The 57,671-nt window shown below is 70.8% G+C and carries 45 protein-coding genes and 6 tRNA genes (1 of these 51 running past the window's edge); 31 read left to right on the forward strand and 20 right to left on the reverse strand.

Annotation, left to right across the window (positions count from 1 at the left end):
• Positions 1-243 precede the first annotated feature (243 nt).
• From ispF to QQ657_RS36005, 3 genes are read right to left on the reverse strand one after another with little or no spacing between them, the layout of a single operon-like run.
• Complete coding sequence (gene ispF / locus QQ657_RS35995; protein WP_284746787.1) at positions 244-711, reverse strand: 2-C-methyl-D-erythritol 2,4-cyclodiphosphate synthase; 468 nt, start codon at positions 709-711, stop codon at positions 244-246.
• Positions 708-1,322, reverse strand: coding sequence for an IspD/TarI family cytidylyltransferase (locus QQ657_RS36000; RefSeq protein ID WP_284746788.1), 615 nt, complete (start codon positions 1,320-1,322; stop codon positions 708-710). Before QQ657_RS36000 ends, ispF begins: the two co-directional genes overlap by 4 nt.
• Positions 1,323-1,375: 53 nt before the next feature.
• On the reverse strand, positions 1,376-1,867 hold the full coding sequence (locus tag QQ657_RS36005; protein ID WP_004559016.1) for a CarD family transcriptional regulator: 492 nt from the start codon (positions 1,865-1,867) through the stop codon (positions 1,376-1,378).
• 275 nt (positions 1,868-2,142) lie between these two features.
• Between QQ657_RS36005 and QQ657_RS36010 the strand changes: the two genes are divergently transcribed.
• Together QQ657_RS36010 and radA are read left to right on the forward strand one after the other, a co-directional pair.
• Positions 2,143-2,820 (forward strand): copper chaperone PCu(A)C domain-containing protein, encoded by a 678-nt coding sequence (locus QQ657_RS36010; protein WP_284746789.1) that lies wholly within the window; start codon positions 2,143-2,145, stop codon positions 2,818-2,820.
• Positions 2,821-2,859: 39 nt separating this feature from the next.
• On the forward strand, positions 2,860-4,218 hold the full coding sequence (radA, locus tag QQ657_RS36015; protein ID WP_284746790.1) for a DNA repair protein RadA: 1,359 nt from the start codon (positions 2,860-2,862) through the stop codon (positions 4,216-4,218).
• Here radA and QQ657_RS36020 read toward each other — a convergent pair whose 3' ends face one another.
• Both QQ657_RS36020 and QQ657_RS36025 read right to left on the reverse strand, forming a co-directional pair.
• The gene (locus QQ657_RS36020; RefSeq protein WP_284746791.1) at positions 4,219-5,331 is read right to left on the reverse strand and encodes a hypothetical protein; all 1,113 of its coding nucleotides are present in this window, start codon (positions 5,329-5,331) and stop codon (positions 4,219-4,221) included.
• The gene (locus QQ657_RS36025; RefSeq protein WP_284746792.1) at positions 5,324-5,917 is read right to left on the reverse strand and encodes an RNA polymerase sigma factor; all 594 of its coding nucleotides are present in this window, start codon (positions 5,915-5,917) and stop codon (positions 5,324-5,326) included. Before QQ657_RS36025 ends, QQ657_RS36020 begins: the two co-directional genes overlap by 8 nt.
• A gap of 433 nt (positions 5,918-6,350) precedes the next feature.
• On the opposite strand from QQ657_RS36025, the gene QQ657_RS36030 reads away from it, so the two are divergent.
• Positions 6,351-6,944 carry a C39 family peptidase gene (locus QQ657_RS36030; RefSeq protein ID WP_284746793.1) on the forward strand — a complete coding sequence of 198 codons (594 nt, stop codon included), beginning with the start codon at positions 6,351-6,353 and terminating at the stop codon, positions 6,942-6,944.
• On the opposite strand, the gene QQ657_RS36035 is transcribed toward QQ657_RS36030, so the two are convergent.
• From QQ657_RS36035 to QQ657_RS36060, 6 genes are all read right to left on the reverse strand, one after another.
• Positions 6,941-8,209: an alpha/beta hydrolase family protein gene (locus tag QQ657_RS36035; RefSeq protein ID WP_284746916.1), complete on the reverse strand. Its 1,269-nt coding sequence runs from the start codon at positions 8,207-8,209 to the stop codon at positions 6,941-6,943. The two genes, QQ657_RS36030 and QQ657_RS36035, sit on opposite strands and share 4 nt — an antisense overlap.
• Positions 8,210-8,258: 49 nt before the next feature.
• Complete coding sequence (locus QQ657_RS36040) at positions 8,259-8,825, reverse strand: ArsR/SmtB family transcription factor (RefSeq protein ID WP_284746794.1); 567 nt, start codon at positions 8,823-8,825, stop codon at positions 8,259-8,261.
• Between the two features lie 307 nt (positions 8,826-9,132).
• Positions 9,133-9,660 (reverse strand): hypothetical protein, encoded by a 528-nt coding sequence (locus QQ657_RS36045; RefSeq protein ID WP_284746795.1) that lies wholly within the window; start codon positions 9,658-9,660, stop codon positions 9,133-9,135.
• Positions 9,661-9,745: 85 nt separating this feature from the next.
• Positions 9,746-12,277 (reverse strand): trehalose-phosphatase, encoded by a 2,532-nt coding sequence (otsB, locus tag QQ657_RS36050; RefSeq protein ID WP_434056814.1) that lies wholly within the window; start codon positions 12,275-12,277, stop codon positions 9,746-9,748.
• 37 nt (positions 12,278-12,314) lie between these two features.
• A complete protein-coding gene (locus tag QQ657_RS36055; protein ID WP_284746797.1) occupies positions 12,315-13,754 on the reverse strand; it encodes an alpha,alpha-trehalose-phosphate synthase (UDP-forming) in 1,440 nt (479 codons plus the stop codon).
• 82 nt (positions 13,755-13,836) lie between these two features.
• The gene (locus QQ657_RS36060; protein WP_284746798.1) at positions 13,837-15,336 is read right to left on the reverse strand and encodes a threonine/serine exporter family protein; all 1,500 of its coding nucleotides are present in this window, start codon (positions 15,334-15,336) and stop codon (positions 13,837-13,839) included.
• Positions 15,337-15,505: 169 nt separating this feature from the next.
• Here QQ657_RS36060 and QQ657_RS36065 point away from each other — a divergent pair.
• A tRNA-Thr gene (locus QQ657_RS36065) sits at positions 15,506-15,578 on the forward strand.
• Between the two features lie 415 nt (positions 15,579-15,993).
• The gene (locus QQ657_RS36070) at positions 15,994-17,001 is read left to right on the forward strand and encodes an ABC transporter substrate-binding protein (protein ID WP_284746799.1); all 1,008 of its coding nucleotides are present in this window, start codon (positions 15,994-15,996) and stop codon (positions 16,999-17,001) included.
• A gap of 76 nt (positions 17,002-17,077) precedes the next feature.
• Here QQ657_RS36070 and mdlC read toward each other — a convergent pair whose 3' ends face one another.
• A complete protein-coding gene (mdlC, locus tag QQ657_RS36075) occupies positions 17,078-18,664 on the reverse strand; it encodes a benzoylformate decarboxylase (protein ID WP_284746800.1) in 1,587 nt (528 codons plus the stop codon).
• A gap of 235 nt (positions 18,665-18,899) precedes the next feature.
• Here mdlC and QQ657_RS36080 point away from each other — a divergent pair, with 235 nt between their 5' ends.
• The 10 genes from QQ657_RS36080 (at position 18,900) to QQ657_RS36125 (ending at position 24,335) form a co-directional block, all read left to right on the forward strand.
• Positions 18,900-19,721, forward strand: coding sequence for a CPBP family intramembrane glutamic endopeptidase (locus tag QQ657_RS36080; protein ID WP_284746801.1), 822 nt, complete (start codon positions 18,900-18,902; stop codon positions 19,719-19,721).
• On the forward strand, positions 19,718-20,887 hold the full coding sequence (locus QQ657_RS36085; RefSeq protein WP_284746802.1) for a sensor histidine kinase: 1,170 nt from the start codon (positions 19,718-19,720) through the stop codon (positions 20,885-20,887). The genes QQ657_RS36080 and QQ657_RS36085 overlap by 4 nt, the downstream gene beginning before the upstream one ends.
• The gene (locus QQ657_RS36090) at positions 20,884-21,528 is read left to right on the forward strand and encodes a response regulator (RefSeq protein WP_284746803.1); all 645 of its coding nucleotides are present in this window, start codon (positions 20,884-20,886) and stop codon (positions 21,526-21,528) included. Before QQ657_RS36085 ends, QQ657_RS36090 begins: the two co-directional genes overlap by 4 nt.
• Before the next feature lie 251 nt (positions 21,529-21,779).
• A tRNA-Gly gene (locus tag QQ657_RS36095) sits at positions 21,780-21,852 on the forward strand.
• A 3-nt stretch (positions 21,853-21,855) separates the two neighbouring features.
• A tRNA-Lys gene (locus QQ657_RS36100) sits at positions 21,856-21,929 on the forward strand.
• A 4-nt stretch (positions 21,930-21,933) separates the two neighbouring features.
• Positions 21,934-22,006 (forward strand) — tRNA-Asn (locus QQ657_RS36105).
• Between the two features lie 3 nt (positions 22,007-22,009).
• Positions 22,010-22,081, forward strand: a tRNA-Val gene (locus tag QQ657_RS36110).
• Between the two features lie 2 nt (positions 22,082-22,083).
• A tRNA-His gene (locus QQ657_RS36115) sits at positions 22,084-22,160 on the forward strand.
• A gap of 153 nt (positions 22,161-22,313) precedes the next feature.
• Positions 22,314-23,180, forward strand: a complete 867-nt coding sequence (locus QQ657_RS36120; RefSeq protein WP_284746804.1) for an alpha/beta fold hydrolase — start codon at positions 22,314-22,316, stop codon at positions 23,178-23,180.
• A gap of 123 nt (positions 23,181-23,303) precedes the next feature.
• Entirely contained in the window at positions 23,304-24,335 is a 1,032-nt protein-coding gene (locus QQ657_RS36125) for an SEFIR domain-containing protein (RefSeq protein WP_284746805.1), read from the forward strand.
• A gap of 15 nt (positions 24,336-24,350) precedes the next feature.
• On the opposite strand, the gene QQ657_RS36130 is transcribed toward QQ657_RS36125, so the two are convergent.
• Complete coding sequence (locus tag QQ657_RS36130) at positions 24,351-24,515, reverse strand: hypothetical protein (RefSeq protein ID WP_284746806.1); 165 nt, start codon at positions 24,513-24,515, stop codon at positions 24,351-24,353.
• Positions 24,516-24,841: 326 nt separating this feature from the next.
• On the opposite strand from QQ657_RS36130, the gene QQ657_RS36135 reads away from it, so the two are divergent.
• Positions 24,842-25,108, forward strand: a complete 267-nt coding sequence (locus QQ657_RS36135) for a hypothetical protein (protein WP_284746807.1) — start codon at positions 24,842-24,844, stop codon at positions 25,106-25,108.
• Positions 25,109-25,112: 4 nt separating this feature from the next.
• Here QQ657_RS36135 and QQ657_RS36140 read toward each other — a convergent pair whose 3' ends face one another.
• Positions 25,113-27,317, reverse strand: coding sequence for a helix-turn-helix domain-containing protein (locus QQ657_RS36140; RefSeq protein ID WP_284746808.1), 2,205 nt, complete (start codon positions 27,315-27,317; stop codon positions 25,113-25,115).
• A gap of 371 nt (positions 27,318-27,688) precedes the next feature.
• On the opposite strand from QQ657_RS36140, the gene QQ657_RS36145 reads away from it, so the two are divergent.
• From QQ657_RS36145 to QQ657_RS36165, 5 genes are all read left to right on the forward strand, one after another.
• Entirely contained in the window at positions 27,689-28,672 is a 984-nt protein-coding gene (locus QQ657_RS36145) for a hypothetical protein (RefSeq protein WP_284746809.1), read from the forward strand.
• 334 nt (positions 28,673-29,006) lie between these two features.
• Positions 29,007-31,688, forward strand: coding sequence for a tetratricopeptide repeat protein (locus QQ657_RS36150; RefSeq protein ID WP_284746810.1), 2,682 nt, complete (start codon positions 29,007-29,009; stop codon positions 31,686-31,688).
• Positions 31,689-31,709: 21 nt separating this feature from the next.
• Entirely contained in the window at positions 31,710-33,494 is a 1,785-nt protein-coding gene (locus tag QQ657_RS36155; RefSeq protein ID WP_284746811.1) for a protein kinase domain-containing protein, read from the forward strand.
• A gap of 5 nt (positions 33,495-33,499) precedes the next feature.
• The gene (locus QQ657_RS36160; protein WP_284746812.1) at positions 33,500-35,380 is read left to right on the forward strand and encodes an ATP-binding cassette domain-containing protein; all 1,881 of its coding nucleotides are present in this window, start codon (positions 33,500-33,502) and stop codon (positions 35,378-35,380) included.
• Between the two features lie 49 nt (positions 35,381-35,429).
• Positions 35,430-36,278, forward strand: coding sequence for an ion transporter (locus tag QQ657_RS36165; RefSeq protein ID WP_284746813.1), 849 nt, complete (start codon positions 35,430-35,432; stop codon positions 36,276-36,278).
• Here the strand turns inward: QQ657_RS36165 and QQ657_RS36170 are convergent, their stop codons facing one another.
• On the reverse strand, positions 36,279-37,286 hold the full coding sequence (locus QQ657_RS36170) for an LLM class flavin-dependent oxidoreductase (RefSeq protein ID WP_284746814.1): 1,008 nt from the start codon (positions 37,284-37,286) through the stop codon (positions 36,279-36,281).
• Between the two features lie 77 nt (positions 37,287-37,363).
• Between QQ657_RS36170 and QQ657_RS36175 the strand changes: the two genes are divergently transcribed.
• Positions 37,364-37,912, forward strand: a complete 549-nt coding sequence (locus QQ657_RS36175) for a TetR/AcrR family transcriptional regulator (RefSeq protein ID WP_284746815.1) — start codon at positions 37,364-37,366, stop codon at positions 37,910-37,912.
• Here the strand turns inward: QQ657_RS36175 and QQ657_RS36180 are convergent.
• Positions 37,869-38,612, reverse strand: coding sequence for a TioE family transcriptional regulator (locus QQ657_RS36180; RefSeq protein WP_284746816.1), 744 nt, complete (start codon positions 38,610-38,612; stop codon positions 37,869-37,871). The two genes, QQ657_RS36175 and QQ657_RS36180, sit on opposite strands and share 44 nt — an antisense overlap.
• A gap of 17 nt (positions 38,613-38,629) precedes the next feature.
• Between QQ657_RS36180 and QQ657_RS36185 the strand changes: the two genes are divergently transcribed.
• Positions 38,630-39,607 carry an erythromycin esterase family protein gene (locus QQ657_RS36185; protein WP_284746817.1) on the forward strand — a complete coding sequence of 326 codons (978 nt, stop codon included), beginning with the start codon at positions 38,630-38,632 and terminating at the stop codon, positions 39,605-39,607.
• 56 nt (positions 39,608-39,663) lie between these two features.
• Here the strand turns inward: QQ657_RS36185 and QQ657_RS36190 are convergent, their stop codons facing one another.
• Entirely contained in the window at positions 39,664-41,988 is a 2,325-nt protein-coding gene (locus tag QQ657_RS36190) for a chitobiase/beta-hexosaminidase C-terminal domain-containing protein (RefSeq protein WP_284746818.1), read from the reverse strand.
• Between the two features lie 265 nt (positions 41,989-42,253).
• On the opposite strand from QQ657_RS36190, the gene QQ657_RS36195 reads away from it, so the two are divergent.
• Positions 42,254-43,480, forward strand: a complete 1,227-nt coding sequence (locus QQ657_RS36195) for a S53 family peptidase (protein ID WP_284746819.1) — start codon at positions 42,254-42,256, stop codon at positions 43,478-43,480.
• On the opposite strand, the gene QQ657_RS36200 is transcribed toward QQ657_RS36195, so the two are convergent.
• The gene (locus tag QQ657_RS36200) at positions 43,469-44,647 is read right to left on the reverse strand and encodes a DUF2716 domain-containing protein (protein WP_284746820.1); all 1,179 of its coding nucleotides are present in this window, start codon (positions 44,645-44,647) and stop codon (positions 43,469-43,471) included. The genes QQ657_RS36195 and QQ657_RS36200 overlap by 12 nt on opposite strands.
• A 77-nt stretch (positions 44,648-44,724) precedes the next feature.
• On the opposite strand from QQ657_RS36200, the gene QQ657_RS36205 reads away from it, so the two are divergent.
• Entirely contained in the window at positions 44,725-45,345 is a 621-nt protein-coding gene (locus QQ657_RS36205) for a hypothetical protein (protein ID WP_284746821.1), read from the forward strand.
• Here the strand turns inward: QQ657_RS36205 and QQ657_RS36210 are convergent.
• On the reverse strand, positions 45,334-48,147 hold the full coding sequence (locus tag QQ657_RS36210; RefSeq protein WP_284746822.1) for an alpha-L-fucosidase: 2,814 nt from the start codon (positions 48,145-48,147) through the stop codon (positions 45,334-45,336). The two genes, QQ657_RS36205 and QQ657_RS36210, sit on opposite strands and share 12 nt — an antisense overlap.
• 151 nt (positions 48,148-48,298) lie before the next feature.
• Here QQ657_RS36210 and QQ657_RS36215 point away from each other — a divergent pair, with 151 nt between their 5' ends.
• Entirely contained in the window at positions 48,299-49,180 is an 882-nt protein-coding gene (locus QQ657_RS36215; protein WP_284746823.1) for a sigma-70 family RNA polymerase sigma factor, read from the forward strand.
• Positions 49,181-49,260: 80 nt separating this feature from the next.
• On the forward strand, positions 49,261-49,629 hold the full coding sequence (locus tag QQ657_RS36220; RefSeq protein ID WP_284746824.1) for a VOC family protein: 369 nt from the start codon (positions 49,261-49,263) through the stop codon (positions 49,627-49,629).
• Here the strand turns inward: QQ657_RS36220 and QQ657_RS36225 are convergent.
• Positions 49,607-52,789 (reverse strand): SpvB/TcaC N-terminal domain-containing protein, encoded by a 3,183-nt coding sequence (locus QQ657_RS36225; protein ID WP_284746825.1) that lies wholly within the window; start codon positions 52,787-52,789, stop codon positions 49,607-49,609. The two genes, QQ657_RS36220 and QQ657_RS36225, sit on opposite strands and share 23 nt — an antisense overlap.
• A gap of 183 nt (positions 52,790-52,972) precedes the next feature.
• Here QQ657_RS36225 and QQ657_RS36230 point away from each other — a divergent pair, with 183 nt between their 5' ends.
• The 4 genes from QQ657_RS36230 to QQ657_RS36245 all read left to right on the forward strand — a co-directional run.
• Complete coding sequence (locus QQ657_RS36230; RefSeq protein WP_284746826.1) at positions 52,973-54,595, forward strand: S8 family serine peptidase; 1,623 nt, start codon at positions 52,973-52,975, stop codon at positions 54,593-54,595.
• The gene (locus QQ657_RS36235; RefSeq protein ID WP_350310734.1) at positions 54,592-55,167 is read left to right on the forward strand and encodes an RNA polymerase sigma factor; all 576 of its coding nucleotides are present in this window, start codon (positions 54,592-54,594) and stop codon (positions 55,165-55,167) included. The genes QQ657_RS36230 and QQ657_RS36235 overlap by 4 nt, the downstream gene beginning before the upstream one ends.
• The gene (locus QQ657_RS36240; RefSeq protein ID WP_284746828.1) at positions 55,164-55,649 is read left to right on the forward strand and encodes a hypothetical protein; all 486 of its coding nucleotides are present in this window, start codon (positions 55,164-55,166) and stop codon (positions 55,647-55,649) included. Before QQ657_RS36235 ends, QQ657_RS36240 begins: the two co-directional genes overlap by 4 nt.
• A 316-nt stretch (positions 55,650-55,965) precedes the next feature.
• A protein-coding gene (locus tag QQ657_RS36245) for a CHAT domain-containing protein (RefSeq protein WP_284746829.1) crosses the window boundary here: on the forward strand, positions 55,966-57,671 show its 5' portion. 811 nt of this gene lie beyond the right edge of the window; only the first 1,706 of its 2,517 coding nucleotides appear in the window; it begins with the start codon at positions 55,966-55,968; its stop codon lies beyond the right edge, outside the window.

Below are 57,671 nucleotides of genomic sequence, written 5' to 3' on the forward strand. Positions count from 1 at the left end.
CAACGACCGCCCCCGGATGACCCTCGGCTGGGACAGCCCAGCCGAACGCGTGACACAGTTACTCAACACCGCCCACCAACAGCAATGTTGCAACGACCGCTAGAAACCGCCTCCTCTGGGGGGCGTGCCCTTGTCCAGCGTATCGAGCCGGTCCGACAAACTGCGGAAATCATCACAGTCGCGCGGTTGTTGTCCACATCTCGGCCAGGCTGTGGACAACGTGCCCCAAGCGCCGGCGTGGGGCTATTCCGCCGCCAGCAGCAGCGCCGTAGCGAAGGCTGCGATCCCCTCGCCGCGTCCCGTCAGCCCCAAGCCGTCCGATGTCGTTCCCGACACGCTCACCGGGCCGCCCACCGCCTCCGACAGCACCTTCTGCGCTTCCTCGCGCCGCTTCCCCACCCGCGGTGCGTTCCCCACGATCTGGACCGACGCGTTTCCCACCCGCCAGCCGGCCGCCGAGATCAGCTCGCGGACCTCCGCGAGCATGTCCACTCCGTGCGCGCCGTCCATCCGGGGGTCGCCCGTGCCGAACACCGCGCCGAGGTCGCCCAGGCCCGCCGCCGACAGCAGTGCGTCGCACAGTGCGTGGGCCGCCACGTCTCCGTCCGAATGGCCCGCGCAACCGTCGACGCCCGGCCACAGCAGGCCCGCCATCCAGCACTCGCGGCCCGCTTCGACCGGGTGGACGTCGACCCCGTTGCCGATCCTCACAGCGTCTCCTCGTTCTTCGGTGCCGCCGCGATCGCCTCGGCCAGGGACAGTTCGAAATCGGTCGTGACGCGCATCGCGTCCGGGTGCCCGGGGACCGTTGCCGCGCCGGTGACGTCCCACGGCTCGGCCGACCGGAACGCCGCGAGCGTGTAGCCGATCGGCGTCTGGACCGTGCGCAGCCGCGAGCGGTCCTCGGTCCCCACGATGAACGAGGCGTCGGTCACCTTCACCGTGTCCGCCATCGGCAGCACCGGCACCACGACTGGGAAGTCACCGACCGCATCGATGACACCACGCACGGTTTCCGCAGGAATGAAGGCCCGCAGCGCGTCGTGGAGGAGTACAACTGACTCACGGGGAAGATCGGGCTCGACCGCGGCGAAGGCCTGCTGGGGCGAGCCGGTGACGATCCGGCAATCGAGGCCGCGAACCGCCTCGGAAAACGACAAAGCACACCGCTGGGGGGCCGCTACGACAACCAGATCGATCTCCGGTACGTCCAGCAGCCCCCGCACGGTGTGCGTGAGTAGCGCCTCACCATGGACCGGCGTGAGAGCGAACTCTCCGTCGGAGGCATGATGTGCGACGGTCACGATCACGACGACGTTCATCGATTCGCGATCGTAGAGGCACCCGCCCGCCCGTCGGGCGAGATGCCCTGGGCTCAGACCGTCGCGGTTTCCAGAACTTCGTCGAGGAGGACTTCAGCCTTGTCCTCGTCGGTGCCCTCCGCGAGCGCGAGCTCGCTGACCAGAATTTGCCGCGCCTTGGCGAGCATGCGCTTCTCGCCTGCCGAAAGCCCGCGGTCCTTCTCTCGCCGCCAGAGGTCGCGCACCACTTCGGCCACCTTGTTCACATCGCCGGAGGCGAGCTTCTCGAGGTTGGCCTTGTACCGACGAGACCAGTTCGTTGGTTCCTCGGTGTGCGGAGCACGCAAAACGTCGAAGACCTTGTCCAGTCCTTCTTGCCCGACGACATCGCGTACGCCTACGATCTCGGCGTTGTCAGCGGGCACGCGAACCGTGAGATCCCCTTGCGCGACCTTGAGGACGAGGTACTTCTTTTCCTCGCCCTTGATCACGCGGGTCTCGATGGCTTCGATGAGTGCGGCACCGTGGTGCGGGTAGACGACGGTCTCTCCGACCTTGAAAACCATGTGTCCTCTGCCCCTTTCGCTGACTCCATCCTATCACGGTCCGCCAGTGCCCACCTAGCGGGCCGGACTCGTCCTCGCAGGTCAGCGGCCTGAGCGGGGGTTGACAAACGTCCGACCCCCATGCTCATGCAGGTGACCGGGACGGGTTCCATCGGGCAAAGGGAAATCCTTTGTGGACGGTTGATCTTGGGCGCAACGCGGACCGGTTCGGTGCGGGAGATCGCCCCCGGCTAGTCTTCGCGGGGACGAGGCCGTGAAAAGGGAAGGACTGCGACGTGAGGCTGCAGAATCGTCGCGTGCTCGGCGCGGGCGTGCTGGCGCTCGGTGCCGCGCTCGTGCTCGCCGGGTGCGGGGCCGGCCAGATCACTCAGACCGACTCGCAGCAGCCCGCGGTCAACGGCACGTATGCCCAGGTCAAGACGATTGTCCTGCGCGACGTCGCGGTGCAGTACCCGACGTCCGGCCCGGGGTACGCGGCCGGCGCGACCCCGGCGCTGACGCTGACGATCGTGAACCAGGGCGCCCAGGACGACACGCTCGTTTCGGTGACGACCGAGGACGGCGCCCAGGCGACCGTCGGCGGCTCGAAGGACGTCGTCGCCGGGCACTCCCTGGTGATCGGCCCGGACGACGCCGTCGAGTCCACCAACGAGGTGCAGACCACACCGCCGTCCTCGCCGTCCTCGTCCTCGGAAGCTCCGACCGCGACCGGGACCGCCACGGGCACCAGCTCCACCGGCACCGCGACGTCTTCTTCGTCGGCCGAGACGCCGTCGAGCAGCGCGACGCCGACCGCCGCCCCGGCGACCGTCGGCAAGGGCAGCGTGACGCTGGCCGGGCTGAAGCAGGCGCTCTGGCCGGGGCAGACCATCAAGGTCACCTTCGTCTTCAAGAACGCCGGAGCGGTCACCGTCGAGCTGCCCGTCGCGGCGCCGGCGCACGTCAAGGAGTAGGTCCCCGGTTTTGTCGGTGGTCGCCGATAGCCTCGCGGGGTGAAGAAAGGGACCACCTACCGCTGCGGGAGCTGCGGGTACGAAGCGGCCAAGTGGCTGGGCCGGTGTCCGGAGTGTCAGGAGTGGGGCACCCTCGAGGAACGCGGCGCCCCGGTCAAGCCGGCCATCCAGCGCGTCGCCGCCGGCGCGCCGAGCATGCCCGCGCGGCCGATCGGCGAGGTCGACGTCGAAGCGGCGCGCGCTCGCCGCACCGGTGTTTCCGAGCTGGACCGCGTGCTGGGCGGCGGCCTGGTGCCGGGTGCCGTGGTGCTGCTCGCGGGTGAGCCCGGCGTCGGCAAGTCGACTCTGCTGCTCGAGGTCGCCTACCAGTGGGCGAAGACGGTCGACCGGTCCCTGTACGTCACGGGCGAGGAGTCCGCGGGCCAGGTCCGGTTGCGCGCGGAGCGCACGGGCAACGTCCACGACGGCATGTACCTGGCCGCCGAGAGCGACCTTTCCGCCATCCTCGGGCACATCGACGACGTCAAGCCGGGCCTGCTGATCGTCGACTCGGTGCAGACGATGGCGTCCCCGCAGGTCGACGGCTCACCGGGCGGGGTGACGCAGGTCCGCGCGGTGACGTCCGGGCTGGTCGCGGTGGCCAAGGAGCGCGGGCTGCCCGTGGTGCTGGTGGGGCACGTCACCAAGGACGGTTCGGTGGCCGGCCCGCGCGTGCTGGAGCACCTGGTGGACGTGGTGCTGCAGTTCGAGGGCGACAAGCATTCGACGCTGCGGATGCTCCGCGGCATCAAGAACCGGTTCGGCGCCTCCGACGAGATCGGCTGCTTCGAGCTGCAGGAAGAAGGCATCGTCGGGGTGCCGGACCCGTCCGGGCTGTTCATCAGCCACACGGCGGAACCGGTGCCGGGCACGGCGATCACGGTGTCGATGGAAGGCAAACGGCCGCTGCTGGGCGAGGTCCAGGCGCTGGTGTCGTCGACGTCGGCACCGCAGCCGCGCCGCGCGGTGAGCGGCCTGGACTCGGCGCGGGTGGCGATGGTCCTGGCGGTGCTGGAGAAGCGCGGCGGGCTGAAGCTGGGCGACAAGGACGTGTACACGGCCACGGTCGGCGGCATGAAGATCACCGAGCCGGGGATCGACCTCGCGCTCGTGCTGGCGTTGACGTCCTCGTTCGAAGACGTCGCGCTGTCGCCACGGCTGGTGTCGGTGGGCGAAGTGGGGCTGGCGGGCGAGATCCGCAGGGTGCCGAGCGTCGGGCGCCGCCTGGCGGAGGCGGCCCGGCTGGGGTTCACGCACGCGCTGGTGCCACCGGACTCCGGGAAACCGCCGGCCGGGATCCGGGTCCTGGAGGTGGCCAACGTCGCGGACGCGCTGAACGCGGCCAGTCACGCCCGCTGATCACCCCGAAGTCCGGGTGATCGCGAACGAGTACTCCGTCTCCAGGTCCTCGGGCAGCGGCGGCCCGGCCGGGCTCACGGGCGTGGTGGTCGGCGGGCCCGTGATGCCGCTCGACGGGGGCGGATTCTTGGAGGTGCTCTTGGGGACCTCGTTGCTGCTGATGGTCGTCGGCGTGACCCTGGGGTAGGCGTCCCAGGCCAGCAGCTGGGCCGTGTCCGGGTCGAGGTACAGGCGCTGGCTGGAGTCCTTCGCGATCAGGACGGTGGCGGGCCGGCCGTCCTGGGTGTGACCCGGCGTCGCAAACCCGCCGTTGATCCCGCCGAACGCGTCGCGCAGCGCGAACCGGACGTCCTTGCGGACCAGGCCCGTTTCCAGCGCGGTGCGCACCATGGTGAGCGCTTCCGTGGGGGTGTGCACCTTCGCTCTGTTGTCCTGGTCGATCGTGTCGAAGGTCAGGCGCTTCGCCAGCGCCCCCCGGTCGGGGGTGAGCGAGGCGATGAAGGCCGCGTCCGGGGTCAGCCAGTTCTGGAACGGCGTGTTCCACCTCGGGCTGATCTGCCCGGCCAGGTTCTGGCCGGGGCCGAACCGGCCGGCCGGGCCGTCCTCGTCGAACGGCGCCAAGTTCACCTGGACGTCCTTCGAGCCGCCGAACCCCCGCACGGCGCCGGTCCACTTCGTGCGCCGGTGCCAGACGCCGGTGGGGTCGGCCGGGATCCACAGCTCGACCGACTGCTGCATCTCGGCCGACTGCCCTTCGAGGCTCTCCGGCAGCCATTGGAGCTTCTGCGCGTAGTGGAACTCGCCGGGTTCGAGGGGGCGGTCGAGGTCGGCGAGCGTCGCCGCGGGCTGGGCCGGCTCCGGTGCGGGCGCCCGCAGCGAGGCGACGACCGCGAGCCCGCCCACCAGCGTGACGACGGCCGCGGCCACCGCGATCCACCGCCAGGGCCCGCGGCGCGTGACGGCCGGCGGTGCCTCCGAAGTGCCGGCCGCGGCCATCAGGGACGCGCGGGCGAAGGCCAGCCCGTCGTCCTCGTCGACGTCGTCGTGCAGGTCCGACAGCGCGGCGTCGAGTTCGGCGTCGGACCAGATCTTCCGGACGTTGTCTTCACGCAAGGTCCTGCACCTCCTCTTGGGCCGGGGCGTTCGTCCTGAGCCAGCGTCTGATCCGGTGCAGCCGGGACCGGACGGTACCCGGCGGGATGCCGAGTGCCTCCGCGACCTCGGCCGGTTCGAGCCCGGCCCACGAGACGAGCAGCAGCGTGTCCCGGTCGGCGGGGCTGAGCTTGGCCAGCGCACCGGCGAGCTGGGCGGCCCGCACCTGGGCATCGACCTGCTCGGCGACCCGGCCGTCGTGGCCGGCGTGGCTGGTGTCCCCGGAGCGGGCGAGCCGCGCGGTGGCCTGCAGGCCGCGCAGTTCGGACCGGATGTGGTGGCGGAGCAGGTTGGTGGCGATGCCGTAGAGCCACGACCGCGCGGTGCCGAGCTCAGGCCGATAGCTCTCGCGGCGCCGGAGCGCGACGAGGAAGGTCTCGGCGACGAGGTCGTTCGCCGGTTCGGCACCGACCCGCCGGGCGAGGTACCGGCGCAAGGCCGCGGCATGGGCGTCGAAGAGCCGGCCGAACGCCGGCCCGGGCTCGGCTCCGCCCAGGTCAGGGCGGTCGTGCCCCCAGATCTCCGATCCCTCGTGGATCACCTGCATGCCCCCAGTTGCCCGCAGCCTCCGCCAGCGTTCACGGTGAACGTACGGGAGTGGGGGATTCGATGATCATCCGATGTGTGGCGGACTCCGGCGGGCAGCGGGTGGTGCCCGCTTACGGCTTGACCTATGTCCTTCCGCCCGAGTTCCGGCTGACTCAGGGACAGGAGTACGAGGTCTACGGGCCTTCGCCCGGCAGGTGCAGACCAGGACTAGTTCGCTCCCGCTGGATACGACGCCCTGGATTGTCGAAGGCTGGGCGATGTACGACCCCGTCGACGACGGCCTGACCTGCCTCGAGTGGCTCAAACAGGTCCGGGACCACCTTTCGGCGTGATCCATTCGGGGTGGGGTTAGAGACGGAAGTCGGATTCTGCCGGGATCATCCCACGGTGAGGCGTTGGCCAACCGACGTCACAACTGGGGAAGGATCGTCATGCGCAGATTCCGGCTGGGATTCGTCACGCTCGTCGCCGCCATGGGGCTTGTCTCGCTGCCCGCGGTCGCCAGCGCCACCACCGAAGCCGTTCTCAACATCCAGTACCAGGTCCAGGAAACCGGGTACTGGTGCGGCCCCGCCGCCACGCGGATCGCCATGTCCGCGCGGACCGGGAACCTGCCCAGCCAGGGCACGCTCGCCTCTCAGCTCGGCACCACCACCAACGGCACCGACTGGGTCGGCCAGGTCACCGGCGTCCTCAACGGCGATCTCGGCACCTCCTGGTACGAAACCAAGGAGATGCCGAACGACCCGCCGACGCAGGCCCAGCGTGACCTGCTCTGGAACGACATCGTGCTGGACATCAACAACGGCTACGCGATTGTCGCCAACATCGTCGCGCCCGCGAACAACCACCCGCCGGGCTACCCAAACTACACCATTTACCACTACTTCACCGTGATCGGGTACGACAGCTCCGACCGGACCGTCAAGATCGCCGACCCGGCGAGCTTCGGCGGGAACCAGCTCTACTGGCTCAGTTTCGACCAGCTCGCGACGCTGATCCCGCCGAAGGGCTACTCCGCCTAGATCCCCAGCAGTCCCCAATAAACCGCCCAGGGGACGAACACCACGCCGCCGGCGAGCAGCACGCCGAGTCGCGGGGTGCGGTGCCGCCACCACGCCACCGCCGTGCCGATGGCGGCGGCCACCGCGCCCAGCGACAGCAGCTGCAGCACCAGCCACGGCAACGGCCGTCCCGCGAGCACCGGGCCGAGGTTCCGGCCCATCGTCACCTGGATCAGCACGTCGAACGCCAGGAAGCCCAGTACCGCGAGCAGCCCGGTCGCGGTCAGCCAGCGTGCCGAAGCGGCAGACGGGCCGCGCCGGAACAGCGGGTAGAAAGCGAACGCCAGCACCAGGAACAGCAGTACGGCCAGTTGCAGCCACGTCGATTCGTACCAGCTCAACGGCGTCACCGCGAAGCTCGGCCGATCCTGCACCGGCGGCGCATCGGCTGAAGACGCAGCGGGCATGGCGTGCACCCACGTGCCCACCAGTTCCAGGTACCCCGGCGCGTATCCGGGCAGCTTGTCGTAGCCGTCGGTGGTGCGACGCAGCTGGTGCTGCGCGTCCGGGAAGACCCGCAATGTGTAGTGCGCCAACGACTCCTGGAAGATCCGGACCGCTTCACCCGGCGGTGTCAGGACGTCCTTCGCGCCCCACAACCCGAGTACCGGCTGACGCAGGCTCTTCAGCACCGCCACCGAGTCGTAGTGCGCCTCCGGGAACACGCCGCCGCCGACGAGCTGACGCATCATCGTCGATGACGCCATCCCCACCATCGATCCGTCCATTCCCAAGCGCCGCAACTGGTTCTCGATCGCCCACGCCTGTTGTCGCGACGGTTCGACGCCGTTCGCCCCCAGCGTCACGACGAAAGCGACGTCGGCGGACTTGGAAGCGGCGAGTGGCGCCACCCAGCCGCCTTCGCTCAACCCCCAGACGCCGACCCGCGCCGGATCGACCTCGGGCCGTTTCCGCAACGCCTCGACCGCGGCGAGCGCGTCGTCCGCCAGGGTCGAGTAGGAGCGCGAAAACAGCGAATAGCCTTCGGTGCGCTTGTCGTAGATGAGTGTCGCGATGCCTTCCCGCGCAAAGGCTTCCGCCTGCTCGCGGTAGTCCTCCCGGCTGTGTGCCCCCGAGCCGTGGACCATCACCAGACCCGGCAGCTTCGAGCCGCCGGGCGGTGCGACGACGGTGCCGTGCAACGTCACCCCGCCGTTCGTGAACGTCACGTCCGAGCTGTCCGCCGCCGATGCCGGTGGCTGCGCCGCCGTGACGGCCAGGATCACCCCGGCCAGTAGTAGAGCCCCTCTTCGCATGTGGATTCCCCTGTCATGGTCATTCCCCTGGTTCCGGGAACGCGAGCCAGCGCACGAGCACGCGCCGCGCTTCCGGTGACCGGTCGTCCTCGGATCGCCAGTACCGGCGGAACAGCTCCATGTAGTCGTTCCAGAACCGCTGCAGCTCCTCGGCGGTGAGCCAGGTGCCGCCACGCGCGTAGAGCAGCGAGTCCGGCCAGTCGCCGGGCAGCTCCTCGCGCTGTTCCGCGAACCGGTTGAGCTTCTCGAGGTCTTCCTCGAACCCCTGACGCTGCATGTCGTCGAACAGCACCCGGGATTCGGCGCTCTGCTCGCTGCGGCGCGGCCAGCGGATGTCCCGCGGTCGCGTCCGCCACCACCGTTCCTTGCCCCGCGCGAGCTCCGGGACGTCCTCGACGAACCCGAACCGGGCCAGCTCCCGCAGGTGGTAGCTGGTCGCGCCGGTGTTCTCGCCCAGGGCTTGGGCGAGCTTCGTGGCTGTCGCCGGCCCGGCCGACAACACGCCGAGTATCCGGCGGCGCAGCGGGTGCGTGACGGCCTTGAGGGCGTCCGGGTCGAGCTCTTCCGGTGGTGGAGCGCTGGTCATGACCCCAAGGTAGCCGTGCAAAGGAAATTATGCAAAGAAATCTGTGCATGTGGGTCGGCCGGAGCAGGAAGAGCAGTTGTGGCACCTGGCTGACCGGGCGCGGCTGCCCAAACGTGGCTCCGCGGGTCGTGCCGGAGGATGTCGGCGCCTACGACGCGGGCTCTGGATGCGGAGGATTCGATCGCGCTGATCGAACGGCTCTGAGCGGGAGGCTGCGGTGTCCACTGTAGACACGCTGTGGTTCACAGAGCAGCTACAGCACCAGCGGGCGAACTGCACCTGAGCGCCGCCGCCTGGTCGGCTTTCGTCACCAGATCGGGTGGTCGCTGAACTTCCGCAGCGTCTGCATCGACGGCCGCACGTAGAACATCCCCACCAGGAACCCCATGGTGGCGAAGGCGAGCGTCGAGAACGTCGTGAGCAGGTCCGGTGCCCGGAACTGCGGGCTGTCGCGCCACACCCGGAACACGATCGGGACCGCGAACGACCCGAGAATCAGCACGAGCGTCAGCACGTACGTGAACACGAGCGCGTTGCGGGCCGACGCGGCGATCGCGACCACCAGGTAGTCGCCGCGCAGGCAGCGACGGGACGACAGCACCAGCACCGCGATCGCCAGCACGCCCAGCGGCGGCAGCACCGCCGCGGCCTTGCCGACCAGCGCGTCCGGGAAGGCGTGGCCGTGGACGATGCCCTGCAGGAACGTCGTGAGCCCGAACAGCAGGACCATCCCGGCGATCATCGAGCAGCCGACGACGACCGAGCCCCAGCGCACCCGCTCGGCGAAGCGGGGCGGCAGCGGCACGAACTCGACCTGCCCGAACGTCCCCTGCATCCACCACCTCCGAATGCCGTCAAGGCCACCTTACGGGCGTCGGACGCCTGCAAGGTGGCCTTGACGGCAGTTCGGACCGAAAGGGCTAGCCCGCCGCCAGCAAGTTGGCGCACCGGATCAGCCCGATGTGCGAATAAGCCTGCGGATGATTGCCGAGGGACCGCTCCGCGATGGGGTCGTACTGCTCGGGCAGCAGACCCGTCGGGCCGGCGGCCGCGACGATCTGGTCGAACAGCTCCTGGGCCTCGGTGCGCCGCCCGGTGAGCAGGTACGCCTCGATCAGCCACGCCGCGCAGATGTGGAAACCGCCCTCACCACCCGGGAGGCCGTCGTCGCGGCGGTAACGGTACACAGTGGACCCACTGCGCAGCTCCGCCTCGATCGCGGTCACCGTCTGCTGGAAGCGCTCGTCGGCCGGGTCGATCAGGCCGGTGAGCCCGACGAACAGGGACGCCGCGTCGAGGTCCGTGCCGTCGTAGGCCGTGGTGAAGGCCTGGACCTCGTCGTTCCAGCCGTGCTCGAGGACGTCGTCCTTGATCTCGTCGCGCAGGGTCGGCCACGCGCCGGGGACGCCCCGGCCGTACTGCTCGCCGAGCTTGATCGCGCGGTCGATGGTCACCCAGCACATGACGCGGGAGTAGACCCGGTGGCGCGGCACGTGCCGCTCCTCCCAGATCCCGTGGTCGGGCTCGTTCCAGCGCCGCGTGACGGCTTCCGCCATGGCGCGGACCATCTGCCAGTCCTCGTCACGCAGGTCGCCGCGCGCGGTGGCGAGGGTGCCGACCAGCTCGACGACCGGGCCGAAGACGTCCAGCTGCACCTGGTGGTTCGCCAGGTTGCCGACCCGGACCGGGCGAGAACCGGCATAACCGGGCAGCGACTCGATCACGGCTTCGGCGCCGATGACGCCACCGGCGAGCGTGTACAGCGGGTGGAGCCGCTCGGGGCCGGCCAGCGTCGCGAGCACGCCGTGCAGCCACTTGAGGTAGCCCTCGGCTTCGTCGAGCGAGCCCAGGTGCGCGAGCTCCCGCACGGTCATCGCGGCATCGCGGATCCAGCAGTAGCGGTAGTCCCAGTTGCGGACGCCGCCGATCTCCTCCGGCAGCGACGACGTCGCCGCGGCGAGCACGCCACCGGTGTCGGTGTTGACCAGGCCGCGCAGGGTCAGCGCCGAGCGCAGCACGAGGTCGGTCTGCACCTTCGGCAGCTGCAGCTTCGACGTCCACTCGCTCCAGTAGCGGCCCGCGCGGTCGCGGCGTTCCACTTCGGACAGTTCGTGGTCGCCGAGGTCGGTGGTGCCGCAGCGCAGCTCCAGCACGACCGGCTGGGTCGGCGTCGGCTGGACGAGCGCGGTCGCCGTGTCGTGGAGGCCGTCGGAGGTGAGGGTCCACTCGACGCCCGGCGAGTAGAGCACGAACGGCTCCGACGTGCCGAGCACCCGCAGGCCGCCCTCGGTGATCTCCAGCTTCACCGGCACGCCGCCGAACTCGGGGCGCGGCGCGAACTTGACGCTCGCCACCGCCTCGCCCGAGATCACGCGGACCAGGTCCGTCCGGTGCTGCGGGCTCTCCGGCTCGAGGTAGTCGGTGACGAGCAGGCGCGACCAGCGCGTCTCGACCGTCATCGTGTTCGGCAGGTAGCGCTGGCCGAGCGGGAGGCCGTTGCGGTGCGGCTTGATGGAGAAGTGGCCGGCCCCCTCGCCGCCGAGCAGGTCCGCGAACACCGCGGGCGCGTCCGGGCCGGGGTGGCAGAGCCAGGTCAGCTTGGCATCCGGCGTCAGCAGTGCGACCGAACGCTCGTTGGCCAGCATCGACAGCCGCTCGATGGGCGGGGCCGACTCGCCGTAGAGCCAGTTGCGCCGCTCCTCCAGCAGGAAGCCGAGGACCAGCGCGACGTCGACGGTGTCGGGCACGCGGAACCCGGCGAGCGTCTCGCCGTCGCCGACCTTGATGCCGAGGTCCGGGCCGGACAGGCGGGCGAAGGCCTTCTCGTCGGTGACGTCGTCGCCGAGGAAGATCGCCGCGGTGGCGCCGACCTGGTGGCGCAGGATGTCGAGCGCGCGCCCCTTGTCCGTCTGGACGACCGCGAGCTCGACCACCTCCTTGCCGTCGGTGGTCGACACTCCCTCCCATGTGGACGGTCCGGAGTGGACGGCCGCGAGCACGCGGCGGCCGGCCTCGTGCTCGGCGCGGCGCACGTGCACCGCGATGCTCGCCGGCTTGACCTCCAGGGACACGCCCGGGACGTCCAGCACGAGTTGTTCGAGCTCGGACTCCAGGCGTCGGTGCAGCTCACGCGCCTTCTCGTCGAGCGCGTGGATGAAGCCGATGTCGAACTCCGAGCCGTGGCTGCCGACGAGGTTCACCTCCGAGGGCAGCCGCGAGAGCGTCGCGAGGTCACGCAAGGCGCGGCCGGAGATGACCGCCGTGGTGGTCTCGTGCAGACCGGCGAGCGATCTGAGGGCCCCGACGGACTCGGGCAGCGGGCGCGCCTCGTCCGGGTTGAGCGTGATGGGTGCCAGCGTGCCGTCGTAATCGCAGGCGACCAGCAAACGCGGAGTACGGGCGATCTGGACGATCGCGCGCCGCAACTCGGCGGGCAGGGCCTCGGCAGTCAACACTCCTCCTCAGGAGCTCGTGCGTGGTCGGGACCAATCAGTCGACCGCTTCGGCACCCAGAGCTTGCAGGAACGAGCGCGCCCATCGATCGACGTCATGAGTGAGGACCTGGCGACGCATGGCGCGCATCCGGCGACGGCCCTCAGCCGGGTCGAGCGTAATGGCAGCTACCAACGCGTCCTTCACCCCGTCCAGGTCGTGAGGGTTCACGAGGAATGCGCTAGAGAGCTCGGCGGCGGCGCCGGCGAACTCCGACAGCACCAGCGCGCCCCCGAGGTCGTGCCGCGCGGCGACGTACTCCTTGCACACGAGGTTCATGCCGTCACGCAGCGGCGTCACGACCATGACGTCCGCGGCGGAGAAGAAGCCGGCCAGCTCGGTGCGGTCGACCGATTGGTGCAGGTAGTGCACGACCGGGTGGCCTACGCGGGAGAACTCGCCGTTGATCCGCCCGACCATCTGCTCGATCTCGCCGCGCATCCGCTGGTAGTGCTCGACGCGCTCGCGGCTCGGGGTGGCGAGCTGGACGAACGTGACGTCGTCCGGCTGCAGCCGTCCCTCGTGGAGCAGCTCGTGCAGCGCTTGCAGGCGCAGGTCGATGCCCTTGGTGTAGTCGAGGCGGTCGACGCCCAGCAGGACCGTCTTGGGGTTGCCGAGGTCGCGCCGCAGCTGCGCGGCCCGCTCCTGGACGCCCTTGGTGCGGGCGAGGGTGTCGAGCCCGGCGGCGTCGATGGAGATCGGGAAGGCACCGACCCGGACGGTCCGGTCGCCGACCTGCATGGTGCCCGGCCGCGACCGGACGCCGACCGCGCCGCGCGTCGACTCGAGGCCGATCAGCTGGCGGCACAGCCAGAGGAAGTTCTGCGCCCCGCCAGGGCGGTGGAAGCCGACGAGGTCCGCGCCGGTGAGGCCGCGGATGATCGCGGCGCGCCACGGCATCTGCATGAACAGCTCGACCGGCGGGAAGGGGATGTGCAGGAAGAACCCGATGCGCAGGTCCGGTCTCAGCTCGCGCAGCATCGCCGGCACCAGCTGCAGCTGGTAGTCCTGGATCCAGACGGTCGCGCCCTGGGCGGCGACCTCGGCGCTGGCCTGGGCGAAGCGGCGGTTGACCTTGACGTAGCTGTTCCACCACACGCGGTCGAACACCGGGCGCTCGACGACGTCGTGGTAGAGCGGCCAAAGCGTGGCGTTGGAGAAGCCCTCGTAGTAGTCGCGGACCTCGTCGGCGCTCAGGGAGACAGGATGCAGCACGAGACCGTCGTCGTCGAACTCGTCCACGTCGACGTCGGGGATGCCGGGCCAGCCGACCCAGGCACCCTTCCGCGAGCGCAGGAACGGCTCCAGCGCGGAGACGAGCCCGCCGGGGCTGGCCGTCCAGCGGCGCTCGCCGTCGGTGCTGCGTTCGAGGTCGACCGGTAGCCGGTTCGCCACCACGACGAAGTCGGCTTGGTTCCCGTTCTCCTGTTCAGTCACGTCTGCTGCTCCTCGCGTCCTGGGTCGCGGCCCCAGAGTGAAACCCTATCGCGTGAGCGATGAACAGCCGGTGACCGTTGAGTTACTCCAAGCGTCGATCGGCTGCTTCGAGCGGACCAGCCATGCGTGGTCCGGCGAACCGCCGCTCGAGCCTGCCCAGACCGGTCCGTACCGGCTGGGCGAGCCATTCGCCGAGTACCACGCCCGCTGCCAGCGCAAGCCCGATCGCGACGGCCGTCATGAGCGTCGAGATGTCGCCACTGGGCTCGACCCCGATCTGATACAGACCACGGTAGGTCGAAAGACCCGGAAGCAGCGGAGTGATCCCGGACACGGCGACCACCAGTGGAGTAACGCCGAGTCGCCGCGCGAGCACGCCACCGCAGAAACCGACGAGCGTCGCGGCGATCGCGGACGAGCTGACGCCGTCGAGCTGCGCGAGCATGAGGCCGCCGTAGACCGCGGCGCCGATGGCCCCGGCGGCCGCGGCGACCAGCATCGCCCGCATCTTGGAGTAACTGGCGAGCGCGAAGCAGGCGGAGGCGCCGGCTCCGCCGAGCACGACCAGCGGCAGCTGCTGCGGCGTCGACCCGCTGACTTCGGGCAGCGGCGTCCGCGGCAGGCCGAGCATGACGGCGATCCGCAGGGCCAGCACGACCCCGGCGATCAGGCCGGCCGACATCAGCGCGGTCTCCATGGTGCGGCCGGCGGCGGTGACGTTGTAGCCGGTGATGGCGTCCTGCACCGCGGAGACGGTGGAGAGGCCGGACAACAGCACGGTGACCGCGGCCGCGACGACGAGCGTCGGTTTGTTCGTGGTCAGGAGGTTGCTGCTGACGATGGCCATCGCCGAGAGCGTCGCGACCAGCCCGCCGATGACCTGCTGGAAGAAGAAGGGCAGGCCATAGCGGTTGACGAGCCGGCCGATCCGGTCGATGACACCACTGATGGCGAACGCGACGAGCGCGATGTCGAGGCCGCCGCCGAGCAGGATGGTGATGAAGGCGGCGACCCCGCCCCAGGACAGCGTCGCGACCCAGCGGGGGTAGGGGTGCGGCGCCTGCGTGATCCGCTCGAGCTCGGTCTGCGCCTGCTCGGCGCCCACGTTGCCGCGCACGATCTGCCGGATGAGCTTCTCGGTCTCGGTCAGCCGGGTGTAGTCGAGGCTCCGGCTCCGCACGACGCGCAGCGCGGTGACGGGCGAGAGGTCACTGCCCCGGTGGCAGGTGACGGTGATCGAGGTGAAGATGACGTCGACCTCGCAGTGCGGCAACCCGAGGGCCCCGGCGATGGCGATGATCGTCGCGGTGACGTCGGAGGCGCCGGCGCCGCTGGCCATCTGGACCTCGCCGATGCGCAGGGAGAGGTCGAGCACGAAGTTGACGGTGGCCTCGTCGGGCAGCTGAGGCCCCATGGCCTCGTCGGCGTCGACTGCGGGGAACTCACCGGTGGGTGCCTCGAGGACCTGCCAGGGGCGGCGCTTGAGGAGGTTGGGGCGGTGCGTTCTCGGCTTCTGCCGCGGAGGTTCGAGGAGGGGCCATCTGGTCGTGGTGCCCCCGTTGGTGCGCTCGTTGATCTTCAAGATCCACCTCCTCGCTCTTCTCTCTCCCCCGGCACATCGACCGGGGTGTGTCCACTGTTGCAGTGGCGTGCGCCACGTCGCTCCATAGTGGCCTGGAGCTGGGGATCATGCCTCTCGAGAGGATCTTGACGGGGGCCCGATACACTGGGTTCGGCGCTTGGGGCGCCAGGCCGCTATAGCTCAGCTGGTAGAGCATCTGTCTTGTAAACAGAAGGTCAGGGGTTCGAGCCCCCTTGGCGGCTCCGGATAGAAACGGTCAAGGGCGCGATCGCGCCCATTCGCGGAGCAATCGCCGACTGCCATCGCCTCGACGGCGAGTCTTTTCCGTCGCCGTGGACGGGTGCCGAGTGGTACGTCGGGTAGGACCTCGCTCGGCGAGGCTCGTCCAATCAGGTCAGGTTTTGACATCTCATATTCCAGATCCGGGTCCTACGCTGGGTGAACAGCTACGGCGAGTGGAGCAATGGGGCTAGGCCATAGGCTGAAAGAGTGACGCGTCTCACTCTCTCAGGTGTTGATCGCACCCGTTGTGAGCAACCGGTCACCTTCTCTACAGTGACCCGCGTGACTCCGGAGATCGAGTCACGCACTTCCATCGGATTCGGTTCACGAACCGCACTTTTGTTGAACTAGGAGCAGGCCTTGCTTGGAAACGCCATGAGCAGTGGCCGGGTTCGCACTCGCCGCGCCGCGCTCGGGCTCGCCCTCACCGTCGCGGCCGCGACAGCCCTCACCGGTTGCAGCGCGCTCGGCTCGGACGACTCGAACGCCTCGTCGAGCGGGGGTGGCCTGGAGAAGACCAAGATCAAGGTCGCGATCTTGCCCACCGTCGACACCGCTCCGCTGTGGCTCGCTCAGGACGGCGGCTACTTCAAGGCCGAAGGTCTCGAGGTGGAAACCGTCGTGGCCGCGAGTGGCCAGGCGGCGATGACGAAAACGGTTTCCGGTGAAACCGACATCGCGATCTCGAGCTACATGCCGTTCTTCGTCGCGAAGAGCACGGGTGCGGCCGACCTCCAGCTCGTCGCGGACGCGACGTCGATCGCCCCGAAGTCCATCGCGATCGTCACGACGCCGAACTCGCCCGTGAAGACGATCAACGACCTCGGTGGCAAGCGGATCGCGATGACCGCCAAGAACACGGCGAGCGACCTGCTGGCCAAGTCCCTGATGAAGGACCACGGCGTCCCGATCGACAAGGTGAACTGGGTCCCGATCCCGTTCCCGAACGTCGCGGCGGCGCTGGCGCAGGGTCAGGTCGACGCGGCGCTGCTGCCCGAGCCGTTCCTCTCGCAGGCGGCCAAGACCGCGGGTGCGATCCCGGTGATCGACGTCAACTCCGGTGCCACGCAGGAGTTCCCGCTTTCGGGCTACGGCGCGACCTCGAAGTGGGTCAAGGCCAACCCGAAGACCCTCGCGGCCTTCCAGCGCGCACTGCAGAAGGCCACCAGCGAAACGAACAAGGACCGGTCCAAGATCGAGCCGCTGCTGGTCAAGTACGCGAAGATCGACGAAGCCACGGCCAAGCTGCTCAGCCTGCCCAGCTTCGGTGCCACGCTGGACGCCCGGCGCCTGCAGCGCGTGCCCGACCTGATGCTGCAGATGGGCGCGATCACGACCAAGGTCGACGCCGCGGCGATGATCGCTCCGCAGGCGACCACCTGATCCGACACCAAGCACTGAACGCCCGCCGGCCGCAGCAGGTTTCGCACCTGCTGCGGCCGGCGGGCGTTTTGGTGTGTCAGTAAGGCGATTCTTCCGACGAGGTGACGCGGATGTGGACCAGCGTCGGGCGCTTGTCGTCCAGTGCTGCCGTCAGCCCCGGGACCAGACCGGCCGGCTCGGTGATCGTCACGCCCTGGCAGCCCATGCTCGCCGCCAGCGCCGCGAAGTCGATGCCACCCAGTTCCGTGCTCGGCAGCTTCTCGCTGCCGATCGAGTCGCCGAAGATGCGGACGGCGGCGTACTCGCTGTTGTCCATGATCAGGATCGTCACGGGCAGGTCCTGGCGTGCGGCCGTCCACAGTGCCTGGATGCCGTACATGCTGGAGCCGTCGCCGATGACGCCGATGACCTTGCGGTCCGGGGCACCGAGCGCCGCGCCGACGGTGCCCGGGACGCCGTAGCCGAGCGTGCCGCTGGCGATCGTCAGGAACCCGGTGTCCGTTTGCGTGATCGGCAGGTGGTCGTGCATGACACCGCGGTGGCTGGGTGCTTCCTCTACGACGATCGCGTTGTCCGGCAACAGATCCGTGAGTGTCGAGAAGACGAACTCACCGGTGAGCTTGTCGCCACTGGGCTTCGCGGGGCGCTGGAGCGGGGCCGGCGCGGGCCGGCTGTTCTGGCCGACGACGTCGAGCAGGGCACGGACGCCGAGCTTCGGGGTGGCGCGGATGCCGGTGCCTTCGTAGGCGCGGGCGAGGAGGTGTTCGTCGTCGCTGACGATGAACAGCGGCGGCAGCGGAGCTTCCCCGCGTCCGCGGTCGACGTGGTAGGTGAAGGCGGGCGCGCCGAGCACGACGACGAGGTCGTGCGCCGCGAGCTTGTCGGAGATGGTGCCGCGCTCGGGGTCGAGGAAACCTTGGAACAGCGGGTGGTTTTCCGGGAAGGAGCAGCGGAAGGACATCGGCGCGACCCAGACGCCGGCGTTGAGGCGTTCGGCGAGGGCGACGGTTTCGGTGACGGCACCGTCCTGGTCGACGGCCCCGCCGACGACGATGGCGGGTCGTTCGGCGGCTTCGAGCGCGGCGGCGAGTTCGGCGACGGCTTCGGGGTCCGGTGCGAAGCCGCGGATCCGGGGCCGGGAGATGACGGGCCGTTCGGTGGTGGCGGTCCAGTCGTCGGCCGGAACGGACACGAAGACCGGCCCGGACGGCGCCTGCGTCGCGACGTGGTAGGCGCGGGAGAGCGCGGCGGGGACGTCTTCGGCGGTGGCGGGTTCGATGGACCACTTGACGTAGGGCTTGGGGAACTCGGGGGCGTCCATGGCGCCGAGGAAGGGATCGTGCGGCAGGAGCGAGCGGCTTTGCTGTCCGGCGAGGACGATCAGCGGAGTTCGGTTGCGGTAGGCGGTGTAGAGGCTGCCGAGCCCGTGCCCGACACCGCCGGCGGAGTGCAGGTTGACGATGGCGGCCTGCCGGGTGGCTTGCGAGTAGGCGTCGGCCATCGCCACGACGGTGGACTCCTGCAGGCCGAGGATGTAGTGGAAGTCGTCGGGCCAGTCGGTGAGGAACGGGACCTCGGTGGTGCCGGGGTTGCCGAACACCGTGGTGAGGCCGAGTTCGCGGAGGAGTTCGCGGGAGGCGTCCAGGACCGTGCGCTTGATCATGCGCCCAGATTAACGCTTAGGGTTGCGAAGGAAATCCCCCAAAGGGCCGCCAACCAGGGCCAGGACGGTCATGGTGTGCCATGTGGACGTGCTCCCGGTGCGCGAGCTCGCGGCCTGTCCCCCTTGCGAGCTACTCGGAACTGTCCACCCCACGGTGACGTTTCGAACCCGCCGAATCCCTAGCGTTCTCCCTGGCCGCGGCGCTCCCGCCGCGGGTTCTCGCTAAGGAGTCGTCGTGCGACTGTTCTTGCAGCTCGTGGCCGTGGCCGCCGTTGCCCTTGTCGGTAGTCTGGCCGTCAACGCCGTGGGGTGGAACGCCCCGCTCACCCTGATCCTCGGGCTCGCCACCGCGGCCCTCGCCGTGGTCACCTACCGGTGGATCGTGCGGAAGACCGAACACCGCGTCCCGGACGAGATCGCCAAGAACAACGCCGCTCTCGGACGCGGATTGCTCATCGGCGGCGGGTTGTTCGCCGGGGTCATCGCGAACATCGCCCTGGTCGGTGGTTACGAAGTGCTCGGCTGGGGCTCCCTCGCCGGCGCCATCGCGCTCTTCGGGTTCAGCGCGGCCGCCGCCGTCACCGAAGAACTGATCTTCCGGGGCATTCTCTTCCGGATCGTCGAGGGACGCATCGGTACCTGGCTCGCGCTCACGTTGACCGGACTGCTCTTCGGCGTCTCGCACCTCTTCAACGCCCACGCCACCCTCTGGGGAGCCATCGCCATCGCCGTCGAAGCCGGGGGCATGCTCGCCGCCGCCTATGCCGCCACCCGGAACCTCTGGGTGCCGATCGGGCTGCACTTCGCGTGGAACTTCGCCGAGGGCGGGCTCTTCGGCACCCAGGTCTCCGGCACCGACGCGCCCCAGGGGCTGCTGCACGGCGTCATGTCCGGCCCGGCCGCGCTCAGCGGTGGCGAGTTCGGGCCCGAGGCGAGCGTCTACTCGCTGCTGGCCGGCGTAATCGTGACGGTCTTGTTCATGCGGCTGGCCCGCCGCCGCGGCCACATCGTGCCTCGCCGGGGACGCGCCGCCGTGACCGCTACTGTCCTCCCGTGATCGACCTCTGGCGGCGGCTCGACGTCACCGTCCGGGACCTCGCGTTCGGGCTGCTGCTCGCCGGCCTGGCGCTGATCCCGGCGCTGGGCGGCTACGGGACCCAGGTCGGCGACCTGCCGACGCGGCCGATGGACGCACTGGCCATCGTGGTGGTCGCCGTCGAGTGCCTGCCGCTGGCCGTGCGGCGGCGGTGGCCTGCCGGGTGCCTCGCGCTCGTGTCGCTCGGCTTCGCCGCCGACCAACTTTGGGGCTACCACACGGTTTCCGGTTCCGCCCTGCCGATCGCGCTGCTGAGCGCGGCCGCCCACCTCGACCGCTTCCGGTGGACGACCGTGGCCGTCGGGTCCGCGGCGTACGTCCCGCTGGCGATCGCGCTCGCCCGGCACGGGTCGACCGAGGGCGTGACCGGCTTCGTCACGTTCTACCTGGCGCTGGCCCTCGCCTGGGGCATCGGCGCCTGGCTGCGGCAGTCCCGCGCCGCGGAGGCGGAACAGCGCCGCTTCGTCGCCGAAACCACTCGCACCACCGAACGGACGCGCATCGCCCGCGAGCTCCACGACGTCGTCACCCACCACGTGACGGCGATGGTCGTGCAGACCGAGGCGGCGCGCTACCTGACCGCCGCGCCGGAGCGGCTCGACCAGGCGCTGACCGCGATCACCGACACCGGCCGGCTGGCCATCGCGGACCTGCGGCAGCTGCTCGACCTGCTCAACCCCGACTACGGCACCGGATCGCGGACGCCGTCCGCCGGTTCGCTGCTGACGCTCGTCGAGCAGAGCCGGCGCGCCGGCCAGCCGGTCGAGTTCACCGAGGACGGCGAGCCGGTGGAGGGTGGTGGTGCCGAGGCCGCGGCCTACCGCGTCGTGCAGGAGGCGCTGACGAACGCGCTCAAGTACGCGCACGGCTGCCGCACCGAGGTCTGGGTGCGTCGCGGCGATGGGGATATCTTCGTCGAGGTGGCCACCGACGGCCCGAAACTGTCGGTGCCCTCAGATAGCGTGGAAAACGGGGGCGCCCCCGCGGGCGTGTCCGTCGGGGGAAGCGGGCGAGGGCTGGCCGGGCTCCGCGCCCGCGTCGACGCTCTCGGCGGTGAGTTCACCTCGGGTGGCCGTGACGGCGGCTTCGTCGTCCGGGCCCGGATCCCTTCAGGAAGGTCGTCGTGATCAAGGTTCTCGTCTGCGACGACCAAGCGCTGATCCGCACCGGGTTCGCGACGATCATCGACGCCCAGCCCGACCTCGAGGTGGTCGCCGAGTGCGCGGACGGGCGCGCCGCGGTCGACCTCGCCGGGTCGCTGCGGCCCGACGTCGTGGTGATGGACGTCCGGATGCCGGTGCTGGACGGCATCGAGGCGACGCGCCTGCTCGCCGGCGCGGGGGTCGAGCGGCCGGTCAGGGTGCTCGTGGTGACGACGTTCAACCTCGACGAATACGTGTACGAGGCGTTGCGCGCGGGCGCGAGCGGGTTCCTGCTCAAGGACGCGCCGCCGGCGCAGCTGCTGCACGGGATCCGGACCGTCGCGACCGGCGCCGCGCTGCTGGACCCGGAGGTCACGCGCCGGCTGGTCGGCAAGTACGCGGCGCGGATCCGCCCGGCCGCGTCCGGCGAGATCGCTTTGGCACCCAGGGAAATCGAGGTGCTGCGGCTGATCGCGGACGGGCTGTCCAACAGCGAGATCGCGGCGGAGCTGGTGATCAGCCAGGAGACCGTCAAGACGTACGTGTCGCGCATCCTGACGAAGCTGGATCTGCGCGACCGCGTGCAGGCGGTGGTCTACGCCTATCGCACGGGGCTCGTGCGTTAATTCGTTGACTGGTGCCGGCGGGGTGGGCGATGATGTTTTCACACGAACCGAGCCGAGGAGTTGGCGTGAAGCACATGCAGGTACACAATCTTCGAGGGCTCCCTCTGGTGTAGCGCTTTGTCACGCCACGGGAGCCGCCCATCGGGAAACCGATCCGGGCGGCTTTTTCGTGCATTCTTTTTTCCGCGCTCGTCTTCGCCGTAAAGGATACGGCGGACGCGAGTGCCCCCGGTCGGCCCGGCCGGGGATCCGCGGCCGTAGTGAACTCGGCGGACACGCCGGTCTTCCAAACCGGAGCAGTGGGTTCGATGCCCACCGGCCGCTCTTGGATCGCTAGCTCCAACGGTCAGAGCAGCCGACTCTTACTCGGCGGGTTCGGGGTTCGAATCCCCGGCGATCCACTTTTCCCCTGAAGCGCAACGGGCTGCGCACCCGACTGTTGATCGGGAGGTACCAGGTTCGAGTCCTGGCGGGGGAGCGACGTCCCGTAGCTCAGCGGAAGAGCTCCCCGTCCACATCGGGGTGGTCCCAGGTTCGAATCCTGGCGGGACGACTGTGGCCGAAGCCGAAGGAGACGAGGCCCCGGGCTGTGACCCCGGGCGAAGCCGGTGCGAGTCCGGCCGGCCACCCCACGCGCGCGGTTCGGCAACCAGCGGGGTCTCATACGCCCCGCCCACGTGGATCGACACCACGGCGCGCGACCAGCTGCTCCACCGTGCGGAACGCCGGAATTGTCGGTACCCCGGGCTACGCTCCCCCCGAGTCCCGAACCCTGGGGAGGAACCATGACCACCACCCACGTACTCGAAACACCCGAGGCCGACGTCGTCTACGACGTCCACGGGCCCGCGCCCGCCGACAGCCCGCGGCCGCCGCTCCTCATGGTCGGGCAACCCATGGAGGCCGGTGGGTTCAGCACCCTCGCCTCCTACTTCCCCGACCGGACCGTCGTCACCTACGACCCGCGCGGGCTCGGGCGCAGCGTCCGCAAGGACGGCCGGGAAGACCACGTGCCCACCACCCAGGCGGGGGATCTCCACGGCGTCATCCAGGCCCTCGGCGCCGGCCCGGTCGAGGTGTTCGGGAGCAGCGGGGGTGCCGTCGCCTCGCTCGCCCTCGTCGCCATCTATCCCGGCGATGTCAGCACCCTCGTCGCCCACGAACCGCCGCTCGTCGGGGTGCTGCCCGACGCCGCCGCGGCCGAGCGGGCCGGCAAGGCCTTCCGGGACGCCTACCAGGCCGGGGGCTTCGGCGCCGGCATGGCGGCCTTCATCGCGATGACCTCGTGGAAGGGCGAATTCACCGACGACTACTTCGCGCTGCCCGCGGCGGACCCGGCCCAGTTCGGCATGCCGGCCGAGGACGACGGCCGCCGCGACGACCCGCTGATGACCGACCGCTCCTTGGCCGTCACGGCCTACGAGCTGGACGTCAGCGCGCTGAACGCGGCACCGACCCGGATCGTGATCGCGGTCGGTGAAGAGTCGATCGACGTCATGACCGGACGTGCCGCGCTCGCCACGGCCGAACGCCTCCGCCAGGAGGCGACCGTCTTCCCCAGCCACCACGGCGGTTTCCTCGGCGGCGAGTTCGGCTACGCCGGCCAGCCCGAAGCCTTCGCGCGGAAGCTTCGGGAGGTCCTCGAAGGCTGAAAGGTCGGGCCTGGTTTCTGGACAACCCTTGGACAAAACGCGAACAGTGCGTCCTGCCGGACTTCGCGATCCGCGATCCTGAGGTTCAATCGGCGTAACGACCCGTGGCCCCGAGGGAACGTCATGACGATGGAGCAGGACGAAAAAGTCGCGCCGGGCGCGGGAAAACCGCCGAGGGTTTTCATCACCTATTCGCACGACGACGAACGGCACCGCGACCTCGTCCGCGAATTCGCGACGTTCCTGCGCGCCGGTGCGGGGATCGACGTCCGGCTCGACCAATGGGCCGACGACGGCCGCCGCGACTGGTCGCTCTGGGCGATCGAGCAGCTCACCGAAGCGGACTTCGTCCTGGTGATCGCCTCGCCGGACTACAAGCGGCGGGCCGAAGGCACCGAGGTGCCGCACCTCGGACGGGGTGCGCAGTTCGAAGCCGCGATGATCCGGGACAACATCACCCAGGACCTGCCCCGCGCCACCCGGCGGATCCTGCCCGTCGTGCTCCCGGGCCGCCGGATCGAGGAGATCCCGACGTTCCTGAACGCGCATTCCACCACGCGGTACGAAATCAAGGAGTTCACGCCGGCCGGCGTCGCGGAACTGCTGGTCGCGTTCACCGGGGTGCCGCGCTTCGCCGTTCCCGAGATCGGCACCTTCCTCGGCGCCCGGCCCGCGAACGGCACGGCGAAACCCACGACGAAGCCGGTCCTGGTGACCGCCGCGCTGCGCCCCGCCAGTTGCAGCTCGGACGTCCGCATGACCGGCGCGGAGATCGACGGGATGCACCGCGGGGACAGCATCGTGTACCGGCCTTCCCTGTTCGCGAACGAACCACGCGCGGTCGTCGAATACAACCTCGGCCGGCGGTACACGGGTTTCGAGGCCGTCGCCGGCGTGCTCGACGACGCGGCCGACGCCGGCCAGCTCGGCTACTTCCAGGTCTTCCTCGACAACGTCCCGCAAGAGCAGGTCGAGGTCCGCATGGGACGGCCGGCGTGGATGCGCTACGACGTCGTCAACGTGCTGCGGCTCAAGCTCGTCGCGTACCGGCCGGGTACCACCGCGAGCCCGTTGCTGGCGGGTGTGCTGGCCGCCGGTGGGCAGTCGAACAAGCTCCCGGAGCTGGCCTGGGGGAACCCGGTGTTGTTCGAGTAGCGCGTCCACCACCGGTCAGTGCTCGACGGGCTCGCTGATGGACGTGGACACCGCCGGGCCCTGGCCGGGTGTGCTCGCCGGCGTGCTGGGGCCCGCCAGCGACACGCCGGCCACCAGGGCCACCACGACCAGGAACAGCGCGGTGCGGACGAGAGCGGAAAAAGAACAGACGACCATCATGGCAGGCTCCTCGGGAAACGGGGCTTTCGAACTCCCGCGGCGGCCGCGGAATTCTGGACTGCATCAATGGTGCGCTCCGGGCTGCGGTGGCAACAAGGAGTTTCCGTTGCCGGAAACAGCTTTCTCCGGAAACCTGTCGAGTGCCGGTGATTTCCGGAGCCTGTTGCCCTGAAACGGTTTCCGGCGGCGAGAACCGCACCGTTCGGTGGCTTGGTTCCTGTCGAACGCGTCAGAAACCCGACAATGCGCGGGTGGCCGCAACGCATTTCGCCGGCGCGGCGACTGGTGGGGAGGAATGCCGAAAACTACCGCGAAGAGGAGCTGTCATGAGTGCGGAAGCGCAGTCACCGATGGGCCCGGTACCGGGCCCCGCCACCGAAGTCCGGCCCTACAGCGAAGGTCGCCGCGCCGGCTACGGCCTGCTGTGGACGGCCTGGACCGTCGTCCTGGCGATCGGCGGATTCGCCCTGCTGGGGCACAGCTCGGTCTTCAGCGGCCTCCTCGCCTTGGCCCTGTCCGGCCTGGCCGGCCGCTACGCCTGGCGGATCTGGACCTGGCAGGCGAAGCGGCTCATCTTCTTCGTCGTGTTCTGAGTGCTCACTCGGCGACGACGACGGCGAGCCGGTTCCGGTACGCGGCCTCGCCGAGCACGGTCGGATCGAGCGTGACGCGGTACGCGGCGGCCTCCGCCCACCAGCGAGCCGCCTCCTCGCGGTCGCCGCGGCCGGCTGCCGTGTTGCCCAAGCCGGTCAACGCACGTGCGCGCTCGTACTCGCTCCCCGCGTCGTCCGCCAGTTCGGCCGCGTCGCGATAGCCGCGCTCCGCGTCGTCCCATTGGCCGGCGCGGAACCGGACCCATGCCTCGCCGTTGGCCGACATCGCGCGGTCGACCGGCAGCTGGGCCAGCTCGAGCGCCTCGCGCGCCCTGGACAGCGCCTCAGGAAACCGGTCCAGCGCCGTCGAAGCGAGTGCGATGCCGCGCAGGGCGATGACCACGTTCCGGGTGCGGCCGGTCCGGCGGTAGACGTCCAGCACCGTCGTCAGGTCGGTCAACGCCGTTTCGGCTTCGCCGCGGTACAGGCGCGCCCACGCCAGGCTGGACAGCGCGTCGATCGCGCCGCGGTCGTCGCGGGCCCGCGCGAAACACTCCTGTGCCTGCTGGTGGAACCGGATGGCGTCGTCGACGCGACCCGATTCGATGTGGGCCATGCCCAGGTTGTTGAGGATCATCCCGGTCGCGCTCGGGTCGCCGGTCGCCCGCGCCGCCTCGAGCGCGCGCTCGTGCGTCCGGATCCACGGCTCGAACAGCCTCTCGCGGAAGAAGAACGCGCGGAGCACGAAAGCGAGCTGCCAGCAGCGGTCGTGGAACCCGTGCCGGAACGCTGAGTCGACGATCTCGACCAGCATCGGCCACTGCGCGGTCAGCCAGGCGAGCGCGCCGTCGGCGTCGGCGAACGGAACCGTGGACGACGGGGAAAGCCCCGTCTCCGGGCGGAACCGGTAGGGCTCCGCGAGTTCGTCGGCCGCGAGCGTCGTCCTCAGCGCGTGGTCGACCAGGCGGCTCACGGCGACCTCGCGGTCGTCCGGCTCGACGTCCGGAAGTGCGTGCGTCGACGCGAACATCCGCATCAGGTCGTGGAGTTCGACGTACCCGCGTTCGTCGCGGACGACCAGGTGGGCGTCGTGCAGCCGGTCCACCAGCCGATCCGCTTCACCCGGGCCGAGGCCCGCGAGCGCTTCGACGGCGCCCGTCTCCGCGGCGGTCGCGGGGTGGAGGGCGAGCAGGCCGAGCAGCCGCCGCTGGTCGCCGGGCAGGGAATCGTAGGAGACGGTGAACGCGGTGGCGACGCTGCGCTCGCCGTCGTCCAGCGTGCCGAGGCGGGTCTGCTCGTCGGCCAGCCGGTCGCGCAGCCTCGTCGCCGTCCAGCCGCCGGCGATGAACCGGGCGGCCACGATGCGGATCGCGAGCGGCAGCCGCCCGCAATGCCGGACGAGCTCGGTCGCCACGCTTTCGTCGTCCGGTGCGTGCTCGCCGGCGACGGACCGCAGGAGCCGCACGGCGTCCTCGATCGGCAGCACGTCGACGGGGAAGTGCCAGGCGTCGTCGAGCGCGGGGAGCCGGCCCCGGCTGGTCACCAGGATCCGGGACGACGTCTCGCCCGGGACGATCGCGCGGATCTGTTCGGCGGAGCGCACGTTGTCCAGCACGAGGATCATCCGGCGGCCGCGCAGCTGGTCGCGGACCAGGTTGGCCAGGCCGTCCTCGTCGGTGGGCAGCTGGTCGGCCGAGACGTCGAGCAGCCGCAGCAGCCGGCCGAGGGCTTCACCGGCCGAAAGCTCGGTCGCGCCCGGCGTGTGCCCGCGCAGGTCGAAGAAGAGGCAGCCGTCCGGGAAGGCCCGCTCGACGCGGCGGGCGGCGGCGACGGCCAGCGCCGTCTTGCCCGCCCCCGCCATTCCGTGCACGACGCCGACCCGGGCGTCGTCCGGGTCCAGCAGCAGCGCGGAAAGCGCGTCGAGCTCGGTTTCCCGGCCGACGAAGTACCGGCCGCCGTCCGGCAGGCCGACAATGCCACCGGCGTTGCGGCGCGCGGGCATTCCCTGTTCCGCGACGAGGGCGAGAAGTTCTCCCTTGGCGTCGAGCGCCAGGTCGCAGGCCTTCGCCAGGTCCCGGTTCACCCGGGCCTTGCCGTTCTCCACCTTGCTGAGATAGCCCTTGGTGAAATGCACGGCGGCCGCGAGTCCGGTCAGTGACATACCGACCGACGTCCGTCGACGTTTCAATTCCGCTCCAAAGTCCTGCATCGGTCAATCATCCTGTATTCGGTGGGGGGAGGGAAGGATGGCCGGCGGCCCGGGCCCGCCGGCCTGTTCCTGGTCAGCCCAGCAGGGAGACCAGCTGGCCGAGCACGATGATGAGGTGCGTGTGCATCGCGTTCACCTTTCCGGATCGAATTGCTTGTTTTCGCCGAAGGATTTCGGCGACCCAAGCTTCACCCGGTGAATTCGGTGAAAACAGATGTTTCCCGTTGCCGGTCGGGAGGAAACGGTGAGGACGGGCTCGACCCGCACTGTTTCCCGCTTCCGGAAACAGCCGGGAAACGGGTGACGGCCCCACGGTGCGTGGCGGACCATGAGTACACTTCCCCGCAGCGACCAAGACGGAGGTGGCGGGCTTGGCTCAGGAGGCGGCCGACGCGAAGATCAACGCTCTCTCAACGGAGCTGAAACTGCTTCGCAAAGGTCTGGGCGTCCAAGCGAAGAACCTGCCCGGTGCCGTCGGCGAAGAACTGCGCGAGGTGTGCGGGATCCGCGAGGACGACACCCCGGGGACGGTCCGTGCGAGAGTGGTCGCCACGCTTCTGTCCTTGATCGAAAAGCTGCCCGCGCCTCAGCAGAAAACGGCGCGGATCGTGCTGGGCTTCGGCACCGGCGCGAACGAGCGCTACACCGCGCGCCTCGAACTGCTGGGCACCGGCGCCGACCGCAACATCCGCACGATGCAGCGCCGCGCCGACGACGTCATCTACCTCATCGCCGAGGCCGCGTACGGGGCGCCGGTGGCCTACGGGAGCTCGTCGGCGATCAGCCAGGGTCCGTGGCACACGTCGGCGCTGGCGGTCCGGCTGAACCTCACCGGTGCCGCCGCCGAGGTCTTCGAAACCCGGCGGATCGTCAGCCACGTCGCCGGGCTCGCGGAAATCGAGCACGGCATCTCCCTCGCGCGGCCGGTCAGCACGACCGCCGAGCCCGACCTCGACGGCCTCGGCATCGACGTCGTCTCGGGCGGGGAGGTGCATTCCGTGCGGATGGTCTCCTCCACCCGGGTGGCGTTCCGCCTGCGGCCGCCCCAGGTTCTGGACGCCGGTGACCAGCACGAATTCTTTTTCCGCGTCAGGCTGGAAGAGATGCCGGCGCCGTTCTACTGCTGCACCCCGGAATTCCCCTGCGAAAGTTTCGACCTCAATGTCCGGTTCGATCGGCGCGAGCCACCGGTCCGGGTCTGGCGCATCGACGGCGACCTCTCCAAGGACGCGGGTGACCCGGTGCCGGAGCGCAAACCGCTCTTCCTCGACAACGCGGGCGAGGTGCGCACCGGTTTCCAGGACCTCCAGCCGGCGAGGTCCTACGGCGTGGGCTGGCAGCCGGCCGCCCCCTGACCGGCCGTGCCCCGTGCGCGCCATGCTCCTCCTCGGCGTGAGCGTCTTCTTCCAAGGTGCCCTATCCGGCCGGGAAAAGCCGCGTCGTAAACGCGACAAAAGCGCGACACTTTTCCCTCGCGGGCTCGATGACGCCTGCGTGTTGATTCGGAATTGGTGACGATCCGGTCAAGCACACCGCGGCCGGTAACGAGCCGAGCGGATCCGGCGACTGGTCGTGGTATCCACTGCCGATCGGTGGCACCCCGGAAAAGCGAAAGCGCCTTCCGGGGTGTAACGGAAACCATTCTTCTTTCTCGTCGCCGGACGACTCCACTTGCGCAGGAGGTGTGGCGTGACCGCGTCCTACGACATCTTCCTCAGCTTCACCTGGGCGGACAGCGCCGAGGTGAACGCGCTCCAGGCGGCGCTCGAAGACGCCGGGCTGCGGGTCTTCCGGGACAAGGAAATCCGGCGCTTCGAGGGCATCACGGAACGGCTCGACGCCGCGCTCGCCGAGTCGAAGGTGCTGCTCGCCTACTATTCGCGCCGGTTCCCGACGCGGTACGCCTGCCAATGGGAGCTGACGTCCGCCTTCCTCGCGGCGCAACGGCTCGGCGACCCGCGGCGACGCGTGCTCGTCGTCAATCCCGAGCCCGATGGCAACCACATCGCCCCGGTGGAACTGGAAGACGCCGCTTACGCCGGCCGGCCGGCGGACGACCGGGAACGCGCGGTCGTCGTCCGGCGGATCGCCGAGCTGGTGCGCGCGGCGGGCACCCCGCTGGGCTCGGTGCGCAGCACGGCACCGGTGCTGCCCCGGCTGCTGCGGCCCCGGCGGTTCGTCGGGCGGTACCGGCAGCTCTGGGCGATCCACAGCGCCCTGCACGCCCGCGAACTGCCGGCCACCACGCCGCGGACGTCGGCGGCGCTCGCCGTCGTGCGGGGAATCGCCGGGCTCGGGAAGACCAGCCTGGCCGAGCAGTACGCGTTCCTCTTCCGGGACGCCTTCTCCGGCGGGGTGCGGTGGCTGGGGCTGTTCGGCCAGGACGATCCCGTCGGTGCGCTCGCCCGGTTCCACGAGCACGTCCGCGCGATCGCGCGGGACCTCGGCGCCGACGTCGGCGACCTGCCGCCGGACCAGGTCCGGGCCGTCGTCGCCCGGCGCATCGACGCGGCCGGGAAACCGCAGCTGTGGATCATCGACGACGTCCCGTCGGAGCTGCCGGCCGAGGTGCTCGACCAGCTCGTCATGCCGACGTCGTCCGTCCGGACGGTGCTCACCACGAGGTCCGGCAACCCGGACTGGCCCGCGCCCGTCGTCGACCTGACCGGCTTCTCCGAAGACGAAGGTGCCGCGCTGTACACCGAAATCGTCGGGTCGGACGATCCCGGGGAGCTCGCGGCCGTGCGGCGGCTCGTCGAACGGTGCGGCGGCCACCCGATCGTCTTGACGAGCGCGGTGACCGCGTTGCGCGACCGCCGGGGCGCGGTCGACCCGGCTGGGTTCGTCAAGGTCCTCGACGAGGTGCGGGGCACCGGCGTGCTGGCGGACGCGGTCGCCGCCTGCGGGCCGACGGCGCTGCGGATCCTGCGCATCGCCGGGGCGCTCTCCCGGGCACCTGTGCCGGCCGAGCTGGTGCGGCGGGTGCTGCCGGGCGAACGGGTCGATCAGGCGGTGGCCGAGCTCGCCCGGTGCGCGCTGCTGATCCACCTCGGGACCGAATGGGACATCCACGCCCTGGTCCGCGACGCCGCCGGGCTCGACGACGACCTCACGCGCCGGACCGCGTCGGCCGTGCTCGAGCTGTCCGGGGAAGCCGGGCGCATCCACCAGCACGCCGCGGCACTCGCCGAACACGACTGCGTGCCCGCCGAACAGCGAGCGCGGTTGCTGCGGATCGGGCTGGACTGGTTCCGCGGCGAGGGTGACGTCGTGGCCGCGCGGGAAGCGGCCAAGCGGATCCTGACGGCCGATGCCGGCCCGGCCGATCGCGTGGCCGCGGCCGCCGCGCTGGTCGACGCGGGCGACTTCGACGCGGCCGTCGAGGTCTGCCGCCCGCTCGCGGACTCCGGGGACGCGTTCCGCGCCCGGCTCACCTGCGCCCGCGCGCTCGACCAGCTGGGCCGGTTCGCGGACGCGGACCCGATCTGGCCGGAGTCCCTGCCGGACGGCGAAGAGACCGAGGCGCGGGTGTTCATGGCGGTCGCGAAGCGGATGCGCGGCCGGTTCCGGGACGCGCTCGCCCTCCTCGACGCCGACGACCCGGACCCGCGGGCCCGGCTCGAACTGGCCCGGCTGCGGATCATCTTCGGTGAGCTCAAGCAGGCCAGGAAGACCGCCGAAGCGATCATCCGCGAGCACGACACGGCGGACCACGAACGGCACCCGCTGCGGCTGGAGGCGATCGGCGTCCACGCCGAAGCCGAGATGTCGCTGGAGCTCACCGAACTCAAGGTGCGCGACGAGAACTGGGACGCGCTCGAAGCACACCTGCGGTCCGCTCGCGACGAGCTGACCGGGCTGCTCGGGCGCGAAAGCCCGCTGGCGCTGGCCGCCGGCGTCCGGTGCGCGCGCACGTCCGTCACGCGTGGCCGGCCGAGACGAGCGTTGCGGGAGTTCGCGGAGCTCGAACCGAGCGTGGGCAAGGTCTTCGGCCCGCACCACCCGCTGCACCACTGGCTGAGCTACTCCACCGCGCAGGCGCACGCCCAGCTCAAGCAGTACGAGAAGGTCGTCGGCATCCTGCGGCCGCTGCTCGACCGGCAGCGGGACTCGATCGGCCCGCACCACCCGGACACCATGCGGACCCAGCTCGACCTCGGCATCGCGTTGATGCTCACCGGCGACAAGGCCACCGCTGTCCCGCTCGTCGGCGAGGCCGAACGACGGATCGGGGAGGCCCTCGGCTGGCGGGCCGAACTCCGGAACCGCGCCTGGGTCACCGGGCTCCTGATGAAGCTGCCGGTGCTCGTCTGGCAGCTCTTTCCCCACCTCGACAACCTCTTCGGGAAGAAAAGTCCCGAAGAAGACTGAACCGCTCTGGAGGTCTTCGACATGGAAAAGGCGCTGGGCAGCCGATACCGGCTGGGTGACCAGCTGGGCACGGGTGCGATGGGGCGGGTCTTCGCCGGCTCCGACGAGCAGGGGAGGGCCTACGCCTTCAAGGTGCTGCGGGACGAGCTCGTCGAGGATCCCGAGCTGGTGGCGCGGTTCCTGCAGGAGCGGTCCATCCTGGTCGGGCTGCGGCACCCGAACCTCGTCGGCGTGCACGACCTGGTCGTCGAGGGCGAAACCGTGGCGATCGTGATGGACCTGGTCGGCGGCGGTGACCTCCGGGCCCGGCTGACCGCGGAGAAGTCGTTGCTGCCGGCCGAAGTCGCCCGCATCGGGGCCGGGGTGGCGGCGGCGCTCGCGGCCGTGCACCAGGCCGGCGTCGTGCACCGCGACGTCAAGCCGGAGAACGTCCTGATGGACGGGACTGTCCCGCGCCTGACGGACTTCGGCATCTCGCGGCTCGCGACGGCCACCGATCTGGGCCGCCGGTCGCTGCTGGTCGGGACTCCGCAGTACCTCGCCCCGGAACTGGGCAAGGGCCTCGAAGCAACCCCGGCGTCGGACCTGTATTCGCTCGGCGTCCTGCTGTACGAGCTGTGCTGCGGGGTCACGCCGTTCGCCGGGCAGTCGACGTTCGCGGTGATCCGGATGCACGAAAGCGCGCTGCCGGGCCGGCCCGCCGGGGTGCCCGACCAGCTGTGGGACGTGCTGTCCTGGCTGATGGCCAAGCGGCCGTCGGACCGGCCCGAATCGGCCCAGCAGGTCGCGACCATCCTGGACGGGCTGGTGCTGGAGCTGATGAAGGAGCCGCTCGCCCTCCCGCTCACCACACCGCCGCCTCCGGTGCCACTCAACGAAACCGGCCTCGGCACGCAGACCGTCTTCGGCACCGCGCCGCCTCCGCCACCGCGTCCCGTCACGACCACTTCGCCGAACATGCCCACCGGAGGGACCATGCCGAAACGCCGTCGCCGGGGCCGGATCGTGCTGACCCTGTTCGTTGTCCTGGCCCTGCTGGCCGGTGGCTGGTTCGCGTTCCGGCCTTCACAGACCACGGCTTCGCCGGCACCCACCGCAGTCTCGACGATTGCCGCGCCGGTTCTTGAGTCCACAAGTGACTCGCCGTCGGTGACCACGACGGCGAAGCCCAGCGTGATGCCGGACGTGATGGGCAAGAAGCTCGCCGACGCGCAGGACGCGCTGCCCGGCATCCAAGTGACCACAGTGGACAAGATCGACGCGACCGCGGCCGACGGCACGGTGATCGAGCAGGACCCGGCGGCCGGTGCGGCGATCGGGGGCACGGTGAAACTGACGGTGGCCCGCCAAGCCCAGCTGGTCTACCTCGACTCCGGCCACCCCGCATCCGGTGAGTGGAGCAGCAGCGTCCAAAACGCCAACATCGCGGGCAAGAGCTACTTGCACGCTGTCGGCATCGAGGTGTCGGCGAACACCGACACGCACGGCGTCGAATACAACATCTCGAAGGGGTTCCGCCGATTCACCGCCACCGCGGGCATCGATGACAATGCGGTCGACTCGAGCCTGAAGTTGCAGCTGGAGGTCTTCGCCGACGGCCGCGAAGTCTTCAACAAGCCGGTGCCGTACGGCACTCCGGTTCCGGTCGACCTCGACATCAGCGGGGTTCTGCGGCTGCGGATCCAGTGGGAGGCGGTGTCCGGCAACCAGAACATCTGTTGCCGCAGTAGCTATCTCGTCCTCGGTACCGCGGAATTGCTGGGCCTGCCCGGCGAGGTGCCGACGTCCCCGACCACGACCGGCTGACCGGCGTGTGGATCGGCAACCGGGTCCGGATCACCATCGGCCGGGCCTCCGACAACGACATCGTGCTGGGCGACCTGCAGGTCTCCCGCCGCCACGCCCGGCTGGAACGCGTCGGCGGGGCGTGGCGGCTGACCGACCTGGGCAGCCGGAACCCGACGCTGGTCAACGGGGTCCCCGTCGCCGGGCGGTCGCCGATCGCCGACGGGGACCGGATCACCGTCGGAGCCACCGATCTGCGGGTCGACGGGGACAACCTCGTCGCGACCGGCGGGGAACGCACCCGGCTCGTGGCCGACGACGTCGGGTTCGCCGTCGGGGGCCGGTCGCTGCTCTCGGGCGTCTCGCTCGACCTGCGGCCCGGGCAGCTGGTCGCCGTCGTCGGGCCGTCGGGCGCGGGGAAGTCGACGCTGCTCAAGGTGCTCTCGGGCGAGGTCGCGCCGACCAGCGGGCGCATCACCTACGACGGCTACGACATGCACCGGCAGCGCTCGGCCGTCGCACGGCGGGTCGGGGTCGTGCCGCAGGACGACGTCGTCCACACGCGGCTGACCGCCCGCAGTGCCCTGTCCTACGCGGCGAAACTGCGGTTGCCCGACGACACCGATCCGGCGGCCCGCCGGCGCCGGGTGGCCGAGACACTCGCCGAAGTCGAGCTGACCGAGCACGCGCGCACGCCCATCCACCGGTTGTCCGGCGGGCAGCGCAAGCGCGTGTCGATCGCGCTCGAACTGCTGACCGCGCCGTCGCTGCTGATGCTGGACGAGCCGACCTCCGGCCTGGATCCGGCGCTCGACAAGCAGATCATGGGCCGGCTGCGCGAGCTCGCCGACGCCGGCCGGACGGTCGTCGTGGTGACGCACAACGTCACGCACCTCGACGAGTGCGACCTCGTGCTGCTGCTCGCACCCGGCGGGGTCCCGGTGTTCAGCGGGCGGCCCGCCGAACTGCGGGCGCGGTTCGGCACGGCCGACTGGGCCGACATCTTCCAGCGCGTGGTCGCCGGGACCGCGCCGCCGCACCAGCCGGCGCCCGTGGGTCCCGCGGCGCCGCCCGAGGCGGCCGCGGAGCCACCGGTCGTGCACGCCGGGCTGGGCCACCAGGTCGGCACGCTCGCCGCCCGGCACCTGCGGCTGATCTCCGCCGATCCCGGGTACGCGCTGTTCCTGCTGCTCGTCCCGGTCGTGCTGGCCGTGCTCGCGCTGGCGGTGCCCGGCCACGAAGGGCTGCGGCGGTCGGTGCCCGAACATCCGATGGAAGCCGCGCAGATGCTCGTGCTGGTCTTCGTCGGCGCGGCGTTCATGGGAGCGGCGGCCTCGGCGCGGGAAGCCATCGCCGAGCGGGCGATCTTCCTGCGTGAACGGGCCGTCGGCCTGCGTCCCGGCGCGTACGCGCTCGCGAAGACCCTGGTCTTCACACTGGTCGCGGCCGTGCAGTCGGCGGTGCTCGTCGGGGTCGTCACGACGGTCAAGCCGGGGCCGGTGGACGCCGTCCTGCTGTCGCGGCCGGTCGGCGAGCTCGCGGTCGCGGTCTGGCTGACCGCGCTGGCGTCCTGCCTGCTCAGCCTGCTCGGTTCGGCGCTGGTGCGGTCGATCGAGCAGACGACGCCGGTGCTCGTCGTGACGGTGATGGCCCAGCTCGTGCTGTGCGGCGGGATGATCCCGGTCGCCGGGCGGCCGGTCCTCGCCCAGCTGTCCTGGCTCGCGCCCGCGCGGTGGGGTTACGCCGCCGGGGCCTCCACAGTGGATCTTCCGCAGGCAGGGCCGGTGGACCGCCTGTGGACCCACGACTGGCCGTGGTGGCTGGGCTCGGCCGGCGCGTTGCTGCTCTCGGCGGCCGCCTGCACGGCGCTGTTCGCGGTCCGGTCGCGGCGGGTGCGCCGGGCCTGAGCCGGGGCGGCGAACCGGCTGATCAGCACCCTGCGTGCCATCATCGGGCATGGCCACCCTTCGCGACGCGCGCGAGCCGGAGCTCAACAGCGGGATTCTGCCCGGGAACGTGCGGGCCGATGACTGGATCATGCTCGTCCTCGCCGCCGGGTCGGTCGGGCTGCTCGGGTTCATGCTGATCAGCCCGCCCGCGCGCGATGCCGCACTCGTCATGTTCTACGTCGACTGCGGGATCTGCGGCGTCTTCCTCATCGAATTCCTGTGGCGGTGGCGGAAACGCGGGTGGTCCAAGAAGTTCCTCGTGCGCAACTGGTACGAGCTGTTCGCCATGGTCCCGGTCGCGCACCCGGTGATCACCGGGCACAAGTTCATCGGGGTCGTGCTGCTGCTGATCCGGATCGGGCGGGCCGCGGACCGGGCCGTCGGGGAGCAGTTCACCTACCGGCTCGTCGACAAGCTGTCCGAGCCGATCGTCAAGGCCATCAAGAAGCCGGTGACCATCGCCGTGCTCGACGAGGTCGTCAAGGTGCTGGAAACCGGCAACTACCCCGAAAACCTCGCGAAGTCGCTCGAGGGGAACAAGGCCGAGCTGCGCACGATCATCGCCGAGAAGATCGCCGAGGACCCGCAGCTCGGGAAGCTCAAGCGGCTCCCGTTCCACGACGAGATCGTGCGGACCGTCGTCGACACGTCGTTCCGCGTGCTGCTCGAAGTGCTCGTCGACCCGCGGATCGACGACTTCTTCTCCGCCGTCGTGCGCGACAACCGCGAGCAGATCCGGCAGGCCGTGCAGCTCGGCCTGCACGAAACCGACGACGAGGAGCGGGAGAAGGCCCTGCGCGTGCGCACCCAGCACTCGGCCGCCCTCGAATACGACCGGCTGCACCGCAAACCCTGATCAGGGGAACGACGCCAGGACTTCGGCGGCGAACCACCGGATCTGCGCACGCATCTCCTCGACGGTGTTGCCGACGAACAGCAGCGCCGTCAGGTGGTCCACGCCCGCCGCCGCGTAGGCCGCGACCTTCTCGCACACCTCGTCCGGCGTGCCGATCAGGTTCAGGTCGAAGTACGCGTCCTGGTCGACGCCCTTGGTCATGGTCTTCGCCAGCGACTTCCGGAACAGGTCGAACGACGAGTTCCGGAACGTCTCCAACGCCGCTTCGCGCGTGGCGCCGAGGCAGACGACCGACTGCAGGGCCGTCGTGATCGCGCCCGGGTCGCGTCCCGCCGCGCGGGCGTACTCCGCCAGCTTCGCGCGTCCGGCGGCGATCCCTTGTGGACTCATCTTGGCCGGGAGCCAGCCGTCGCACAGCTCGGCCGCGCGCCTCAGCGAACCGTCCACATTGCCGCCCGAGTAGACCGGCAACGGCGACTGGAGCGGCTTGGGAAACGACTCGACGTTCTCGAACCGGACGTATTCGCCGTGGTACGAAGCAGTGCGCTCGGTCCACAAGAGACGCAACGCTTCGATGCGCTCCCGCGCCAGCTGCGCGCGGTTGGCGTGCCGGAGGTCCGGCGCGACGGCTTCGAACTCGTCCCGATAGCCGCCGACCGCGACGCCGAGGGTGACGCGGCCGCCGCTGAGCCGGTCGAGCGTCGCGACCTGTTTCGCCAGGAGCACGGGGTCCCGCAGCGTCAGCACCATGATGCCGGTGGTGAGCCGCAGCACCGACGTCCGCGCCGCGACCTGCGCCAGCACGATCAGCGGCTCGTAGAAGTCGGGCGGGTCCGGCCAAGCGCGCCGGATGAAGTCCATCGTGGACAGGTGGTCGTTGCCGCCGGCGTCGTGGTAGCCGAGCTGCTCGGCCTCGACCGCGAGGTCGGCCAGCTCGTGCGGGGCGGCGAACGGGACCGGGTGCATCATGCCGGACGTGGCGGTGGGGAGCTCGATGCCGAACCTCATCGCGGGATCCTCTCGGTAGAGTTTCGCTACGATACCGTAGCGTAGCGAAAGTGCTAGACTTCCCGCAAGGAGGTCAGGTGGCGGATCCACGGGTGGCCCGGTCGCGGCGCGCGATCCTCGACGCGGCGGTCGAGCTGCTGGTCGAACACGGTTTCGCGGGCGCGACGATCGAGGCGATCTCGGCTCGTTCGGGCGCGGCGAAGACGACGATCTACCGGCAGTGGCCCGACAAGCACGCGGTGCTCCGGGCGGCCGTCGAGTCGATCGTGCCGCCGGCGGCGCCGTCGGACACCGGCAGCCTGCGCGGCGACCTCGTCGCGTTCGCGCACGACCTCGACGGCATCCTCCACACGGCACCGACGTCGGCGCTCATCCCCGGCCTCATCGACGCCGCCGAGCGGGACCCCGGCTTGGCGGCGGTGCTCGCGGACTTCACCGCCCAGCGCCGGAAACCGGTCCACGAAGCCGTGGCGCGGGCGGTCGGACGCGGGGAGATCGAGCGCCACGAGTTCGTCGCGGACCTTTTCCTGGGGCCGTTGTTCTACCGCCGTCTGCTGTCGCGGGAGCCCCTGGACGATGCGTTCATCGAGCGGGTCGTGGACACCGCTCTCGCAGGTACTCGCTGAGCGGCGCGGCCGCGTCGAGCATCGCGACACCCCGCGCGGTGAGCCGCTCCTGCCAGGTCTCCAGTGCGGCGGCCAGCGATTCGGTGCCGCCCGCGGTGCGGACCTGGCCGACCACCGTCGCGATGTGCTCGAGTGGGTAGCCGCCGCGTCTGAGCAGGTGGGTCAGCTCGGCGTCGCGGACGTCGGCCGCCTCGAAGACCCGGTAGCCGGTGGCCGGATCGCGGGCGGGGACGAGGATGCCCGCGCGTTCCCACGCGCGCACGGTCGCCGCGGTGACGCCGAGCCGGCGGGCCAGCTCGCCGATGCTGTAGGAGCCATGAGGGGCACCCTCATGGCTCTTATGTCCATGAGGGTGCCCCTCATGGACAGTCGTCAGGTGGCCGATGGCCTGGCGTACCGCGTCGAGGGTTTCGCGGTCGCGCAGCAGCCGCAGGTGGCCGCGGTCGACGAGCGTCAGGGCGCGGCCGAGGTCGTCGTCGTGGACGGCGTTCATGATCCCGCCGGCCGTCGCGTGCCCGTACGCCGCCACCAGCGCGAGGAACGCGCGCAGCGCTGCCGCGTGAACCTCCGTGTAAACCCGGTAGCCGCTCGGCGTGCGCGTGGCCGGCGGGAGAAAGCCGTCCTGCTCGTAGTTGCGGACCGCCTGCGTGGAGATGCCGTGCTCACGGGCGAGGTCAGCAGGTCTCAACCGAGTCTTCAAGGATACGATTCAACCACATGGACATCACGGACTTCACGGCCGAACTGCTCGCGTTCGGCGAACCCACGCACTTCGAACCGGCCTTCGCGCGGCTCCGGAACGACTTCTTCGCGCAGCTCGCGGCCCACGGCTTCCGGTCGATCGCGCTGGAGACCGACCGCGTCGCCGCCCTCGACGGCGGGTTCTCGCACGGCTTCGGCGAGCTGGACGCCAACCGGCAGCTGCTCGCGTGGATCCGCGAGTACAACGAGACCGCGGACGAACCGCTGACCTTCCACGGCTTCGACGCCCCGACCGAGATGTACAGCGCGCCCAGCCCGCGCACCTACCTCGAGCACGTCCGCGACTACCTGGGCCTCGACGTCGACATCGCGGCACTGGCCGGCGACGACGAACGGTGGAGCCGGTCCGAAGCGATCCTCGACCCGGCCGCGTCGCCCGGCGCGTCACCCGAGGCCCGTGAGCTGCGGGTCATCGCGGACGACCTGCTCATGTCCCTCGACGCGCGCGTCGAGACAACGGCACACGCCGGATGGGACCGCGCCCGGATCCACGCGAACGCCGGGCTCGACCTGCTGCGCTACCACGCGGCGTCGGCGCGACCCGGCGATCGGGACACGAGGATCGCCCGCCTCGCGAGCGCCCGCGCGGTCATCATGGCCCGGAACCTCTTGGACATCCACGGTTCGCGGCCCGGCCGGACCCTGGTGTTCGCGCACAACGCCCACCTGGGATCCGGTGCCGGCGCGATCGTCGCGTCGCGGCTCGGCGACCGGTACGCCTTCATCGCCGGCAGCCTCGGCCACAGCGACGCCCTCGGCCTCGGCGAGCCGGCCGCCGACACCTACGAAGGCCGCCTGCAGCGCGACACCGGTACCTGGAAGCTGACCGCGGAAATCCCGGCCGGTCGCACCCGGGACGACGCCGACTACCGGTACGTGCCGCTCACCCGAGAGCTGCTCGAGAACGCCGGCGCGATCCTGCACGTCGCGTAAACACAGCGGCCCCCGCACCGGGGTCGGGTCCGGTGCGGGGGCCGCTGTTCACCCGGTTACGGGTAGCTCACCACGTTCACCGGCACCGTGCCCGAAGGCGTGACGCCGCCGGTGTCGTTGATGACGTGCGTGATCGTGCCGCGGTAGTTGAGCGACACCGACAGCAGGCTGTGGAACCGGACACCGCTGTTATTCGGCACTTCGAACGCGTGGTAGCTGGACACCGCCGGGTTCGTGTCGAAGAAGCAGTAGCTCCCGAGACCCCACGCCTCATGGGACGTCACGTTCGCCGCGACCTTGTACGCGGCATATCCGGCGACCCCCGATGGCGCGTTCCACGACGCCTGGTTCGGCACGTCGTAGGGCATCTCGTTCTGGAAGAAGATCGTCTTCCCGCCCTGGCCGTTCCAGATCACCTGGTACTTCTGGTAATGCTCGACGAACAGGCCGGTGGCCAGCACGTTCGCGCCGTTCACCACGAGCCCGGTATCGGCCGTGTTCGTGTTCCAGCCGACGGTGCCGCCGTTGCCGTGGTCGGCCCGCCACGCCCAGATGTGGTCGATGATCGTGTTGGCGCTGTTGACGATCAGGCTGTTCGTCGCCTTGCCGGCGATCGCGCCGCCGATCCGGAAGAACACGTCCTGGACCGTCGTCGGGTTCGCCGCGTGCGACGCCGACGAGCCGGACTGGCCGACCGTGAGCAGCGCCTGCGAGTTCGTCGTGCCCGCGTCGAAGAGCAGGCCCTTGAGCCGCACGCCGTCCACATCGGACACCTGCATCGCGTTGACCCCGTTGTCGGGCACCAGCGTCGGGTAGCCGATGCCGAGGATCGTCGTGCCGGCCTTCGTCACGTTGAGCGTCTGGTCGAGGTGGTAGATGCCCGGCGTGAAGAACAGGTTGCAGCCCGCGGCGAGCGCGTTGTTGATCGACGAGGCCGTGTCGCCGGACTTGACGACGTAGAACTGGCTCATCGGCGCCGACGTGCCCGGGGTGCTGCCGCTCGCCCAGCTCGGGCCGGACGCGTTGGTGCGCAGGGAAGGCAGGAACACGCGGTACTTGCCGGTGCCGTCGACGTAGAGGTAAGGCACGTCGCGGGAGACCGGCGTGGTCGACAGCGTCGTCTCCGGCGGGTTCGGGAACGTGTTCGCCGGCGCGCCGCTGGTGCCGGAGAAGACCATGTTCCAGACGCCGCCGTCCCAGCTGCCGAGCTGCGAGTCGCGGGTGTACCACTGCTGCTGCGAAATCGACGCCGCCTGGCCGGCGACCTTCGAGTCGGCGATGTAGCCGCCGCTGGCGAAGCCGTAGCTCGCCGGGTACAGCTGCAGGTTGCCGCGGACGTCCATCCGGCGGAACGGCGCGGCCTGCGCCACGGCCCAGCGTTCGCTGCCGCCGGAGGGCACGACGGCCAGGTTCTCCGCCGAGCGCCAGAAGTTCTGCAGCGCGACGCCGTTGTCGGAGGCGTTGAAGGCGTCCACCGTGACGTCACCGTTGATCACGACGTCGCCGGGGTTCTGCCCGAGGCCGGCGACCGAGGTGTAGAAGCCGACGTTGTCGTGCACGTTGTTGTAGGTGCCCGGCTTGAACAGGTGGGCGACGCGCCGGTCCGCGAACTGCGCGGTGAGCGTGTCCTTCTGGTTGTTGAAGTCGGTGTCCAGCTGCGCCTGGATCGTCGCCGCGGACATGCCCGGGTCGAAGATCCGCACGTTGGACCCGAAGTTCGGCGTGTCGGACTGCGTCGGGCAGCCGGCCTGCGTGCCGATCGTGTAGCTCGCACTGGACACCGGGGACGTCGTCGAACCGGACTTGAGCGCGATCGCGTTGACCGTGCGGGAGTTAGGGACGCTGATCGGTCCGCTGTAGAGCGTCGAAGACGCGGTCGGGGTCGAGCCGTCCACCGTGTACCGGATGGTCGCGCCCGAGGTGGCGCTGCTGATCGTCACTGTCTGGGCGCTCGAGTACGTGCCGCCGGGCGGGCTGAACGTCGGCGCCGCGACCGTCGTCGAGCTGCCGCCGACGGTGTAAGTGAAGTGCGGGGTGTCGTACTGCGGGCCGCTCTTCTCGTACGTGAACCAGTAGTCGAGCGTGTTCCCGGTGCTCAGGCCGTTGACGGTGGTCCGCCAGGTGCCGGAGCTGTTGACCATCCGCACGTTCTGCTGGCCGACGCCCGGGACGCCGGTGTAGTGGACGTCCACGTACACCGCGGGGGTCGTCGGGGTGAAGTTGAGCTGCAGCTGCGTCGAGCTGAGCTGGGTGACGCTCTGCGTGTAGTCGTCGGCCGCGAGGGCGGCGGGGGCATTGAGCCCGGCGCCGAGCAGCAGGGCCGCCGCGGTGAGGGCGACGGCGCGCCGGCGCCGTCGAAGCTTGCCAAAGGTCCGGTTCACGCCGTGACACCTCCGCCGTTGGGGATCCACGAGCATTCGTTGCGAGTCACAACAAATTAGCTCCCGGTCAGCGGTGCTTCGGTCTCTTTTCGATAACACTTGTCTGGACCAATACCTTGGTTGGGTGAGGTGTTTGGTGACCGTTCGTCCGATTGGCCGCGTAGTGGGCGAATGACTGAACCGAGAAACATCCATCGGAAGGGTGACCTCGAACGAGTGACATGCGACGATCCCGTGCCACCTCGTCCCCTACCGAGGAGTAGGTATGGCCTCTTCGCGGTTGCTCCGGTCCCTCGTCGCCCTCTCTCTCATCGCGGCCCCACTGTCTGTCGCCACTCCCGCCGAAGCCACGCCGCTGAAGAGCGGCGGCGTCGTGAACTTCGGCTGTGCCACCTCCGGCAAGATGCACTGCCTCGGCAAGGCGATCCGTTCGCCGAAGGGCAACGGCCCGCTGCTCACGTCCACCCCGGTCGGCTACGGGCCGGCCGAAATCCAAGCGGCCTACAACCTCGGCGGCCTGCACGCCGACGGCAAGACCGTCGCCATCGTCGACGCGCAGGACGCCCCCACCGCGGAAGCCGACCTGGCGAAGTTCCGGTCCGCCCGCGGGCTTTCCCCGTGCACCACGGCCAACGGCTGCTTCAAGAAGGTCAACCAGAACGGCGCGGCGAGCCCGCTGCCGGCGCCCGACTACGGCTGGGCGATGGAGATCAGCCTCGACCTCGACGCGGTGTCGGCGACCTGCCCGGACTGCAAGATCCTGTTGGTGGAAGCCAACTCCCCGGACACCGACCCGCTGATGACGGCGGTCGACACGGCCGCGGCGACGCCGGGCGTGGTGGCGATCTCCAACAGCTACGGCGGCACCGAAGACTCGACGATCCTCGCCGCCGACGCGCACCTGAACCACCCGGGCATCGCCGTCACGGCGTCCTCGGGTGACTCGGGCTACGGCGTCAGCTGGCCGGCGTCTTCGCCGTACGTCACCGCGGTGGGCGGCACGACGCTGAAGAAGTCCACGAGCACCGCGCGCGGCTGGACCGAGACGACGTGGAAGGGCAGCGGTAGCGGGTGTTCCACGCTGGAGGCGAAACCCGCGTGGCAGCACGACACCGGGTGCGCGAAGCGGACGGTCGCGGACGTCTCGGCGGTCGCGGACCCGGCCACCGGCCTCGGCGTCTACGACACGTACAACAGCTGCGGCAGCTCGTCGTTCTGCGACCTGCTGCTGTCGCTGGGACTCGCCCAGGGCGCGGACGGCTGGGTGCAGGTCGGCGGCACGAGCCTGTCGTCGCCGGTGATCGCGAGCGTGTACGCGCTGGCCGGCACCTCGGTGACGTCCGGGTCGTACCCGTACGCGCACACCGGCGGGCTGTACGACGTGACGTCGGGTTCGAACGGCAGCTGCGGCGGGAGCTACCTCTGCACGGCGGGTGCCGGGTACGACGGGCCGACCGGCCTGGGCACGCCGAACGGCACGTCAGGGTTCTGAGCGCCGCACCGGCTCTCCGAGCGCGGCGGTGAGCTCCGGCCCGACCCGGGTCAGGAGCTCACCGAACACGCAGATGGTCTCTTCCCACGGGTGCCCGAAGGTGCCCAGCCGGAGGTCGGCCGTCAGGTAGATGTGGTAGTCCCCGCCCGGGAAGACGAAGCCGGGCCACCGCGGTCCGGTGCCGTCGACCCGGGCGGGGTCGAAGCGGTAACCCGCGTGGTGCCAGTCGAGCCAATACAGCTCTTCACCGGGCTCGACGGACTCGCGGAGTCCTTTGTAGATGGTCTCGGTGAACCGGTCCAGTGCGGCGTCTTCGGCGTCGCCGACGTGCCAGGTCGCCGAACCCGCCGGTTCGGTGATGCCCGGGAACGCCCTCGTGTCGGGACGGAAGGCGAACTCCTCGGAGAACCGTGCCCAGAGATCGTCGTGTTCCGGCTCGGCGAACAGCCGGCGGACCGGGCGGGTCCGCGCGGGTGCGCCCGGCGGTGCCCAGTGGTACCGGGTGACCGAGGTGAGCTCGCGCATCCCGGCCGCTTCGAAGGCGGCTTGCAGGTCATCGGCGGCTTCGGCCAGCAGGAACCGCACGCCCTGGTGCGGCCCGGCGAGCCGCCAGTCGTGGCGGACGATCGCCGCGGCGAAGCCGGGATCGGTGACCCCGCCGACGACCATGACGTCACCGATTTCTTCCAGCCAGGCCGCCCGGTCGCCGTCGAGGACGACCTCGGCCGACTGGCGCAGGTGGGCCGCGTCGGCGAGGAACTCGGAGTACGGACGGCGGTGCGGGCCGGTCGCGGCGGCCAGGTCCGCGACACGCTGGTGCCCGGGCCAGTCGTGGCCGACCTCGGGCAGCTTCGCGGTGTCCGTCCCGATCGGACAGACGAGGACCGCGTGCTCCCGCTCGGCGGTGAAGCCCGCGGCGAGCAGGCTTTCGGGAAGCCCGAGGTCGCCGGCGTACACCGGCCACACCACCGGCTCGTTCCGGCGGGCGAACGCCTCGACCTGGCGGGCGACGAGCGCGTCGAGGTCGCCGTCCGGCAGCGGCCCGTGGCCGGCCTCGCCGTGCGTGCCGTAGTGGGTCCGGACGACCGGAGCGTCCCGCTCGATCACCGCGCCGGTCGGCGGGAGTTCGGGCACCCAGGTGCGCAGACGGTTCAGTGCGGCTTCCATGCGAACGATCTTCCACGGACGGGTGACGTTCGCGCGGTACATTTTCGCGTGTCCCGGGACGGGGTAAGGATGTCTGCATGCTGGACACCGAAGTGCTGTCGCGGACACCGCCACGGGCGCTCGACGTCGTCACCCCGCTCGGTGACGTGCGGTTCGCCGTCCGCATCGGTGGCTGGGACGTGCCCGCGAAACCCGAACACACCTGGGGCCTCGGCTCCGAGGCGCGGCTGTGCCGGTGGCGGCACCGGTCCGTGCGGCTCGACGTGCTCGCCGGGGCCACCACGCCCGAGCAGCCCGGCGTCACCCGGGAGACGGCGATCTTCCGGGTGCTGGCCAGGGAACCGCTCAGCGAGTTCGTCGTCCAGGCCGAGCTCGCCGATCCGCCGGCGGAGGTCACCGGCGACGACGGCGTCTTCACCGTCGAGACCGCCGAGTCCACGGTGTGCGTCGGCGGTCCCGGCGCCGAAGTGCTGCGCCGCTGTTGCGACGAAGGGCGGCACGTGCCGCCGTACTGGTCGGGGCGGCTGGCCGGCGCCGTCGAACTCGACGGCGCGCGGCTCACCTGGCAGCTGCCCGCGGTCGAGCGCGGGGACTACGCCGAGCTGTGGGTGTCCGTCGCCTGGAGCGCGGCGGGCGGGGATCCGGGCCGCGCCGTCGACATCGACGCGGCCCGAGTGCTGCGCGAGCTAACCCAGTGAAATCCGGTCCAGATCCGGAGCGCCCGCCCGGTCGTTGCCGATCCGGATCGTGTTGGCGCCCGCGTTCAGCGTCACCGGCACCGAAGTGGTGTACGGGGTGCTGTTGCCGACGCCGCTGACCTTGACCTCCACCGGCGTGCCGCCGTTCACCGACACGAAGTACGACCGGTCGCCGTTGACGGTGAAGTCGAGGTAGAGCGAGTACTGCCCGGCCGAGGCCACCGTCACGCCCGGGAACGTGACCGCCGCGCCCGCACTGCCGCCGATGTTGCGCACCTTCTGCCCGCCCGAGCACGGCGAGCAGCTCGTGACACCGGCGTCGCCGATGTCGTTGGCCGAGTCCTCCGCTTCGCGCATGAACACCCGGTCGGCCGGGCGCGGCTTCACCTGCACCGGCTTGCTCACCGACTTCGCGCGGCCGAGCGTCGTGAACGACGCCGTCACCGGGATGGTGACGTCCTGGGCGGCCGGGGCCGTCACGGTCCACGATCCACTCAGGACCTGACCGAGCCCCAGGTGCGACGCGGTCACCGGGGCACCCTGGAGGGTCCAGCCCGCGGGGACGACCGGGGCCAGCGACACCTGGTCGACCGGGTCGTCGACGTCGAGCCGCAGGGACGCGGTGATCCGCAAAGCCTGCTGGCCCGGCGAAACCCATTGCACCCCCGCGGGTTCCACGGTCAGCGTCGTCTTCGGGGTGGACGACTCGGGTGGCAGTGGCGCCACCGCGATCCGGTCGAGGCCGGTGGTGCCGGAGACCTTGATCGTGTTGGCGCCGGCTTTCAGCGGCGCGGCGATCGCCGCCGGGGCGCTGACGGTGATCGGCGCGGCGCCGTTGACGCTCACCGCGAGCGTGCCGGGGCCGGTCGTGTCGAGCTGCAGCCGCGAGGGGCCTGCGGCCTGGACGCCGCGGAAGGTGACCGCGCCGCGGTCGAGCCCGGTGACGGCGGCCGTGCCCGAGCACGCTTCGCACCACACCGGCGATGCCTTGCCCTCGAAGCCGTTGCGGGGGGACTCCGCTTCGAGGGGCAGCTCGCCGTGCGGATCGGGGTAGCCGTAGGCGACGTCGATCTCGTCGAGGGCGAGCTGGTGGAAGAACGGCTTGGCCTGCGGGCCGGACCACGTGTTCAGCACCTCGAGCTTGAGGTACCGCGCGTGCACCTCGCCGACGTCGACGAACTGCACGCCGCGGGTGCTCGGCAGGGCGCCGGTGCGGACCGGTGTGCCCCAGTTCTTCCCGTCGTCACTGGCGTAGACGCGGTAGTCCTTGATCCGCGCGGAATCCTCGGCGCGGCCGAAGGACTCGCGGGCGGCCGTCGGCGACGACTCGCGCTCGTGCACCGCCAGGTAGGCCGTCGAGCGCTTCTTGCCGAGGTCGAGCGTCACGGACACCGGTTGCTGCCCGCCCGCGTCCCAGTAGTCCAGGTAGCTGCCGTCGGTGAGGTTCGCCGCCGGGTGCCCGGGTGCCGAGGTCGACGCGGTCGCCTTGATCGTGCTCTTGTCGTAGAAGTACTGCTGCCCGGCGGTGTCCACTTCGAACACCGTGTCGTAGGTGTCCCAGTCCTTGATGTCCATAATGGACAGATAGCCGCCGGACTGCGCGAACTTCATCGGCTTTCCGGTGCGCACATCGGACACGCCGGTGACGCGGTAGCCGTTGTCGCGCAGGCGGACCAGGTTCGTCGACGGCCGCGTGACGACGTGCACGTACTGCGTCTTCGCGCCGGGCTTGACGGTGATGACGCCGTGCGCGCCGTCGTTCCAGAAGCCGGGTTGCAGGCCGCCGTACAGGTAGCCGCCGCCTTCGGTGCCGAGCAAGGACTCCTTGATCGGCTGCGTCCAGGACGCCATGAAGTTGTTGAACGCCTCCTGCTGCGGCGGGAACTTCCCGTTCAGCATGGCGGTTTCGGCCATCAGCGACTTGATCGACGAACCCGCGTTCGTGATGTAACGGCCGGTCGAGAGCCGGAAGTCGACGGCCTGGTCGCCGCCGCTGTACCACCAGTCGCCGTTGGTCGGCAGCTTGTAGTCGGCCTCGGTGAGCCGCGGCATCGGCGTGTAGATCGCCTGCGGGTAGTCGTAGGACGGCGTCATGCCGGTCTTCTGCTCGTTGCTGACCGTGTCCATGATCGGCGTGTCCTCGTTGTTGTTGCTCAGCAACCAGGACGGCCGCTTGTCGCGGATGTGTTCGTAGAGCCCGTGCTGCTCCCAGTACTCGTTGTCGTTGTCGATCCAGAAGCCGGCGAGGTCGGCGTAGCGGTCCATGACCTCGTCGAACAGGTCGTAGCTGAACTCGCCGAAGCCCGGGCGCGTCGTCAGGTCGACCGGGTGGCCCTTGTACGCCGAATAGGCGGCCGAGTCGAGCGACTCGTGGCCGGTTTCGTTGTGCCATTGGGGATCGTCGGTCATGTAGAGCATCACGCGGACGCCCTTGGCCTTGCCCGCGGCGATCAGCTCGCCGAGGAAGTCGCGCTGGGTCGAGCAGCTCCCCGGGACCTTCGACGGCCACGGCCGCGCGTAGCCCAGCCGGCTGTGGAAGGTGGTGAGGACGACGTAGGACGCGCCGAGCTTCGTCGCTTCGTCGATCCAGTAGTCCGGGGTCCAGCCGCCGGCGGTGACGTCGTGCTCCCAGGCGGCGCAGTCGGTGTGCCGCGGCGCGGTGAACATGCCCCAGTGCAGGAACAACCCGGCCGTCGAAGCCCGCAGCCAGTCCTGGCGCGGGTTGAAGAGCTCGGCGTTCGCGGGGGTGACCAGGCTCGCCAGCAACATGATGACCGCGGCGAGGCAGGCTCGGACTCTCATGGCCACTCCTTCGTCGGAGAGGTCCGATGATTATGTGGTCATATATCGTACGTCAAGGGGAGATGCCGCTGAGCGGGATGCAATCGTCCGATCTGTCACATCGTGGCCGTGGCATACGTCAAGGTGGTGACGTACGCGAAAGGACGAGCCCGTGAACGACGATCTGCTGGCCCGCAGCTTCGAAACCCATCGAGACCACCTGCGGTCGGTCGCCTACCGGATGCTCGGTTCGCTGAGCGAGGCCGAGGACGCCGTCCAGGAGTCGTGGCTGCGGCTGAGCCGGAGCGACTCGGCGGCCGTCGAGAACCTGGGCGGCTGGCTGACGACGGTCGTCGGCCGCGTCTGCCTCGACATGCTGCGCTCGCGCAAGGCCCGGCGCGAGGAGCCGTGGGACGTCCTGGTGCCCGACCCGATCATCAGCCGTGACGACGCCGGGCCCGAGCACGAGGCGCTGATGGCGGACTCGGTCGGCCTCGCGCTGCTGGTCGTGCTCGACACGCTCACCCCGGGCGAGCGGCTGGCGTTCGTGCTGCGGGACATGTTCGCGATGCCGTTCGAGGAGATCGCGTCGATCGTCGGCCGGTCCGAAGCGGCGACCCGGCAGCTGGCGAGCCGCGCCCGGCGGCGGGTCCAGGGCGCCCCGGTCGCCCCGGACCCGGACCTGTCCCGGCAGCGCGAAGTCGTCGACGCCTTCCTGGCGGCGGCCCGCGGCGGCGACTTCGACGCACTGGTCTCGGTCCTCGATCCGGAGGTCGTGCTGCGCGCCGACCGCGGCGCGGCACTGGGCGGCTCGATCGAGGTGCGCGGCCCGGCGGCGGTGGCGAACCAGGCGCTGACGTTCTCCCGGCTCGGCGCGGGCGGCGGCGTCGTTCGCCGGGCCCTGGTCAACGGAGCGGCGGGCGTGGTCGGCACTCGCGACGGCCGGCCGTTCTCGGTGCTGGGCTTCACGGTGGCGGGCGGGCGGATCGTCGAGATCGACATCCTCGCCGACCCCGACCGCCTCGGCCGGCTGGACCTGGCGGTGCTCGACTGACGGGTGCCTTGACGCATGTCAGGTTCCTGACATACAGTGATTGATGTCAGGAACCTGACATGTAGAAAAGGAGTACCACCATGCCCGCCACCGGCCCCGACTTCCTCTCGCTCCAAGCGCGCGACCTCGACGCTTCGCAGGCTTTCTACGAGCAGTACCTCGGTCTCGTCCGCTCGCCGGCCGGACCGCCGCACGCCGTCGTCTTCGAGACGAAGCCGATCGCGTTCGCCCTCCGCGACGTCCTTCCCGGCACCGATCTCGCCTCCGTCGCCCAGCCCGGCATCGGTGCCGCGATCTGGCTCCACGCCACCGACGTCCAGGCCATTCACGACGCTCTCGCCGCCGACGGCCACCCCATCGTCTCCGCGCCGATCGACGGCCCCTTCGGCCGGACGTTCACCTTCGCCGACCCCGACGGCTACCGGATCACTCTCCACGACCGCGGCTGATCGTCTCGTCGACCACCTCGCCGGACTCGTCGGTGACCAGTGCGATGCCGTCGGCCGCGTCGAAGTGGAGGTAGTGGCGGCGGCCGTCCGCATAACTGCGGACCGTGCCTGCCACCACGACCACCAGCTCGCCGTCCTCCACCGCGTACAGGTCGTCCGGGCTCAGGACCTCGTGGATGTGCGTGCCGTTGGTGACGAGCGTGCGGACGCGGCGGCCCGTGTGGTCGTAGCCGTACAGCGCGTTGACCCCGTCGTCGCCGTGGACTCCGCGCAGGCGGCCGAACGCGTCGTGGATCTCGCTGCCCGACCGCGGTTCGCCGGCGGCGCCGAGCGCGACCTCGTGCAGCCAGCCACCCGGGCCCGTGATGACGTGCTTCGGCGAGAAGTGCTCGCTGACGCCGTTCGCGTAGTGCACCTCGGCACGGCGGCCGTGCAGGTCGTACCGGACCTCGTCGACGAACCCGGGCACGCACACCAGCCGCCCGACCTCGTCGTACTGGTGGTGGACGGCCAGCCGCCCGTCGCCCGCGTCGGGGTAGACCACTTCGGACAGCCGGCCGTCCGCGCGGCGCACGACGTCCAGCCGGTACTCGACGGCGACGTGTGCCGGCCGCCAGCGCCGCTCGACCGGGTGGCCGAGCGCGTCGTAGCCGAACAGCGTCACGCCGGATTCGTCGGCGACGCGCACCAGCCGCCCGCAGCTGTGCGGCCCCGCTTCGAGCGGCACCGGGAGCCCGCCGTCGTGGTAGGTGAACGTCGTGACCGGGGTGCCGCCCGGGTCGTCGACCAGCAGCGCGACCACCCGGTCGGCCGCGTCGTGCACGCGGTAAACCGTGTGGCCGCCGGTCCGCGTCTCGACCGCGTTGCCGGCCGCGTCGCGGGCGTGCACCACCCCCTGGGCATCCCGCAGCTCCCGGCCGAGCAGGTCCCGCACGCCATGAAGGGCACCCTCATGGACATAAGAGCCATGAGGGTGCCCTTCATGGCTTTCCTGCGCCGTGCCGTCCAGCAAGCGGCCGAGCGCGTCGTAGCGGAACTCCTCCGCCGCGACCGGCGGGTGCCCGTCGCGGAACCCGCGGCTCGTCCGGCACACCAGGCCGCGCGCGCAGTACTCGTGGTGCTCGTCGACGACGTCGCCGAGCAGCTCGGCGTGCCGGCGCTGCAGCAGCCGGTCCGCGCCGTCGCGCAGCTCCGACGTCACGATCACCTCCGCCTCGCCGGACACCGCCCGCTGCTCGGTGGTGACCCGCGTGCCGTCGTAGCGGTACCGGACGGTCGGCAGCTCCGCCGAGTCGCCCGGCCGCACCACGGTTTCGGGACGCCCCAGCGGGTCGAGGGTCACCGTCGTGACCGCGCCCGCCGGGTCGGTCACCTCGCACACGCGCGCCGTGCGGACGTCGTAGCGCGTCGACGTCACGTTCCCGAGCGGGTCCGAGGCGATCTCGGGGAAGCACCGGTCGGCGGAGTAGCGCACCTCGTGCGTGTGGCCGTGCGGCCCGGTCGTGGTGGTGCGCAGCCCGGCGACCGTGTCGAGCCGCCCGTGGAACGTCGTCGTCCACCAGCCGTCCTCGCCGGGGCGGCGGTGGTAGCCGTGGTGGCGGAAGTCCGGCAGGATCGGGCCGTAGACGTCGGCGACGAGCGCGTCGGTGAGCACCAGCTCCTCCCGCGCGGTGAGCAGGCCGTGGGTCCCGGCGCTGCCGTCGGGCCGCTCGTCGTAGCGGAACACCTGGTCGGACCGCACTTTCCCGCCGCCGTCCAGCTCGCGCACGCGGGCGGGCAGGGCGACGAAGCGGCGTTCGGGGGCGGTCGCGTACGTCGTGCGGGTCTCGCGGACCGCCGGCTCGCGGCCGGGCCGCTTGGTGGTCTCCACCTCCCGGACCGGGTTGCCGGTGGTGTCGAAGGCCGTCTCCGTCGTGGTGACCGACATCGGCCGTTCCCGGCGCTCGAACACCGTCACGACCGAACGCGTCCACTTCGGACGGCGGGCGTGCTCCACCCGGCGGTAGGGCCGGTCCGCCTCGGCGGAACCGTCGAGGCCGTAGGTCTCTTCCTTGTCGAGCAAGCCGCCCTCGCCGAACCAGCGCACGGTCCGCAGCGTGGGCGCGTACTCGTCGCCGAGCTCGTCCTGGACTACGCGGCCGAACCCGGCGGTCCGCCGGTCGTGGTACTCGAACTCGGTCACGCCCGTCTGCCCGGTCGCCGTTTCGCGCCGCGTGACGCGCCGGACGACCGGGAGCGACTCGACGGTCGCGTACTCGACCGCCGTGTGCAGCCCGATCCCGTTGTCGATCTCGCTCAGCCGCCCGGTGCGCGGGAAGTCGGCGGGCTCCAGGGAGAAGTAGGACACGACGTCGTCGAGCAGCAGCACGCCGCCGCCGGTCCGGGTCTTCGCGGCGACCTGGACTCGTTGCGGCGCCGGCGGTTCCGTGCGGGCGTACGCCAGCCGCAGCGCCGGCGCGGCCGCCTCGGCGCCGTGCGCGTCGAACCCGGTGAGCACGACCGAGGTCAGCAGGGACGCGCCGGTGAAGTCGTCTTCGTCGTAGCCGAAGCGCCACCGCCGGACGAGCGGCCGCGCGTCCTCGGGCACCCGCAGGTCGACCCGGGCGCACCGCAGCGCCGTCGTCACGAGGGTGCCGCTGCGGCCCCAGCGCAGGACGTCCGGCCGCGGCTCGTACGTGAAGTCCACTTCGTACGGTCCGTAGGACACGTTCGCGAGGTACGCCTGGCCGCTGTGGTGGACCCAGCCGAACGCCGCGGTGTTGCCGAACGCGTCCTCGGTCCGTTCGAGGTACCAGGCGGACCCGGCGGCCCGGCCGCCGTCGGTCGTCCCGAGGACGTGCCGGACACCCGACCGGGTGGTCAGCACGAAGCCGTCGCCGCGGCGGGCGAGCCGGCCCTCGGCGCCGGCACGCGGGTGGCCGCCGGCCAGCCGGACGTGCGGCAGCGGCAACGCGAACCCGCCGCCGAAGGCGCCGTTCGCCGCGGCGGTGGTGTAGCGCAGCGCCAGTGCGGGCGCGACGCCGCCGGGACCCGGGGGCAGGTCGAGCGGCACCGTGAAGCTGCCCCCGCCGGTCGCGGGTTCCGGGGTGAACACGCCACCCAGCCCCCGCACCGGCGCGGGCCGGCCTGCCTCCTGCGCGCTCACCCGGAGCGGAACCATGCTGATCTCCCCGACTCGATCCGTGACTTCCGGACGGCCAAGTGGGTGAGGCGGGCCCGCCAGATACGTCGTCACCCGTTTGCCGTGCTCGTTACCCATTCGTGATGTCAGTGTCGTATCCCGGTGGCGGCTCACCGGTCTTTCCCGGGTGCCATCAGTGATCAATGGCGGAGGGTGGACCCGATGGTCGTCAAGTTCGTGCGGGACGAGATCGCGGAAGCGGCGGAGGACGCGAGCACGCTCAACGAGCTCCCGACCCCGCCCAGGCAGTTGCTCGACCGGCACGGCGCGCGGGTGCTCGACCCGGCGACGGCGGTCGTCGCCGCCGGGCAGCCGGTCCCGCGCACCACCGTCTACCGGCCGGGCACCTTCCTGCTCCCCAACCGGTACCTGCGCGACCAGGAGTCCCTGGCCGCGATCAACCGCGTGCTCGGCCGCATCGGCATCTACGCCGAACCGGCCGACCGCGGCGGCGACAGCTCGGGGTACGGCCGCGTCCGGCAGCTCGACGACCTGCCCGTCCGCGCCCTGCTGCACGTCCGCGAGGACTCCGACCCCGTCGTCGTCGACTGCTGGAAGGCCCTGCAGCTGCTGCGGTCGGCCGCTTCGGGCGAGAAGCCCGAGATCGACCCGGAGATCGTCCGGCGGATCTCCGTCGAGCACCTGCTCTTCACCTCACCAGTGTTCGGCGGGGTGCCGTGGGAGACCAGCGGTCTCGGCGGCACGCCGTGGGAGACCAGCGGGTTCGGCGCGGGCAGCTCGTACGGGCGCACCCACGGGGCCAACCGGATCCCGGTGACGCTCGCCGCGGACCCGCCCTACCGCAGCAAGAAGCCCGCGCACCGGCGGCCGGTCGTCGCCGTGCTCGACACCGGTATCGGCCCGCACCGCTGGTTCGGGCTGGCCGACCGCACCGGCCCGCCGCCCGCCGGCTCCGGCCTCGCCGTCGCACCCGGCATCCAGGCCGCGATCCTGCAGGCCGAGCAGGACTCGGGCACCACGCTGCCGACCCAGCTGCTCACCGACTACTGGGACGCGCCGACGACCGGCCAGCCGCTGATCGGCGACGTCGACACCGACACCGGGCACGGCCTGTTCATCGCCGGCATCATCCGGCAGGCCTGCCCCGAAGCCGACACCCTCGCGATCCGCGTCGTGCACAGCGACGGCGTCGCGTACGAGGGCGACGTGCTGCTGGCGCTGCACCTGCTCGCCGACCGCGTCCGCAACGCGCAGGCGAACAACCGGCCCCAGGACATGGTCGACGTCGTCTCGATCTCGATGGGCTACTACGTCGAAGACCCGGCGGACGTCGCCTTCACCGGCCAGTTCGGCGCGGCGATCGCGGACCTGCTCGGCCTCGGCGTGCTCGTCGTCGCGGCCGCGGGCAACGACGCCACCACCCGCCGCTTCTACCCGGCGGCGTTCGCCGACCAGCCGCTCGGCGGCGGCTGCGGCCCGCAGGTGATCAGCGTCGGCGCGCTCAACCCCGACGTCGGCACCAGCAAGGCGCTGTTCTCCAACGAGGGCCCGTGGGTGCGGTGCTGGGCGACCGGCGCCGGCGTCGTCAGCACGTACCCGACCGACGTCCGCGGCAGCGCGGCCGCCGACCACGAGCTGCCCGGCCGCAACTCCTTCGACCCGGACGACTACAGCGCCGGCTTCGCGGTGTGGGACGGGACGTCGTTCGCCGCGCCGCTCGCCGCCGCCGAGCTCGCCAAGGCCCTGTTCCAGTCCGGTGACCTGGCCACCGTCGACCGCGACACCGTCGTCAAGCGCGCTTGGACCGCGCTGGGCTCGCTGTGACCGTGGCCAAGACCGACCACAGCCGGGTAGCGGCACTGTTCGACGCCGCGCGGGAGGGCGACCGCGCGGCGCTGGACGAACTGGTTTCCCTGCTCACGCCGCTGCTCTGGCAGGTCGCGCGTGACCAGGGTCTGGACGCCGATCAGGCCGCCGACGTCGTGCAGACGACGTGGCTGCGCCTGCTCGGTTCGTTCGCGGAGATCCGCTCGCCGGTCGCGCTGACCGGCTGGCTGATCACCGTGACCAAGCGGGAAGCCTGGCGGGCTGGGGAAAAGCGCCAGGTGGAGCGGCCGCTTCCGGAGCTTCCGGAGCGGCTGTCCGAAGCGTCACCGGCACCCGAGGAGGGGGTGCTGCGCGACGACCAGCGCGCTCGTTTGTGGCGTGCGGTCGACGCATTGCCCGAACGCTGCCGCAGCTTGCTGCGGATCGTGGCGTTCGTGCACCGGCCGGACTACGCCGAAGTGGGCGCCCGGCTGGGAATGCCGAGGGGGAGTATCGGCCCGACCAGGGGACGTTGCCTCGCGCGCCTGCGCGAGCAGCTACTCGCCAACGGCGAAGGAGATTGGCTGTGACCACCGTCGAACCACCCGGCGCGAACGAGCCGCTGGACGCGCTCGACTTCCGGCTGCTGACCGGATTGCGCGAACTGTGGGAAGACGCCGACCCGATGCCTCCGACGCTGGTGGAGCAGATCCGCTTCGCGATCCAGCTGGAGGACGTCGACCTGGAAGTGATGCGCATCCGGGAACAGGAGGGACTCGCGGTCACGCGGAGCGCGGCGGAACAGGGCCGGCTCATCACGTTCGACAGCGAGAGCCTGACGATCATGGTGAACGTGAGCCCCGAGCCCGGGGGGACGATCCGCCTGGACGGGTGGCTGACCCCGCCGGCGGAGCACCCGATCGAGGTCCGCACCGCGAACGGCCCCTTGGCGACCACATCGGACGCCGAGGGGCGGTTCGCGGTCAGCGCCGTGCCGCACGGGATGGTGCAGGTGCTGGTGCGGACCCTGGGCCGGGCCAGGACGGTGAGCACCCCGGCCATCGAACTCTGACGCGGTTCCCCGGGGAAACGTCTTGAATGAGTCATTCAGGACCTCCCAAGACCTGAATGACTCATTCAAGACAACCGCGGGCGAGGCCACCGACCCGCGCCCGCCGAAGGCACCCGCCGGGAACCCGGCTTTGCCGGGCCCATCGCATCGGCTGCACACCGGATACCGCGCCCTGACGTGAAAATCCGCCGTTCCGGCAAGAGCTCCCGGACCACCCGGGCCCGGAGGTACGATCCGGGACGTCCTTCTCGGCCGAGGGGGACGGCCCCGGCCGGAAGGGCAGCCTGTGGTCGCGTCGCCGAGGGCGGAAGACCGGGTGCGCGACCTGCATCGGCGTGCGGTCGCGGCGACCAACAACGGCCAGCCCGTGGTCGGCGGCCGCCTGATCCGGTCCGCCGCGCGGCTTCTCGGCCTGCCCGCGAAGCAGCCGCCGCCGGAATGGCCGTCCTGGCCGGACCTCGCCACGCGCGTGCTCGGCACGTACGCCGCGGTCGAAACCGCGTTGGGCAACAGCACCCGCGGGCTCGCGCTGCTCGACGAAGCCGACGTCCTCGTGTCCGACGCCGGGCGCGGGATCCTGCGTCAGCAACGGGGTCTCGTCTTCATCCTGATCGGCCGGATGGACGAAGCACTGCGGTGCTTCGACGAGGCGATCCCCCTGCTGCGCCAAGCCGGCGAGTTCGTCGTGCTCGCCCGGACGCTGCTCAACCGCGCGATGCTGCACCAGTACGCCGGGCGCGTCCGGCTCGCGCTCGCCGACCTCGACCAGTGCGAGCAGATCGGCGCCGGTCAGGCCTCGGAAGAAGGCCTGGAGCGGATTTTCGCCAAGGCGGCGCACGGACGCGGCCAGGCGCGCGTGCTCACCGGCGACATCCCGGGCGCCCTGCGGGACTTCGACGCGGCGAGCGGGTTCTACGCCGAACAGAGCGTCGGGATGCTGCCGGTGCTGGCCGTCGACAAGGCCCGCGCGCTGCTCGCGGCCGGGGTGCCGCAGGAAGCCGCCGCCGAACTCGACGCGGCGCTGGAGCAGTTCCCGCGGCTGCGGATGAACCAGGAACACGCCGAAGCCGAGCTGACCCGCGCCCTGGCCGCGCTGGCGAGCGGGCACGCGTCGGCCGCGCGGAGCTGGGCCGGTCGCGCCGAACGCCGCTTTCGCCGTCGCGGCAACGAAACCTGGGCGGCGGTCGCGCAGCTGACCGTGCTGCGCGCGGACTTCGCGGCCGGACGGCGGATCGCCCGCGTCGCCACCGAGGCGACCGCGCTGGCCGACCGGCTCACCGGATTGGGCCTGCGCAACGACGCCGAGATCGCCGCGCTGCTCGCCGCCCGCGCCCGCATCGCCCTGGGCGACCTCGACGGCGCCCGCGCCGGCATCGCCCCGCGCGACCGCCGGGCCGCGCCACTGGAAAACCGCCTGGTCCGGCGGCTCGCGCTGGCCGAACTCGGCGCCGCCAGCGGAGACCGGCGCATCACCTTCGCCAACGCGCGCGCCGGGCTGACGCAGCTGGAGCGCCACCGCGGCCGGTTCGGCAGCATCGACCTGCAGACCGCGACGACGTCGCTCGGCAAGGAGCTCGCCGACGCCGGCCTCGCCGCCGCGCTGGCCCAGCGCTCGCCCGGCGTCGTCTTCCGGTGGCTCGACCGTTCGCGCGCACAGGCGTTCCGGTTCCGGCCGGTGCGCCCGCCCGCGCACCCGGAAACCGTCGACGCCGTCGCCGAGCTGCGGTACCTCTCGATGCAGATCCGCGCGGGCGAGCTGTCCGGGAAGCCGGACACCCAGGCCGTGAAGCGGTGCGCCGCACTGGAACGCGAGATCCGCGCCAAAGGCTGGCAGGCCGAGGGCACCGCCGTCGACCACCCGGAGGCGCAGCTGCGCGAGGTCGGCGACGAGCTCGCCGAGACCGGCAGCGCGATGGTCTGCTTCCTCGCCGACCACGGCGCGTTGTGCGCGCAGGTGATCTCGAACCACCGGGTCGCGCTGATCGAGCTCGGCCCGGCGTCGGCCGTCGCCGAACCGGTCGC

The sequence above is a fragment of the Amycolatopsis ponsaeliensis genome (assembly GCF_030182635.1).
GTDB lineage: Bacteria > Actinomycetota > Actinomycetes > Mycobacteriales > Pseudonocardiaceae > Amycolatopsis > Amycolatopsis ponsaeliensis.

What these genes read in the sequence shown, in the direction of transcription:
- QQ657_RS36000 (WP_284746788.1), bottom strand. Translation starts at nt 1,322, where the DNA reads ATGAACGTCGTCGTGATCGTGACCGTCGCACATCATGCCTCCGACGGA.
- QQ657_RS36005 (WP_004559016.1), bottom strand. Translation starts at nt 1,867, where the DNA reads ATGGTTTTCAAGGTCGGAGAGACCGTCGTCTACCCGCACCACGGTGCC.
- QQ657_RS36025 (WP_284746792.1), bottom strand. Translation starts at nt 5,917, where the DNA reads ATGCAGGTGATCCACGAGGGATCGGAGATCTGGGGGCACGACCGCCCT.
- QQ657_RS36030 (WP_284746793.1), top strand. Translation starts at nt 6,351, where the DNA reads ATGCGCAGATTCCGGCTGGGATTCGTCACGCTCGTCGCCGCCATGGGG.
- QQ657_RS36040 (WP_284746794.1), bottom strand. Translation starts at nt 8,825, where the DNA reads ATGACCAGCGCTCCACCACCGGAAGAGCTCGACCCGGACGCCCTCAAG.
- QQ657_RS36045 (WP_284746795.1), bottom strand. Translation starts at nt 9,660, where the DNA reads ATGCAGGGGACGTTCGGGCAGGTCGAGTTCGTGCCGCTGCCGCCCCGC.
- QQ657_RS36070 (WP_284746799.1), top strand. Translation starts at nt 15,994, where the DNA reads ATGAGCAGTGGCCGGGTTCGCACTCGCCGCGCCGCGCTCGGGCTCGCC.
- mdlC (WP_284746800.1), bottom strand. Translation starts at nt 18,664, where the DNA reads ATGATCAAGCGCACGGTCCTGGACGCCTCCCGCGAACTCCTCCGCGAA.
- QQ657_RS36120 (WP_284746804.1), top strand. Translation starts at nt 22,314, where the DNA reads ATGACCACCACCCACGTACTCGAAACACCCGAGGCCGACGTCGTCTAC.
- QQ657_RS36125 (WP_284746805.1), top strand. Translation starts at nt 23,304, where the DNA reads ATGACGATGGAGCAGGACGAAAAAGTCGCGCCGGGCGCGGGAAAACCG.
- QQ657_RS36130 (WP_284746806.1), bottom strand. Translation starts at nt 24,515, where the DNA reads ATGATGGTCGTCTGTTCTTTTTCCGCTCTCGTCCGCACCGCGCTGTTC.
- QQ657_RS36135 (WP_284746807.1), top strand. Translation starts at nt 24,842, where the DNA reads ATGAGTGCGGAAGCGCAGTCACCGATGGGCCCGGTACCGGGCCCCGCC.
- QQ657_RS36140 (WP_284746808.1), bottom strand. Translation starts at nt 27,317, where the DNA reads ATGCAGGACTTTGGAGCGGAATTGAAACGTCGACGGACGTCGGTCGGT.
- QQ657_RS36155 (WP_284746811.1), top strand. Translation starts at nt 31,710, where the DNA reads ATGGAAAAGGCGCTGGGCAGCCGATACCGGCTGGGTGACCAGCTGGGC.
- QQ657_RS36165 (WP_284746813.1), top strand. Translation starts at nt 35,430, where the DNA reads ATGGCCACCCTTCGCGACGCGCGCGAGCCGGAGCTCAACAGCGGGATT.
- QQ657_RS36170 (WP_284746814.1), bottom strand. Translation starts at nt 37,286, where the DNA reads ATGAGGTTCGGCATCGAGCTCCCCACCGCCACGTCCGGCATGATGCAC.
- QQ657_RS36185 (WP_284746817.1), top strand. Translation starts at nt 38,630, where the DNA reads ATGGACATCACGGACTTCACGGCCGAACTGCTCGCGTTCGGCGAACCC.
- QQ657_RS36195 (WP_284746819.1), top strand. Translation starts at nt 42,254, where the DNA reads ATGGCCTCTTCGCGGTTGCTCCGGTCCCTCGTCGCCCTCTCTCTCATC.
- QQ657_RS36200 (WP_284746820.1), bottom strand. Translation starts at nt 44,647, where the DNA reads ATGGAAGCCGCACTGAACCGTCTGCGCACCTGGGTGCCCGAACTCCCG.
- QQ657_RS36205 (WP_284746821.1), top strand. Translation starts at nt 44,725, where the DNA reads ATGCTGGACACCGAAGTGCTGTCGCGGACACCGCCACGGGCGCTCGAC.
- QQ657_RS36210 (WP_284746822.1), bottom strand. Translation starts at nt 48,147, where the DNA reads ATGAGAGTCCGAGCCTGCCTCGCCGCGGTCATCATGTTGCTGGCGAGC.
- QQ657_RS36220 (WP_284746824.1), top strand. Translation starts at nt 49,261, where the DNA reads ATGCCCGCCACCGGCCCCGACTTCCTCTCGCTCCAAGCGCGCGACCTC.
- QQ657_RS36225 (WP_284746825.1), bottom strand. Translation starts at nt 52,789, where the DNA reads ATGGTTCCGCTCCGGGTGAGCGCGCAGGAGGCAGGCCGGCCCGCGCCG.
- QQ657_RS36230 (WP_284746826.1), top strand. Translation starts at nt 52,973, where the DNA reads ATGGTCGTCAAGTTCGTGCGGGACGAGATCGCGGAAGCGGCGGAGGAC.